Raw genomic sequence first — 52,751 nt, 5'->3', positions numbered from 1 at the left:
CGAGCGGGAGCGCAAGGAAGGCGCGGCGAGCCATCCGCTCGTTCAGGCGGTCCTCGCCAAATTTCCGGGAGCGAAGATCGTCAACGTGGTCGAGCGCTCCGACAAGGCGGACGAGGGCGGCGTGATCGACGCCGAAGCGGAGATCCTCGGCGAGGCCGATGCGATCGACGCGCACGAGACCGAAGCCGACGACGATCTGGATTAGAGGGAACGGACATGAAGGACATCATGGGACTCATGAAGCAGGCTCAGGCGATGCAGCAGAAGCTGCAGGATGCTCAGGCCGAGCTGGAGAACGTGGAGGTCGAGGGCACGGCCGGCGGCGGCGCCGTGACCGTGAAGGTGTCCGGCAAGGGCGAGATGCGGGGGATCAGCATCGATTCCTCGCTCATGAACCCGGACGAGAAGGAAATTCTCGAAGACCTCATCGTCGCCGCCATGAACGATGCCCGCGGCAAGGCCGACCGGGCCGCGCAGGAGCGGATGGCGGAGCTGACCAAGGGCCTGCCGCTGCCGCCCGGCATGAAGCTGTTCTGAGGACTGAATGGCCCAACACGTTGCCGGACCTGAAATCGAGCGCCTGATCCAGCTGCTGGCCCGCCTGCCGGGCCTCGGCCCCCGCTCGGCCCGACGCGCGGCGCTGCACCTCATCAAGAAGCGCGAGACCCTGCTCAATCCCCTGAGCGACGCCATGCGCGTCGCCAACGAGCGGATCGTGGTGTGCTCGTCCTGCGGCAACGTGGACACGTCCGACCCCTGCACCGTCTGCAAGGACCCGAGGCGCGACGCCTCGATCCTCGTGGTGGTGGAGGACGTGTCGGACCTCTGGGCCCTCGAGCGCTCCGGCGCCGTGAATGCGCTCTACCATGTGCTCGGCGGCGTTCTCTCGCCCCTCGACGGGGTCAGGCCCGAGCACCTCAACCTGGACCGCCTCGTCGCCCGCGCCTCGGAGCCCGGCGTCACGGAGGTCATTCTCGCCCTCAACGCCACCGTCGATGGGCAGACGACGGCCCATTACATCACCGAACTCCTCGGCCATCTGCCGGTGAAGGTGACGAAGCTCGCCCACGGCGTCCCCGTCGGCGGCGAGCTCGATTATCTCGACGAGGGCACCCTGTCGGCCGCGATCCGGCAGCGCACGAGCTTTTGAAGCCTCCGCCATCCTTCAAGGCCGAGGGACCCGTTCCCGCGCGTCCGGGCGCCGGCGCCCTGGCCTGCCTGCCGTTGAGGCAGAGTCTCAGGTGACAGGCTCGGCCGCCGTTGCTAATCACTCCCCATCTCAGCCCTTTCCCGAGTGATCCATGTCCAACACCGACCTCGCCCAAACCATCGACGCCGCCTGGGAAGACCGGGCCAACGTGAACCCCTCCACCAAGGGCGCGGTTCGCGAGGCCGTGGAGCAGGCGCTCCACCTTCTCGATTCCGGCAAGGCCCGCGTGGCGGAGAAAACCGGCGGCGACTGGCAGGTGCATCAGTGGCTGAAGAAGGCCGTGCTGCTCTCCTTCCGCCTCAACGACATGACCGTCATCAAGGGCGGTCCCGGCGATGCGGTCTGGTGGGACAAGGTGCCGTCGAAGTTCGACGGATGGACCGAGACCGAATTCAAGGCGGCGGGCTTTCGCGCCGTGCCGAACTGCACCGTTCGCCGCGGCGCCTATATCGCGCCGGGCGTCGTCCTGATGCCGTCCTTCGTCAATCTCGGCGCCTATGTGGACGAGGGCACCATGGTCGATACCTGGGCGACGGTCGGCTCCTGCGCCCAGATCGGCAGGAACGTGCATCTCTCCGGCGGCGTCGGCATCGGCGGCGTGCTGGAGCCGCTCCAGGCCAATCCCACCATCATCGAGGACAACTGCTTCATCGGCGCCCGCTCCGAGGTGGTCGAGGGCGTCGTGGTGGGCGAAGGCTCGGTGCTCTCCATGGGCGTCTTCATCTCGGCCTCGACCAAGATCATCGACCGCAGCACCGGCGAGGTCTTCGTCGGCCGGGTGCCTCCCTACTCGGTGGTCGTGCCCGGCTCCCTTCCCGGCAAGCCGCAGCCGGACGGCACGCCCACCCCATCGCTCTACTGCGCCGTCATCGTGAAGCGCGTCGATGCCCAGACCCGCGCCAAGACCGGCATCAACGAGCTGCTGCGGGACTGACCAGTCTGGTGCCATCACCTGATTTGATGATATATCATATCATCAAATCAGGTGGGCTATGAACTATCTCAGGCTTTTCTTCAGCTTCTTCGGGCGAATCCGACGCACGGTGTATTGGGGCGGATTGGTCTTCAACATCCTCGCCTTTCTGACTGTCTTCTTCATTGCGGATTCCATCGTCCTGAAATCGGGCGGGCATCTTTACGCTCAAGCCTTCAAGAAGTGTCTTCTCATCAGTGCTGTGATCGCATTGACCGTCTCGGCCCTGTCCCTGCATGTCCGGCGCGCGCGAGACAGGGGCCTGAACGGGTGGTGGGGTGCCTTGGGGTTTGGTGTCGTCGGGCTGAGCGGTTGGTGGATCGGACACATTTTGCCGATCATGCTCAAGGATCCGATGTACTTGCTGCCAGCCAGTCCAGCCTCAGCAGCACTGGCGTTTGTTCTCTTTCAGTTTGGCGTTATTCGGGGCCCAAATGGCTCCAACGAATCGGGCCCTGATCCACGCGTGGAGGACGCCATGGAGGAGATGCGCCTCATGTCGCGGAACTGACATGAGGTGGACCGGCTGGCATGCCGACCCTGTCTCCACCGCACGGTCATCTTGAGGCGAGCCGATGCGTGGACCTGCGCCGAGACCGGCGCCACGAACCGTGCGATAGGAGCACCGAGGGCGACTTGATCTCCCTAAGACACCGCATAGATATGATATAAGATATCACTAAGGCGGTGTCCGGTGAGTGCTTTCGCCCTTTTCTTCAGCTTCCGTGGACGCATCAACCGTGCACGGTACTGGTTCGCGATGCTCGTTCTCACGGGGATTGTTGCTGTCCTGGGCGTGAGCATCGGTTATCTGGACGATGGGCGGGGCTGGACTGATTACGCTGTCCTGGCTCTTGTCTTTCTCGTTGTCGTCTATTCGGGCTTCGCAGTCAGTGCGAAGAGGCTTCATGACCGGGACAAGAGCGGCTGGCTGCTGTTGTACCTGCTGGCTCCCGCGCTGATTTTAGCACCTGCCGAAGCGATGCAGAATCGCCTCATCGTTCTTGCCGGAACTCTTTTCTCGTGGGCTGTCAGCATCTGGTTCCTGATCGAGCTCGGCATCCTGCCGGGCAGCGCAGGGCCGAACAGGTTCGGGGAAGATCCTCTCGCGCGCGGTTTCGATTCGAGACTCCCTTCGAAGTGAATATTGGAATTGATTTCCAGCCCGATCGTGCTTCATGGAAGCATGACGCACAGCACCTCGCCCCTCTCCCTCGCCCAATCCCTCCTGCGCTGCCCTTCCGTGACGCCCGAGGAGGGCGGGGCGCTCGCTTTCATCGAGGGCGTGCTGAAGGAAGCGGGATTCGAGGTGCACCGGCCGGTCTTTTCGGCACCCGGCACGCCGGACGTGGAGAACCTCTATGCCCGCTACGGCTCGGGAGAGCCCTACCTGCTCTTCGCGGGCCATACGGACGTGGTGCCGCCCGGCGATGCGAGCCGGTGGCGGCACGATCCGTTCGGCGGCGAGATCGTCGGTGGTGAACTCTACGGGCGCGGCGCGGTCGACATGAAGGGCGGCATCGCCTGCATGATGGCGGCGGCGCTGGACTTCATCCGTGAGCGGCCCGATTTCTGCGGCTCCATCGGCTTCTTCATCACCGGCGACGAGGAAGGCCCTGCCGTCAACGGCACGGTGAAACTGCTCGAATGGGCGAAGGCGCGGGGCGAGCGCTTCAGCCATTGCATCCTCGGCGAGCCGACGAATCCCAACCGGCTCGGCGACATGATCAAGATCGGCCGCCGCGGCTCGCTCACCGGCCGGATCGTCGTCGAGGGCAAGCAGGGGCACGTGGCCTATCCGCATCTCGCCGACAACCCGATCCCCGGAATGATGCGCCTGCTGGACGGTCTGCTGCGCGAGCCGCTCGACAAGGGCACCGAGCATTTCGACGCCTCCAATCTCGAAGTCACGACGGTCGATGTGGGCAACCCGGCCACGAACGTCATCCCGGCCGAGGCGCGGGCGACGTTCAACATCCGCTTCAACGACCTCTGGACCCCGCAGAGCCTCGAGGACGAGATCGCGCGGCGCCTGCGCGAGGCGGCAGGAAATACGGTGCGCTACTCACTTGTTGTTGAACCCACCAACGCCGTGGCCTTCCTCACCGAACCAAACGCCTTCGTCGGATTTATCAGTGATGCCATCGAGGCAGAGACGGGACAGCGTCCCGCCCTCTCCACCACGGGCGGCACGTCGGATGCGCGTTTCATCGTGAAGGACTGTCCGGTCGTCGAGTTCGGCCTCGTCGGACAGACCATGCACCAGGTCGACGAGCGGGTCGCCGTCGCCGATCTCGACCGGCTTGCGGGAATCTACCGCAAGGTGCTGGACGCCTATTTCACCCGGTCTCCCTGAGCCTACCCAAGCGGGATGATATTCGACTAAAGTCGATATCGGGTCGGAACGATTTGCGGCCTTGGCCGGTTTTGCGTGAGAAAACCGCAATCCCGGGGGCTGTTCATGATCGTCACCGCCGATGAAGTAAACCGCTCGTTCAAGGGAACCATCGATCTGCTCAACAGCAGAGCGGAGGGGCTGAAATCCTTCGACATGAGCGAGCGCGGGTTCTGGCGCTCCTTCTCGGCGATCTGGCTGACGCTTCCCGCCTACATCGTCTCCCTGGCCTTCGAGCGGCTTCGCCTCGGCCTTGTGGACCCGGACCGGACCCTGCTCGACAGCGTCTGGATCGATGCGGTGGTGGCGCTCGGTCACGTGGCGGGCTTCATCGCCCTGCCGGTGGCCATGATCTGGGTGACCCGGGGCCTGCGGCTCACTCACCGCTACGTGCCCTTCGTCATCGTCACGAACTGGATCACGGTCGCCGGAATGCTGGTGCTCTCGGTTCCGGCCATGCTCCTGCTGCTGGGATGGGCGACGCCGGCTCTGGCCAGCCTGTTCGGCCTCGCGTTCTCCATCATCGTCCTGCGGCTGCAATGGTTCGCCACCAAGGCGACGCTGGGCGTGCACGGCCTCATCGCCTTCGGGATCGTTATCCTCGGGCTCGTGCTCAATTCCGTCGTGGGAAGCGCGATGCGGGGCCTGCTCGGCTGAAGCGCCGGACCCACTTTTTCGCACGATGCTCTAGTCGGGATAATCGACGCCGATCAGGTAGAGCCCCGTCGACGGGGCCATGGGACCGCAGCGCTTGCGGTCCCGCGCATCCAGCGCCGCCCGTACGTCCTCCACGGCCCAGCGGCCGGCCCCGACCCGCTCCAGCGTGCCGACCATCGAGCGGACCTGATGGTGGAGGAAGGAGCGGGCGGAGGCGTAGACACGGATTTCGTCGCCGATCCGCTCCACGTCGAGCCGGTCGAGGGTGCGGATCGGGCTGTTCGCCTGGCACTCGGCGGCGCGGAACGTGGTGAAGTCGTGCCGCCCGATGAGCGCCTGGGCCGCCTCGTGCATGGCGCCGGCATCGAGCTTCCATGCCACGTGCCAGACCCGGTTGACCTCGAGGGCAGCCGGCGCCCGACGGTTGAGGATCCGGTAGACGTAGTGGCGTTTGACGGCCGAGAGCCGGGCATTGAACGTGTCCGCCACCTGCTCCGCCGCCAGGATCGCCACGGGGGCGGGCTTCAGATGCGCGTTGGTCGCGTCGCGGACCGTGTCCGTGCGCCAATCCTTGCCGAGATCCACGTGGATGACCTGATGCGTCGCATGGACGCCCGAGTCGGTGCGCCCGGCGCAATGGACCCGCACCTTTTCCCCTGCGAATTTCTCGATCGCCTCCTCGACCGCCTGCTGCACCGAGAGACCGTTGGTCTGGTGCTGCCAGCCGGTGAACGGCGTGCCGTCATATTCCACGACGAGCTTGAAGCGGGGCATGTCAGGACAGCTCCGCGAAGGCGGGGGCGTAGGCGACCGGCCCGCGTGCCTCCTTGCCCCTGTCCGAGAGGGGAAGGGCCTGGAGATAGAGGCCGTCATAGGGCGTCTCGAATGCCCTTGCCGCCTCCGGCGCGAAACCGAAGCGGCCGTAATAGGCGGGGTCGCCGAGGACCAGGGCCAGGTCCCATCCGGATTGCGACAGCCGCCGCAGGCTGTCGGCGACCAGGGCGGCGCCGATGCCCTGCTTCTGCGCGTGGGGATCGACGGCCAGGGGCGCCAGGGCGCAGGCCCCGATGGACGGCATCTCGACAAGGCTCAGGCGTGAGAAGGCGATATGGCCGACGGGCCGGTCGGTGCAGGCGACGAGGGACAGGGTCAGGTCGCCGTCTCTCTCCAGCCGCTCCACCAGCTCGGCCTCCGCCTCCTGCCCGAAGGCGGCGACATGGATCGCGTGAATCGCAGACCGGTCGCCGGGCTCGGCGGGGCGGACCTGCACCGAGGACGTCATGCGAAACGGGCTCCGGGCTCGAGCCGCACGCCGCGGAAGAACTCCTCGGCGCTCATGGGAGCCTTGCCGGCGCGCTGGACCTGGATCAGCCGGACCGCCCCGTCGCCGCAGGCCACGACGCCCTTGGCATCGACGAGGCTTCCCGGTGCGCCCGCGCCCTCGCTTTTCGCCGCCCGCAGAACCTTCACCCGCTCGGTGCCCTTGCCGAAATCCGCGGTGAAGAAGGCGCCCGGAAAGGGGGAGAGGCCGCGGATATGGTCGTGCACCGCCTGGGCGGGCTTCGCCCAATCGATCCGTCCGTCCTCGTTGGCGAGCTTGTGGGCATAGGTCACGCCTTCCTCGGGCTGAGGCGTGAAGCTCAGGCCCCCGCGGGAGAGGGCGGCCAGCGCCCGCACCATGAGGTCGGCACCCAGAACCATCAGCCTGTCGTGCAGCTCGCCGGCATTCATGTCGGGGGCAATCGCCACGCGCTCGGCCATGGCGACGGGCCCGGTGTCGAGGCCTTCCTCCATCTTCATGACCGCGACGCCGGTCTCGGCATCTCCGGCCATGATCGCCCGCTGGATCGGGGCCGCGCCGCGCCAGCGCGGCAGGAGGGAGGCATGAAGGTTGAGGCAGCCGAGTTCCGGCGCTTCCAGGATCGGCTTCGGCAGGATCATGCCGTAGGCCACCACCACGGCCACATCGGCCCCATGGGCCCGGAAGGTCTCGGCGGCCTCGTCGCTGCGCAGGGTCTTCGGCGTCAGGACCGGGAGCCCGAACCGTTCCGCCATCCTGTGGACGGGGGAGGGCTTCAGCTCCATCCCGCGTCCTGCGGCGGCGGGCGGACGGGTATAGACCGCCACGACCTCGTGTCCCTGGCCGACGATCTCGGAGAGCGTCGGCACGGCGAAATCGGGCGTTCCCATGAAGACGACGCGAAGGCTCATGCGCCGCCTGCTCCGCGCTTGGCGGCCTTCTTGAACTTGGTCATGACCCGGTCGCGCTTGAGCTTGGAGAGGTGGTCGATGAAGAGCACCCCGTTGAGATGGTCGATCTCGTGCTGCACGCAGGTCGCCATCAGATCCTCGGCGTCCTGCTCGACGATCTCGCCCTTGAGGTTCATGTAGCGGAACCGCACCCGGTCCGGCCGCTCGACCTCCTCGTAATATTCGGGAATCGACAGGCAGCCTTCCTCGTAGACCCGCTTCTCCTCCGAGGCCCACAGGATCTCGGGGTTGATCAGAACCATCGGCTCGCGCTCGCCTTCGGTCTTGGACACGTCCATGGTGACCATGCGCAGGGGCACGCCGATCTGGATGGCGGCGAGGCCGACGCCGGGGGCGTCGTACATGGTCTCCAGCATGTCGTCGGCGAGCTGCCGGATTTCGTCCGTGATCTCTTTCACGGGCTCCGACATCACGCGGAGCTTGGGGTCGGGGAGGATGACGAGAGGTTTGATGGTCATGATCGCGGGAGATAAGGGCTCGGGTCGGGATGGTCAAATCGTTCGTCTTATGTTCGGATGCTCCCGTCAACCGGAAGTTCCACGTCCATGAACGATGTCGTCCTGAGTATCGGCTCCCATCCCCTGACGCTGGGTCAGATCGTGATCGGAGCAGCGGCGACGAGCATCTTTCTTCTCTTCGTCGTGACCCTGCTCCTCCTCAAGACGCGGCGGGAGCGGACCCTGGAGGCGGCCATCGCGGACGAGCGCGCCCGGGAGATGGACGACAAGGTCTCCGAACTGACCCGGATCCAGGCGGAGATGACCGGGCGGATGCAGACCATCGCGGAGGTGTTCGGCACCCGGCAGAGCGATTTCGTGCGGCTGATCTCCGAGCGGATCGACGGGCTGCAGCACCGGATGGGGCAGGGGCTCGAAGCCACCGCCCGGCACCAAACGGAAAACCTCTCCAGGCTCAACGAGCGGCTCGCCGTCATCGACGCGGCGCAGAAGAACCTGACGGACCTCACCGGCCAGATCGTCGGGCTGAAGGACATCCTCTCCAACAAGCAGAGCCGCGGCGCCTACGGCCAGGGCCGCATGGAGGCCATCATCCGGGACGGTCTGCCCCCGAGCGCCTTCCAATTCCAGCCGACGCTCTCCAACCGCACCCGTCCCGATTGCCTTGTCCGCCTGCCCGGAGACGACAGGGGCCTCGTGATCGACGCCAAGTTCCCTCTCGAAGGCTTCACCCAGTTTCGGGACGCGAAGGGGGAGGACACCCGCCTGCGGGCGGCCGCCAAGGTGCGCAGCGACATGCTCGTCCACGTGAAGGACATCGCCGAGAAATACCTCATCCCGGGCGAGACGCAGGACATCGCCATGCTGTTCGTGCCGGCCGAGTCGATCTATGCGGATCTGGCCGAGCATTTCGACGATGTGGTGCAGAAGGCGCACCGGGCCCGCATCGTCATCGTGTCGCCGTCGCTGCTCACCCTCGCCATCCAGGTCATGCAGGCCCTCGTGCGGGATGCCCGCATCCGCGAGGAGGCGCGGGTGATCCAGGTCGAGGTGCAGAAGCTTCTTGAGGATATCGAGCGGCTCGACGGGCGCGTGGCGAAGCTCGACGCCCATTTCCGGCAGGCGCAGGACGACGTGGCCCAGATCAGGGTTTCGACCGACAAGATCGTGAAGCGCGGCCAGAAGATCGAGATGCTCGAATTCGAGGACGGCGAAGCGGGAGCCCGGGCCGAGCTGCTTCGTCTTCAGGGGCGCAACCTGCGGGCCGTGGACTGAGCCCGCCCGCCTGCATTCTCCCGCCCGCTCCTTGGAGGGAACCCGGGCGAAGCGTGGAACTGCCTCGAACGCCGCGACGTTCTTCCAGCGTTATGCTAGGCGCAGCGTCACTGCGAGCGCTTTGTGCCGACTTGCCTCACATCAACGGAAGGATATGCGCCATGGGCCTTTTATCGAAGGACATCAAGACCTTGGATGACCTCTTCATCCATACTCTGCAGGACATCTATTACGCCGAGCAGCAGATCACGAAGGCTCTGCCCCAGATGATCGGCAAGGTGAGCGACCCGCAGCTGAAACAGGCCTTCCAGACCCACCTTGGCGAAACCGAGCAGCAGATTCAGATGGTGGAGCAGGTCTTCCGCATGCATGGCCACGACCCCAAGGGCGTGACCTGCCCGGCCATCGACGGCATCATCGACGAGGCTCAGGACATCGCCGGCGACATCGACGATCCGCAGGTTCTCGATGCGGCGCTGCTGGCGGCGGCCCAGGCCGTCGAGCACTACGAGATCACCCGCTACGGCACCCTCGTCGCCTGGGCGAAGCAGCTCGGGCGCGAAGACTGCGCCAGCGTGCTCCATCAGATCCTGGAGCAGGAAAAGGCGACCGATCAGAAGCTCAATCGCATCGCGGAGAGCAAGATCAACACCCAGGCCGCCTAAAGCTGAAGGCCTCGGACTGAACTGAGAGGACGGCGGCCTTCAGGCCGCCGTTCTTTTGTTCGGGAGCCGTCGCGTCGGCTGGAGATCAGCGCCGGGGCGCTTCCGACAGGCAGAGTTCGAGGAAATCGGCCAGGTCGTTGGTGATGTAGTCGATATGGGGCATCTTCACCGCCTCCTGCTCGAACTCCTCGCGGAAGGGGTCGATGGTCGGCGGCACGATGAGGGTGGTCGTCATGCCGAGTTCATGGGGGACGACCAGGTTCTTGGCGATGTCCTCGAACATGGCCGCGCGGGAGGGTTCGACCGCGTGCTTCTCGAGGAAGATCTCATAGGCGCGCCGGTCCGGCTTGGGCACGAAGTTCGAGGCCGCGATGTCGAAGACGTCCTCGAAATGGTCGAGAATGCCGATCTTCTTCGCCACGTTCTCGGCGTGCTTGCGCGACCCGTTGGTGAGGATGAGCTTCCGTCCGGGAAGCTTCTCGATGGCTTTCCCGAGGTTTTCGTTCAGCTCGATGTCGGTGTGGTCGATGTCGTGGGCGAAATCGAGGAAGTCGTACGGGTCGACGTCGTATTCGTCGATCAGGGCGCGCAGGGTGGTCCCGTATTTATGGTAGAAGAACTTCTGCAGGGACCGGGCCGACAGGCCGTCGATGCCGAAGAGCTCCGCGATATAGAGCGTGATCCGGTCGTCGATCTGGGGCCAGACCCGGGAGGTGTGCGGGTAAAGGGTGTTGTCGAGGTCGAAGATCCACGTTTCCACATGCGAGAAGGGCCGCGACTCGGCGGAGGATATGTGGGGCTCGACAGGTGGGATCGCGTTCATGACCATCAAGATAGCAATGGGGCCGATATGGCCCCACTGAATCTCATATAAGGACGGAACAGAGTTCCGGAAAGGGCTAGCTTCGCCGGATCAGGGTTCCCGCGCCGTGATCGGTGAACAGCTCCAGCAGGACCGAATGGGGCACCTTGCCGTCCAGGATGACCACCGCCTCGACGCCCTTTTCGAGGGCATAGATGCAGGTCTCGATCTTCGGGATCATGCCGTCGGTGATGGTGCCGTCGGCGATCAGGCGGCGGCAATCCTCGATCGTCATCTCGGGAATGAGGTTCTTGTTCTTGTCGAGGACGCCCGGAACGTCGGTCAGGAGCAGAAGGCGCTTGGCCATCATGGCGCCCGCGATGGCGCCCGCGAACGTGTCGGCGTTCACGTTGTAGGTCTGGCCGTCCTGCCCCACGGCGACCGGTGCGAGCACAGGGATCAGCTCGGCGCTCAGGACCTGGTCCAGAACCGCCCGGTTCACCTTCTCCGGCTCGCCGACGAAGCCGAGATCGACCACCTTCTCGATGTTGGAATCGGGATCGACGGTCGTGCGGGTGACCTTGCGGGCGGTGACCATGTTGCCGTCCTTGCCGCACAGGCCCACGGCCTTGCCGCCCTCGGCGCCGATCCAGCCGACGATCTGCTTGTTGATGGAGCCGGCCAGCACCATCTCGACGACCTCGACGGTCGCCTGGTCCGTCACGCGCAGGCCGGCCTTGAACTCGGACTTGATCCCGAGCTTGTCCAGCATCTTGCCGATCTGAGGCCCGCCGCCATGGACGACGATGGGCTTGATGCCCGACTGCTCCAGCAGGACCACGTCCTCGGCGAAATCTTCCGCGGCGGCGCGGTCTCCCATGGCGTGGCCGCCATACTTGATCACGACCACCTCCTGGTCGTAGCGCTGCATATGGGGCAGCGCTTGCACAAGCACTTCGGCCTGCACATGGACATCGGGGAGCTGATCGGGCGTAGGCGACGAGGACATGGGCGGCTCCAGCGCGTGGCAACGACAAACGGCCTGCCTTCTAGCCCAGCTCCGAGGCTCTGGAAACAGAGACTTCGGTTCAGCGGCGCAGAAGTGCGGAGGCGCCCACCAGAATCCAGCCGATCATCAGCAGGATGCCCCCGGTGGGGGCGGCCATGGGCGCCAGGGCGACTCCGGAGAACGCCCGCCGGGAGAGATCGCCGCAGAACAGCGCGAGCCCGAGGACGAGCACGAAGCCGGCGAGCCGCGCGAAGCCGGGGCTGACGGCGCCGATCTGGGACAGGGCCACGAGGGCCAGAAGGGCCGGAGCGTGGAACAGCAGGAACTGGGCCGCGGTGGTGAGATTGCCCCCGGTCACATGCGCCGCCGCGGCCGACAGGCCGACACCCAGGAGCCCCGACACGGCCGCCAGGACGATCAGGATGCGTTCGGGCAGGCTCATTCCACGCCCCGTTCGTTCAGGAGCTGGGCGATCCCGGCGCGCAGCTCGGGAATGCCGGCGCCCGAGCGGCTGGAAGTGGGCATGATCACGGGATAGGCCGCGGCCCGCTTGGCGATCTTGCCGGCCGTGTCGGCGATGCGCTTCTCCAGCTCGCCCGCCTTCAGTTCGTCCGCCTTGGTCAGGACGACCTGATAGGAGACCGCGGCCTTGTCGAGGGTTTCGAGAACCCCCTCGTCGACCGGCTTGATGCCGTGGCGGGCGTCGATCAGCACGAAGACGCGGGCGAGGCTGGCGCGGCCGCGCAGATAGTCGTGAATCAGCTGCGTCCAGGCCTGGACCTTCTCCTTCTCGACCGCGGCATAGCCGTAGCCCGGCATGTCCACGAGGTGGAAGCGCCCGCCGATGTCGAAGAAGTTGAGCTGCTGGGTCCGGCCCGGGGTGTGGGACGTGCGAGCGAGGGTGTTTCGCCCCGTCAAGGCATTGACCAGGCTCGATTTTCCCACATTCGAGCGGCCCGCGAAGGCGATCTCCACCTTCGTCATGGGCGGCAGGTTCTTCAGGGAGTTCGCAGCCCAGATGAAGTCCGCCTCGCCCGCGAAGAGTTTGCGGCCGGTTTCGAGAAAGGGGTCGGTTTCAGGTGCCATATCGCTCATGCGGATCCTTATCGACGCTCGAAGGCCGTTCATCAAGGCATTCGGTGCCGGTTCGCCGGCAGGCATCCTCTTTTGCGCGTCATTTCCAGAAAGGCTTCAGCGCCGGCAGGTCGCGGCCTGCGGCATCGGCCTTGGAGAGAAGCTTCTTCATCCGGCGCCTAGCATGATCCGGGTCCTGCTCCGCCAGGGAGGGGATCAGGGAGCTCCCGACCGCGATGTCGTTCATCGCGCCGAGGAGGTCCTGGAGTCTTTCGAGGGCCGAGAGCATGGCCTTCCGGCGCCGTTTGACCCCGCCTGACGTGAACAGCGGCGCGAAGAACTCGGAGCCGTAGCGCAGTTTCTTGATCCTGATGCGCAGCCTGTGTCTTCCCTCGTCGTCGAGATCCGCCAGATGTCCCGCCTGCCTGCGGATCTTCTTCCAGCGGCGCGAGAGCTCCTTCCGGGCGTGGTCCCGGGCCAGACGGGAGGTCGGGGAATCGTCGGACAGCCATTCGCCGGCCTCGATCCAGGCTGCGACCTTGAGGATCGCCTGCATGAAACGGGGGGATTCGAGCGCCTCCATGAGCGCCTCGTATGCGCGGGCACGATGGGCCTCGATCTCCTCCCGCTGGTCCTCCGGCAGGTCCGGACCGTCCGGATCGCTCAGCCTTTCGAGCAGGACGTCGAGGTCGCGGGCGGGGCCGAGGCACCTGCCCATCCACCGGAGATCCTGCGTGACCGCCTCGGTCTGCGGGCCGCCGAGCAGGTCCTTGAACAGCGACATCGCGGCCCGAAGCCGCCGAATGCCCACGCGCATCTGATGCACAGATTCCGGATCCCGCGTGCGGCGCAGGACGGCTTCGTTGAGCACCATCTGCGACAGGCACGACCGTGCGACGACCTGAAAGGCCTCGGCGCAGGAGGCATCCGGGTCCATCTCGATCTTGTCGGCGCGGGCGGGCTGCGGGGCGGCCCGGTCGAGAAGGCCGTAGCCCCGCTCGGACTTGGTGACGGGCGCAAGCCGCAGCGGCACCGCCTCCGAGAGATCCAGGGCCAGGGTGAAGAGGGAGGAGGGGTCGCCCTCCTTCAGCTCCAGCTCGAGCTCGGCAAAGCGCAGGGTTTGGCTGCCTGCCCGCGCCTTCGCGTCGTCGAGGGCGAGTTCCACCAGCGCAGCATCGTGGCGGACCATGAAGGCTCGCCGCTCCGTCTCGATGCTGAAGGCCGGCTTGATGCTCCCGCGAAGCGCCTCGTCCGCCGCGAAGGGGGCGAGGGGCGTGCCGGTCGCGGCATCGAAATCGATCGCACTGTCCTCCACGGGGCTTTCCCATTCGCTCCGGTCGAGGGCGAGACCTCGTGCCCCGTGCTCGGCCTTGATCGTCTGGACGTGGCGGCCGTTCCGGCGGCGGACCCGCAGGCTCAGCCCCGCATGGCGCAGGGCAAGGTCCGGCGTATCGAAGTAGACGGCATGAAGCTGGCCGCTCTGTTCCGGATCGGGTTGGGCCTGGGCCAGCAGGGGATGTTCGAGAAGGCGCGAGGTCTCGCCCGAGGCGACTTCCAGCTTGAGCTCGATCTCGCGCGGCGCTCCCCCGTCCTTGGGAGACCCGCCTGCCGCACCTTTGGACACGCTCATGAATCCAACCGCTCCGTCATTCCGACGATCCATATAGGACCGCGGCGACGGCATTGAAGGCGATGGCCTAAGCGGCGTTCCTGAGAGCCTCCAGATCCGCGCCGCGGATCGCATCGAGGTTGCGGGTGATCCGGTCGATCTCCCAATCCCACCAGCGGATGGAGAGAAGCTCCGCCACCACCTCGTCGGCGAACCGCTGCCGGACGACCTTGGCCGGATTGCCGCCGACGATGGCATAGGGCGGCACGTCGGCGGCGACCACCGATTTCGCCGCCACGACGGCGCCGTCGCCGACGGTCACGCCGGGCATGATCGTCGCCTCGTGCCCGATCCAGACGTCGTTGCCGATGACGGTGTCGCCCTTGAAGCCCGCCTGGATCGTCGCCCAGTCGAAGCCTTCCTCCCAGCCGTGTCCGAAGATGTTGAACGGGTAGGTCGAGAACCCGGTCATGGCGTGGTTCGCGCCGTTCATGATGAAGGTGACGCCGGTGGCGATGGCGCAGAACCTGCCGATGACGAGCCGGTCCCCCATGAAGTCGTAATGGTGGAGCACGCACCGTTCCACGAAGGCTTCCGGGCCCTCCGGGTCGTCGTAATAGCTGAAGTCGCCGACCTCGATATTCGCCTGCCTGACGAAGGCCTTGAGGAAGCCGACCCGGGGATGTCCGGGAACCGGATGGGGCGTGAGAGGATCGGGCCCGGCGGCCGGCATCGTGATCTCCATGGCACAAAGAAAAATCCCCGGGACAGGGCCCGGGGATGATGTTCGCGGTCGGTGATCAGCCCTTGGCGGGGCTCTTCCTGTTGAACGTGCTGCGCAGGTTGTCCCAGAGTTCGATCTTCACGCCGTTGCGCTTCATGATGAAGGCCTGCTGGGTGACCGAGAGCAGGTTGTTCCAGGCCCAGTAGATCACGAGGCCGGCGGGGAACGAGCCCAGCATGAAGGTGAAGATCACCGGCATCCAGGCGAAGACCTGCTTCTGGACCGGGTCCGGCGGCTCCGGGTTCATCTTCATCTGCAGCCACATGGTGATGCCCATGATGATCGGCCACACGCCGATCATGAGGAACGAGCCCAGCACCGGGACGGCGCCCGGGTTGTAGGGCAGCAGGCCGAACAGGTTGAAGATGGACGTCGGATCGGGAGCCGCGAGGTCGCGGATCCAGCCGAAGAACGGCGCATGGCGCATTTCGATGGTGACGAAGAGCACCTTGTAGAGCGCGAAGAAGACCGGGATCTGGATCAGGACCGGCCAGCAGCCGGCGACCGGATTGATCTTCTCCTTCTTGTAGAGCTCCATCAGCGCCTGCTGCTGCTTCATCTTGTCGTCGGCATAGCGCTCGCGGATCGAGGCCATCTCCGGCTGCACGGCCTTCATCTTCGCCATGGAGGCGTAGGACTTGTTCGCCAGCGGGAAGAAGATGAGCTTCAGGACCACCGTCACGAGCAGGATCGCGACGCCGAAATTGCCGAACAGGCGATAGAAGAAGTCGAGGACCTTAAAGAGCGGCTTGGTGATGAAGTAGAACCAGCCCCAGTCGATCAGGAGATCGAAGTTCTTGATGTTGAGGGCTTCGCCGTAATTGTCGACGACGGCGACTTCCTTCGCGCCGGCGAAGAGCCGCTGGGTCACCTCGGTCGTGGCGCCGGGCGCCAGGGTCTGCGCAGCACCCAGCATGTTGGCCTGGTAGGTCTGGCCATTGGGCGCCTGCCGCATGGTGAAGGAGCCCTGATAGACCTGGGTCTGATCCGGGATGACGGCCGCGGCCCAGTACTTGTCGGTGATGCCGACGAAGCCGCCGGTGACGCTGTCCCACACCTTGCCGACGGTGTTCTGGCCCGGAACGGCCTCCTCCTTGTCGAGATTCGCGTAGGTGTATTCCTGCAGGCCCTGGTCGCCCAGGACGCCGATCAAGCCCTCGTGCAGCACGTAATAGCCGAGCGTCGTCGGCTTGCCGTGGCGGGAAACGAGGCCGTAGGGATGCAGGGTCACGGCGGCGGAGCCGCGGTTCTCCACCTCGTTCTTCACGGTGAACATGGACTTTTCGTCCACGGAGACGATGCGGCGGAACACGAGGCCCTGGCCGTTGTCCCAGGTGAGGGTCACGGGCGAGGAGGGGGTCAGGGTCTGCTTGTCGGCGGTCCAGATCGTGTCCGGTCCCGGGAGCGGGCCCGCCTGCGTGCCGACCCAGCCGAAATCCGCATAATAGGGGTTCGGGCTGCCGGAGGGCGAGAACAGCACGATGTTCGGGCTGCGAGGATCGACCGTCTCGCGGTAGTGCTTGAGCGCCACGTCGTCGACGCGACCGCCGCGCAGGTTGATCGAGCCGGCGATGGACGGGGTGTCGATGGCGACGCGCGGCGAGCGGGCAAGCGCGGCCTCGCGGGACTCGACCACCGGCGCCACCGGAGCGCCGGGAACGGTTCCCGGAACGGGAGCGGAGGGCCCGCCGGCCTGGCTCGGGGTCGGGGCGGTCGGGTTGACCTGCGTGGATTGCTGCTGCTGGTTCGCGAGACGCTGTCTCTCAGCCTCGGGAGCGGCGAAAAAGTACTGCCAACCGATCAAAACCGCCACCGACAGCACGATGGCTACGATGAGGTTTCTGTTATCTTCACGCATGGGAATGTCCGCGACGCTCGCCGTTGGAGGGAGGTGAGGAGGAAACTGAACGATCCGGGGGCCGCGCACTCTTCGGCTTGGTTACAACCCGTAATGCACGCCGAAGGTCGTCGACGAGCACATCGTAATCAGCGGTCAGGATGTCGCGGCGTCCGATGATCACGACATCCATGTTGGTGCCGGCAAAGCCTTCGCCCGCTTCCTGGCAGACGCTGCGAAGCCGGCGCTTGATCCGGTTGCGTTCCGTGGCATGGCCGACCCGCTTCGTCACCGTGAGGCCGAAGCGCAGGCCAAGAGCCAGATCGTCGCGCGGACGGCCCTGGACCGTCATCCGTTCCGTATGAAAGCGGCGGCCAGAGGCCGCCGCGACGAAGTCAGGTCGTTTCGTCAGGCGCCCGATCAAGCCTGCGCGTGACCCGCGCACCGGGCAGTCCTTACCGCTGCTTACGCCGAAAGGCGCTTGCGGCCATGGGCGCGGCGAGCAGCAATGACCTTGCGGCCGCCCTTGGTCGCCATGCGCGCACGGAAGCCGTGGCGGCGCTTGCGAACCAGCTTGCTCGGTTGATACGTCCTCTTCACGGCACTTCTCCGATCGAATGGGGCTGCGCTGCCTCAAGGCTCGCGCCCGTCTGAAATCCTTGGGGTTTCCCCCGAAACTGTCTCGAAAAAACGATCAGCGCCCAAGAAGAGCGCTGTCAGCTTGCGGGCTTATGACGGAAGGATGGGCCAAAGTCAACGCCGGTCCCGTCTTTTCGGAAGCGAAACCCGGGACCCTCACGGCGGTTTGAGGGCGGTTTGGGCTTGGCCTTGTCGGGCGCTACATAGTAGGGCGGTCATTCAGGAGCAAGCGTGGCAGAAGACGGAAAAAATCGCGAGGATTCCGATCCGGGGCTCAGCCCCTGGCGTTTCCTGCCGCTGGCGCTGGTCGTGATCGCCGTCGCGGCCATTTTCGCCACGGGGCTTCACCGTTCCCTGACCTTCGAGGCCTTCATCGACTACCAGGGCCGTCTCGAGCAGATGGTCGCGGCTCACCGCCTGAAGATGCTCGGGCTTTACGTTCTCGTCTATGTGGGGGCGGTCACGCTCTCTCTGCCCGTATCCGCCTTCCTGACGGCGATCGGCGGCTATCTCTTCGGCTATGTCGTGGGGACCGGGGCCGCGGCGGTCTCGGCCACTCTTGGGGCCACGAGCATCTTCCTGATCGCCCGGACCTCCCTGGGGCAGCCGCTCCTCAACCGTGCAGGCCCGAGGATCCGGAGCCTTGCGGATGGCTTCCGGAAGCGGGCCTTCTCCTATCTGCTGTTCCTTCGCCTCATGCCGGTCGTGCCGTTCTGGCTGACCAACCTCGCGGCGGCGTTCTGCGGCATCGGCCTGAGGAAGTTCGTTCTCGCCACCCAGATCGGCATGCTCCCGGCATCCTTTGCCTTCGCCTTTGCCGGATCGGGCCTCGAAGAGGTGATCGAAGTGCAGGCGCGGGCCCGCGCGCAGTGCCTCGCGGGAGGCGGGGGCGCCTGCGCGGTGGACTTCGACGTCAAGAGCCTTCTGACGACCGAACTGATGATCGCGCTCGGGGTGCTGAGCGTGCTGGCGCTTGCGCCGATTCTCTACAAACGCCTGCAGGAGCGCCGGACCAGGGGGACGACGGGTGAAGAAAACGTACAAGCTTAGCCGTGAGCCCGAGGTGCTCAGGCCGGATCTCTGCATCATCGGCGCCGGGTCGGCGGGCCTGTCGGTCGCCGCCATCGCCGCCTCCTTCGGAGCGTCCGTCGTGCTCGTCGAGAAGAGCCGGATGGGCGGGGAATGCCTCAATGTCGGCTGCGTGCCCTCGAAGGCGCTGATCGCCGCCGCCCAGCAGGCTCATGCCTTTCGCCATGCCGAACGCTTCGGCATCGGCTCGGGAGACGATCCGGCCGTCGATTTCGCCAAGGTCCACCGGCACGTAAAGGGCGTGATCGCCGCCATCGCACCCATGGATTCCGTGGAGCGCTACACCGCCATGGGCGTGCAGGTGATCCAGGCGGAGGCGAGCTTCACGGACGGCCGCACGGTGACGGCCGGAGGCAAGACGATCCAGGCCCGGCGCTTCGTTATCGCCTCCGGCTCCCGGCCGGCCGTCCCGCCGATCCCGGGCTTCGACCAGGTTTCATATTTCACCAACGACACGATCTTCGATCTCGCCGAGAAGCCGGAGCACCTCGTCGTCATCGGCGGAGGCGCCATCGGGGTCGAACTCGCCCAGGCCTACCGGCGCCTGGGCGCAAGGGTCACGGTTCTCGAGGCGGGCGAGCGCATTCTGAGCCGGGAAGACCCGGAAATGGCCGCCGTCGTGGAGCGTGCCCTCAGACGGGAGGGTGTCGCTCTTCGGGTCGGCAGCGCCATTGCCCGGATCGAACCGCGCCCGGATTCCCGTTTCGCGGTCGTGCTCGAGGAAGGCGAGAGCGTCGAGGGCAGTCACCTGCTCGTGGCGACCGGCCGCCAAGCCGTCACCGAGGGGCTCGGCCTCGAGGCCGCCGGGGTCGAGTCGGATCCCACCGGGATCCTCGTGGGGCGGGACCTGAAGACCTCGAACGCCAGGATCTATGCCATCGGCGACTGCGTCGGCGGCGACGGCGCGATGGGGCGCTTCACCCATGCGGCGAATCACCAGGCCGGACTCGTGATCCGCAACGCCCTGTTCCGGCTGCCGATCCGCTGGAGCCGGGCTCCCATCCCCCGCGTGACCTATACCGACCCGGAGCTGGCCGCCGTGGGGCTGACGGAGGAGGAGGCGAAGGCCGCCCACAAGGCCATCCGAATCCTGCGCTGGAGCTTTGCCGACAACGACCGGGCACGGGCGGAGGGGGCCACGGAGGGGCACGTGAAGGCCGTCGTGACGCCGCGGGGCCGAATTCTGGGCTGCGCCATTGCAGGGCGCCATGCCGGCGAACTCATCATGCCGTGGGTCATGGCGCTGTCGAAGGGGTCCAAGGTTTCGGAATTGGCCGGTTTGGTCTATCCCTATCCCACTCTCTCCGAGGTGACGAAGGGTGCTGCAGTGGAGTTCTTGAAGCCTTCGACACAGAATCCGTGGTTGCGGCGGCTGATCGGCCTCGTCCGCCGCTTGGGGTGAGAGCTGAATGCGCATGGAGCAGCCGCATCCGGTGAGATGGCGCCTCTGGAGTCACTTCGGACTCTCGGCGCGCCTGCTCCTTTTGACCATTCTGTTCGTCATGATCGCGGAGGTGCTGATCTATGTGCCCTCCATCGCCAATTACCGCCTGACCTGGCTCAACGACCGGCTGGCCGCGGCGCAGATCGCGGCCCTCGTTCTCGATGCGGCGCCGGAGGAGGGGATTTCGGAGGAGCTGGAAATGCGGCTCCTCGACGGTGTCGGAGCAAGAGCCATCGCGCTCCGGGCCGGCGGGCGGAGAAGCCTGCTCGCCGCCGGCGACGTGCCCGCCGAGGTCGAGAAGAGCGTCGATCTGCGGACGGTGCGGTGGAGCGATCTCGTCCGGGACGCCTTTCACGACCTCTTCTTCGCCAGCGACCAGCCGATCCGGGTCATCGGGTCCGGAATGGGCGTGGATTTCGTGGAGCTCATTCTCGATCCGCGTCCCTTGCGCGCGGCCATGCTCGACGTGTCGCGCAACATCCTGCTCCTCTCGCTGCTGATCTCCGCCATCACGGCATCCTTCGTCTATCTCACGCTGCAATGGGTCATCGTGCGCCCCGTGCGGCGTCTCACCGGCAATATCGCCGAGTTCTCCGGCCATCCGGAGGATGCCTCGCGGGTGATCAAGCCGACGAATCGCGCGGACGAGATCGGGCTCGCGGAGCAGGCGCTTGCCCGCATGGAGACGACGCTCGCGGACGAGCTGCGCCAGAAGCGGCGCCTGGCCCAGCTCGGCCTCGCGGTCAGCAAGATCAATCACGAGCTGAGGAACATGCTCACGACGGCCCAGCTCCTGACGGACCGGCTCGACCGCGGGCGCGGCAACGACGAAGCGGTGCAGCGGATCGCGCCGCGCCTCGTGGCGACCCTCGACCGGGCCATCGCCTTCTGCGAATCGACCTTGGCCTATGGGCGGGCCACGGAGCATCTGCCGCAGCGACGTCTCATTCCGCTGGCTCCCGTGATCGACGACCTGGCGCACCTGACCGATCTGGCCCCGGAGGTCGGCATCGGCTTCGACGCCGAGGTGCCCGAGGATCTGATGGTGGATGCGGATCCCGACCAGCTGTCCCGCATCCTGGTGAACCTGATCCGCAATGCGGTGCAGGCCCTCAGCCAGACGGGCGCGGTGGAGGGACATCCGTGCGTCAAGGTGAAGGCCGCCCGCGAGGGCAGGAGCGTCACCATCCTGGTCGAGGACAACGGCCCCGGAATTCCGGAGCGCATCCGCGGGGATCTCTTCACGCCCTTCCAGGGCTCGGCCCGCAAGGGCGGAGCAGGGCTCGGCCTCTCCATCGCATCCGAACTCGTCGGCCTTCACGGCGGCGCGATCGCTCTCGACCCGGTCCGGATCGGCACCCGGTTCATGATCACGATCCCGGATCGAGACGCGCCGGAAGAGACAGTTTGAAGGAACGTGCAGATCTTTTCACAATCGGGCTTGCCAACAGCGTCAGAACCCTTTAAGTCAGCCGCCTCAGCCGATGTTGCTCCCCGCGAGCAACTGCTGAAAAAGCGCCCGTAGCTCAGCTGGATAGAGCACCAGACTACGAATCTGGGGGTCAGAGGTTCGAATCCTTTCGGGCGCGCCATTTCCTTACGAAGCCGGGCATTGTGAGCCTGGCTGACACGTCCTCCCAATCAGCAGCATCAACGACCGGTTCCTTGGGAGCGCGGATCGCGATTCGATCCGAACCGATTCACATCCATTCCTGAACGGACACCGCCGGAGCCGCAGGCACGCGCGACGCGAATCGCTTTCGGCCAAGCGCGCCGCGGTTCCGCTGACGCACGCCGAATGCAGCTAGTCCGCCTCGCGCCTGACTTGCCCCACCCGGTTCAACACCTCTCGGGGAATGCCGTAATCCTTCACGACAGCCTCCCAGTTCCGGAGCCCGCAGAGCTCCCGCTGGATCATGAAGGCCCAGACCCGGTCAGCGGCCTCGTCCAGCAATGCACGACGGCGATGGTTTCCGTCCGGTCCATGCTCCCCGGCATCGAAGGTCCTCAACGCCGCAAGAGCCCGCTCGACCTGGCCGCTCAAGCTCCCCAAAGCGTGTGCCTTCTGCTCGCGAAGCTCGTAATCGAGCACGTTCCAGCCGTTCTCCGGCTGGAGGCCGGTCGAGAGGCTCTGGGGAATGCGAACTGCCATTTCGTGTCTCCGCAAGGCGTGGCAACGCGAGGAAGATGGTGTCGCCGTCTTCACGGGTGAACGCGACACCCTGGCGCAACTCCCCGCAGAGGTCGAGCCTGTGCCGACGCGCCCGGCTGCGAGAAGACGCGACCTGCTCCGGCTCATCGGCCACGAGCAGATCGTGCATGGCCTGGCGGAGCTTTCGCCGGATCGATCGGTGCCTTGTCACATCCCTGTCAGCCACGGCCGCTAGAGCACCAAATCATCATGCAGCGCTACTTCTTCGACATCACCGACGGGAAACGCTCCTATCCGGATCCGCTGGGCATCGAGCTGCCGGGTCCAATCGCGGCCCGACAGCACGCGCTCGACGATGCGCGCGCCCTGTTGGAGAGCTGGATGGTTCGAAGCGCCTTGCCGTGGCGCATCGAGGTTCATGACGCCAGTGGCGCCGTCATCTGCGTCGTCAGGCTCGCAGAGGCTGCGGTCTCCGAGGCAAAGCCGCTCTTCTGCGACGACGAGGAACTGGCGGAGGTTGCGTTCATCGCCTCATCGGATCTGTCCCGGCCCTACGTCTAGACGGTGTCTGGAAATTCGGGTGGTTCCCATCTGAAGGGGCATGACAGCCCTTAGCTACGACACCGACCTGAGCGATGCGGAGTGGGCGATCCTGGCGCCCCTCCTGGCCCCTACGACCCGCCGCGGGCGGCCCCGCAAGCATGACCTGCGGCTGGTACTGAATGCCGTCCTCTATGTCCTGCGCGGTGGCGAGCCCTGGCGGCTGTTGCCACACGAGTATCCGCCTTGGCAGAGCGTGTATGATCACTTCCGGCGATGGCGCCAGCGCGACACGTGGCGGTCCATCAATGATGCCCTACGCACCCGGGCCCGGATGCTGGCCGGGCGCAGTCCAGAACCGCACGCTGCCATCATCGACAGCCAGACCGCCCGCACCAGTGAGGCCGGCGGCGAGCGCGGTTATGACGGTGGCAAGCGGATCTCCGGCCGTAAGCGCCATCTGGTGGTCGACACGCAGGGGCTGATCCTGCACGTGCTCATCCACCCAGCTGATGTGCATGACCGTCGTGCGGCCGAAGCTGTGTTGGCAGACCTGAGAGACCGCTATCCGGATGTGGAGTGTCTGTTTGCCGACATGGGCTATCAGGGGCTGGCCGCCTGGCTGGCGAAAGAGCTCGGATGGACGCTGCTGATCGTGAAGCGGCCGCGGCGTTGGGCATGGGTGCCGGCTGATCAACCCGCGCCGGAAATGCCAGCTAGGTTTGCGGTTCTGCCGCAGCGCTGGATTGTCGAGCGTACCTTTGCGTGGCTCGTGCGCAACCGCCGCTTGGCCAAGGACTGGGAGGGCCTGCCGTCGACCACCGAGACGTGGATTTATCTCGCCATGTGCCGCCTCATGACCAAAAGATTAGTCCATGCCGCAGCTTAATTTCCAGACACCCTCTAGATCCGTTTCCACTTGCGTGGAATCGGAGCCGAACGCTCCGCGAGCCGGCGCGTCATGGTTGCGTCATGCAAGCTTCAACGCATCGTCATTCGGCCTTCCTATCGATGCCCGGTCATTGCCGATTCTCACGGCGACGGATAGGCGCCGGCGGCATCGCGGACGGACCTGTGTCGATGCCTTGCGCCTCCGAAGACCCGGACGGCGCCGGCGGTCGCGGCCTGACATCGCCGTCGCCCTGGCCTAGCATGGGAGCGCCGCGGCCGACGGGTCGCGGCGCCCCGACGTTTCCTCAACAACCAGTCGGTCCCTCAGCATTCAATGTCCCCTCGCTACGCCCTCTATTTCACGCCGCCTCCCGGTTCGGAGCTCGCCGGGCTCGGCGCAGCCGTTCTCGGTTACGATTGCCATTCGGGTGAGTTCGTCGCCCAGCCGCCCCTGCGGGGCATCGACCCGGAGGAACTTCGCACGCATACGGCCGAACCGCGCCGCTATGGATTCCACGGCACGCTCAAGGCGCCGTTTTCCCTGAAAGAGGGGGCGAGTCTCGATGATCTCAAGAACGCGGTTCGCGACTTCGCGTCCGACCACCGGGCCTTTGCGGCAGGGACGCTCTCACCGCGCCCGCTCGGCCGCTTCATCGCCTTGACCCTCGACATGCCGTCCGTCGAACTGTCCCTGTTCGCGGCCGAGTGCGTCGCGGCGCTCGACGGGTTTCGCGCCCCGCTCAGCGAGAGGGATCTCCAGCGCCGCGAGGCCGCCAATCTTTCGGCCCGGCAGCGGAACCTGCTGATGCGGTGGGGATATCCTTACGTGTTCGACCAGTTCCGCTTCCACATGACGCTGACGGGTCCGCTGCCGCAGGAGCGCGTGGGAGCGTGGCTCGAGAGCCTCGAACACCGGATGGGTGAGGAAAGAACGCTTCTGATGGATTCGATCACTCTCCTGGAGCAGGCGGGCCCGGACGAGCCATTCCGCGTCGTGTCGCGCATCGGCCTCGGAGGACAGGAATGAGCGCCAAACAGCTTTCCGAGACTCCGACCGTCGATCCCACCGCCCGGCTGCGCGACTGCCGTCTCGGGCGCTATACGGAGGTGGGCGCCAGGACCACGATGGTCGAGACGACCCTCGGCGACTATTCCTACATCGTCCACGACGGCGAGACGGCGTACACGACCATCGGCAAGTTCTGCTCGATCGCCTCGCATGTGAGGATCAATCCCGGCAATCACCCGATGTGGCGGGCGAGCCAGGCGCATTTCTCCTATCGCTCGCGGCAATACTGGCCGGAGGAGGATGACGAGGAGACCTTCTTCGACTGGCGTCGATCCCATGCGGTCGCGATCGGCCACGACGTCTGGATCGGCCACGGCGTGGTGGTTCTTCCGGGCAAGACCATCGGGACCGGCGCGATCCTCGGGGCGGGAGCCATCGTGACCCGCGACGTCGCGCCCTACACCATCGTGGGCGGCAATCCGGCCAGGGTCATTCGGCGCCGGTTCGACGAGAGCGTCTCGGAGAGGCTGCAGGAACTGGCCTGGTGGGATTGGGACCACGAACGCCTGCGACGGGGTCTCCGCGATTTCCGCGAGCTGTCGGTCGAGGCGTTTCTCGACCGATACGAAGGAACGTAGCGAATGTCATTCGAGCGTCGTGTAACGGTCATTGGGCTTTCATTCGGGATGGCTACATCGGCCTCAACACACGAGGTGAAGCCATGCTCATCATTGACGGTCTGTCGCGGCGGTTCGGCCCCAAGATCGCGGTCGATCAGGTCAGCCTGACCATTCAGCCCGGCTCCTTCGTCGGCGTCATCGGACGCTCCGGCGCGGGAAAATCGACGCTCCTTCGGCTCGTCAACCGGCTGATCGACCCCTCGTCCGGACGGATCGTCTTCGACGGGGCGAACGTCTCGGATCTTCGTGGACAGGATCTCCGCGACTGGCGTGCGCGTTGCGCCATGATCTTCCAGCAGTTCAACCTCGTCGGCCGTCTCGACGTTCTCACCAACGTGATGATGGGCCGGCTCAACCGGATCCCGAGCCACCGCTCGCTGCTGAAGCTGTGGAGCGAAGAAGACAAGGCCATCGCCCTGTCGGCGCTGGAGCAGTTCGACATGGCGGGGCTCGCGGCACAGCGTGCCGAACAGCTTTCGGGCGGACAGCAGCAGCGCGTCGCGATTGCGCGCGCCCTGGTGCAGCAGCCCGACATCATCCTGGCCGACGAGCCGATCGCCTCGCTCGACCCCCGCAACACCCGCCTCGTGATGGATGCGCTCGCGCGCATCAATCGCGAGTACGGCATCACCGTTCTGTGCAACCTCCATTCCCTCGATCTGGCGCGCACCTATTGCGACCGACTCGTCGGCATGGCGGAAGGTCGGGTGGTCTTCGACGGCGGCCCGAGCGACCTCACCGACGACGTGAGCCGCCAGCTCTACGGCCTGGAATCGGGCGACGTGGTCGATGTGGAGCTGGACGTCGAGGTCGCGCCGCGTGGCCGAGTTCCCGCCTACGCGGCCTGAACCGTAACCCGGCGCGGCTGCCCGGGACCTTCCTTTCATTCTCTCGAACGTACACCAAGGAGACTGTCGTCATGATCACTCGTCGCCTCATGCTCGGCGCGGCCGCCGCGCTCGCCCTCTCGGGAGCGGCCCAGGCGCAGGACTGGAAGTCCCAATATCCGGAACTCGTCTACGCCATCATCCCGGCCGAGAACGCCTCCGGCGTGACGGACCGCTGGACGCCGTTCGTCAATTATCTCTCGAAGGAGCTCGGCACGAAGGTCACGCTGCGCATCGCCAACGACTACGCGGCCGTCATCGAAGGCCAGCGCTCGGGCAACATCCACATCGCCCAGTACGGCCCGGCCTCCTACGCCCGCGCCTATGTGACCGGCGCCAAGATCGAGCCCTTCGCCATCGAGACCAATCTGGACGGCACCAAGGGCTATCACTCGGTCCTGTGGGTGAAGGCCGGCTCCCCCTACAAGGAGATCGGAGACCTCAAGGGCAAGAACCTGTGCCTCGTCGATCCCAACTCCACTTCGGGCAACAACGTGCCGCGCTTCGCCATGAACAAGATGGGCATCAAGCCCGAGGAGTTCTTCAGCAAGGTCGTCTATGCCGGCAGCCACGAGAATGCGGTTATCGGGGTTCAGCAGGGCACCTGCGATGCGGCCTTCAACTGGTGGAACGACGAGAACGAGTCCAACCTCCAGCGCATGGCCCGCAAGGAGATGGTCAAGGCGGACGACTTCCGCATGATCTTCAAGTCCGACCAGATCGTGAACTCGCCCTTCGCGTACCTGACGGATCTCCCGGCCGACCTGAAGGCCAAGATCAAGCAGGCCGTGCTCGAGATGCCGAAGAGGGATCCCGAGGCCTTCAAGAAGATCTACGACGGCAAGCAGGGTCCCTGGGATTCGGTCGACCACAAGGCTTACGAGCCGATCGTCGAGCTCATCGGCTTCGTCGACTCGCTCCGCAAGCGCTCCTGACCTCTCGCGATGTTTCAAAGCGGCCCGCTCGTTCGAGCGGGCCGCCTTTTCTGAACGGATCCCATGGCCACATCATTCTCACGTCTGCCGGACGACAGGCTCGCGCCATACGCCCGGGCCTACGACGATGCGAACAGGAAGAAGCGTGTCCAGGCCATTCTCTTTTTGGGCATCGTCGCCGGCCTGACGCTCCTCTCGGGTGCGGTCGCCGAGGTCGACCTCTTCAAGCTGTTCGGGAATCTCGGCAATTTCTTCAGCTATTTCGACCGCATCCTCACCTTCGACAGCGGGCCGATGGTGGGCCGCCGGGTCTGGACGGATCCGTCCGAGTGGCTCTGGGGCCTCGGCAAGTGGCTGAGCCTTCTCGGCGACACGATCCTGATCGCCTATCTCGGGACGATGCTGGGAGCCATCGGGGCATTCCTGCTCTGCTTCTCCGCCTCGACCAACCTGATGCCGAACGCCTGGCTGCGGGGCCTTGTGAAGCGCGTCTTCGAGTTCTGCCGCACGGTCCCCGAGATCGTCTTCGCGCTCATCTTCATCATTGCTTTCGGGCTTGGCCCGGTGCCGGGCGTTCTCGCGATCGCCATTCACACGATGGGAGCGCTCGGCAAGCTCTTCGCCGAGGTCGTCGAGAACATCGACATGAAGCCGGTCGAGGGGTGCACGGCGACGGGCGCGGGCTTCAGCGACACGATCCGCTTCGCAGTCGTCCCGCAGGTTCTGTCGAACTTCGCGAGCTACACGCTCCTGCGGTTCGAGATCAATGTCCGCGGCGCATCGGTGATGGGCTTCGTCGGAGCGGGCGGAATCGGCCAGGACCTGATCGAGGCGATCCGGAAATTCTATTATGCCGACGTTTCCGCGCTCCTTCTCCTGATCATCCTGACCGTCGTGCTGATCGACCTGGGCACCGAGCGCCTGCGCCATGCCCTCATCAGCCGGGAGGAACGGCCATGAATCGATCCCCGAAGCTCGCGGTGCAGGACCTGCACGCCCTGAAGTCGCGGCACGCGGCCGTCTTCGCGCCCTCATGGGCGACACGGTCGGCGACGATCGCGACGGTTGCGGTTCTGGCCGGTCTCTTCGTCTTCGGCTTCTGGCGCCTGGACTTCTCGTTTACCAAGCTGGTGTCCGGCATCGGACAGCTGGGCGTCCTGATCTGGCTCATGATCCCGCCCGATCCGGGCAGCTGGGCGCGCTTCGTCACATTCCTGGGCGCTCTCGCGGAGACGGTCGCCATCGCCTTCCTCGGAACGCTGCTCGCGGCACTGATCGCCTTCCCGATCGGTTTCGTGGCGGCGCGGAACACCACGGTCAACCGCATCGTCCGCTTCGCGTCGCGTCGGGTTCTCGACGGCATCCGCGGCATCGACACGCTGATCTGGGCGCTGCTGTGGATCAACGTGGTCGGGCTCGGCCCCTTCGCCGGAGTGCTCGCCATCATGACGGCCGATATCGGCACCTTCGGCAAGCTCTTCTCGGAGGCGATCGAGGCGGCCGACAGGAAGCCGGTCGAGGGGATCGTCTCGACAGGCGGCGCGCGGCTGCACCAGATCCGGTTCGGAGTGCTGCCGCAGGTCCTGCCGGTGATTGCCGGGCAGGTTCTCTATTTCTTCGAGTCGAACACCCGGTCGAGCACGATCATCGGTATCGTCGGCGCCGGGGGCATCGGCCTCCACCTCGCGGAGCAGATCCGCACGCTCGAATGGCAGGCGGTGTCGTTCCTCGTGATCATGATCCTGATCACGGTCGCGGTGATCGACGCGGTTTCGGTGCGGCTGCGTTCGGCCATCATCGGCCGGCCGCAGCGCGCTGCCGCATGACGCAAGTCAGGGCTCTATGACGAGGTCGACCCTGTCGGCCGCGAAGAGGGAGCGGGTCGCCTGGATCCGCTGACCGCGCTGGTTCACGTTGACGCTGTCGATCACGAGCACCACGCGCCCGACGGCGAGATCGAGATGGGCCGCCTCGTCGGCGGTCGCGGTCCGGGCGGAAATGCGCGTCGAGAGCCGGGAGTAGTCGGACACCGCGTGCCGCGCATAGGCCCGGGTCAGCGAGCCCGTCCGTCGGTAGGTCTCGTCGAGACCGGCGAAGCGCGGAAGCGGCAGCCAGGTCCGCGCCACCGAGATCGGGACCTCGTCCGCCCGATGGAGGGTAACGAGTTGCAGAACCGGTGCGCCGATCTTCACGCCGAGAGCCTCGGCGACCTCCGGGTTCGCCTCGGCCTCGGCCGAGTGGATCAGTTCGCCCCGGGCCTCGCGCCCGACGCGGGCCATGGCCTCCGAGAACCGGGTCTTGGGGCCGATGGGATAATGGAGGGGCTTGGCTTCCACGAAGGTGCCGCCGCCCTGCGTCGCACGCACGAGACCACGCTCGGACAGGGCCGCCACGGCCCGACGCACCGTGTGGCGGTTGACGCCGAAGCGCTCCGCGAACTGCGTCTCGCTCGGCAGCTTTTCGCCCGGCCCGTAGCGGCCCTCCGCAATGGCTGCCTCGATGCTGTCGGCGATCTGCCGCCATGCCGTCAGACCGGCGCCGCGACGAAGCGGCTGAGGGTCCTGAAGGGGTCTGCCCGTCATAAAAGCTTCATGCCTCCATGTTGTATATACGTCTATACAACTAGACGAGATCTCTGCCAATGAGGATCGCACCCATGGCTCCTTCCCAATCCGCTTCTCCACCGCCCGAGCTCCCGCGCGACCCCATGGTCGCGCGCCGGCAGGCCGTCATGGCCCTCTGCGCCGACGGAACCCTAGACGATCTCGAGGCGGTGATGGACGCCCTCGCCTACGAAGGAGCCGTGGAGGATCTCCGCCGTCCGGAAACGGGACTCGTCATGGTCCGCGGCCGGATGGGCGGCGACGGCAATCCGTTCAATTTCGGCGAGGCGACCGTCACCCGCGCGGCCGTTCGGCTTCAGAGCGGAGAGACCGGCTTCGCCTACCAACTGGGGCGCGACGTGAAGAAAGCCCGGCTCGCCGCGATCCTCGACGCCCTGGTGCAGAACCCGCGATATGGCCGCGAGGTCGAGCGCGCCATGGACCCTCTTCGCACCCGCTTGGCCGGGGAACGCAGCACGCGCGAACGCCGGACCGCGGCCACGCGGGTCAACTTCTTCACGATGGTCCGGGGAGAAGACCAATGACAGCGCTCGCGCACGGTTTCGGCGATCCGGTGACCGATGCTCAGCAGGTGTTTCATGCGGCCATGAACGCCCTCGCGCGGCCAGGTCGTCCTCAGCCCCTGACGAGCGGCCTCGAGCCGCCCCGGCCGATGACGCCGGAACTGGCCGCCATCGCCCTTGCTCTTGCGGATCATGAAGCCCCGATCTGGCTCGACCCCGCGCTCGCGGCCGCTTCGGGTGCCGCCGATTTCCTACGCTTCCATACCGGTGCGGCCGTGGTGGCGGATCCCGGCCGAGCGGCCTTCGCGCTCATCGCCGATCCCGGAATGCCGCTGCCCGTCGAGCAGTTCGCGCTCGGCACGGCCGAGTTCCCGGACCGGTCCACGACCCTCGTCATCGCCGTGGAGGATCTCTCCGACACGAACGGCTGGGTCTTGCGCGGACCTGGAATCGCGGACCGCCAGAGCCTGCTGGCGGCGCCGTGGCCCCATGCCCTCGCCGACATCGTCCGGCTCAACAGCGCCGTCTTCCCCCGCGGGTTGGACGTGCTGCTCGCCGCGCCCGGGCGGATCGTCGGCCTGCCGCGCTCCACGCGCTTCGTCGAGGAGATCTGACCATGTATGTAGCCGTCAAAGGTGGCGAGGCCGCCATCGACAATGCGCACCGGCTCCTCGCCCATGAGCGGCGTGGCGATCCGTCGGTGCCCGAACTGTCCGTGACGCAGGTTTCCGAGCAGCTCGGCCTGCTCGTCGACCGCGTGATGACGGAAGGATCGCTCTACGACCGGGCTCTTGCGGCGCTCGCCCTCAAGCAGGCACGGGGCGATCTGATCGAGGCGGTGTTCCTCGTCCGCGCCTTCCGGACGACGCTCCCCCGCTTCGGTTACTCGCAGCCCGTCGACACGGCCCGCATGGAGATCCGCCGCCGGATCTCCGCCACCTACAAGGACCTGCCGGGCGGGCAGGTGCTGGGCCCGACTTTCGATTACACCCACCGCCTGCTCGATTTCATGCTGGAGGCGAACGGCGAGCCACCGCAGCCGCCGGCGGAAGCCGATGCCGGTGCGGCGGAAGGCGACATGCCGCGCGTGACGGACCTTCTCGATGCGGAGGGGCTGATCGAGCCTTCGAGCGCGTCGGATTGCGACACGGTCGGCGACCTCACGCGGGAACCCCTGACCTTCCCGGCGGATCGCGACCTGCGCCTGCAGGCGCTGGCGCGGGGCGACGAAGGCTTCATCCTGGCCCTCGGCTACTCGACCCAGCGCGGCTATGGCCGCACGCATCCGTTCGTCAGCGAGGTTCGGGTCGGCGAGGTGGCGGTCGAACTCGTGCCGGAGGAGATCGGTTTCGCGGTTCCGCTCGGTCGCCTGACCGTGACGGAGTGCCAGATGGTCAATCAGTTCAAGGGCAGCGCCGCCACGCCGCCGCAGTTCACACGCGGCTACGGCCTCGTCTTCGGCCAGAGCGAGCGCAAGGCCATGGCCATGTCCCTGGTCGACCGCAGCCTGCGGGCCCGCGAACTCGGGGAGGATGCGGTCGCTCCCGCGCAGGACGAGGAGTTCGTGCTCTCCCATGCCGACAACCTTCAGGCGACGGGCTTCGTCGAGCACCTGAAACTGCCCCATTACGTCGATTTCCAGGCGGAACTCGATCTCGTGCGCCGCATGCGCGCCGAGCATGAGGCCAATCATCCCTATCCTCTGTCGGAGGCCGCAGAATGACCGCGCAATCGGCAACGCATACCGCCCCGGAGACCGGCTACAACTTCGCCTATCTGGACGAACAGACCAAGCGCATGATCCGCCGGGCAATCCTGAAGGCCATTGCGGTTCCGGGATACCAGGTGCCCTTCGCGTCGCGCGAGATGCCCATGCCCTACGGCTGGGGAACGGGCGGCGTGCAGGTGACTGCGTCGATCCTCGGCCCGGACGACGTGCTCAAGGTGATCGACCAGGGTTCGGACGACACCACGAATGCGGTGTCGATCCGGAAGTTCTTCAAGCGCACCGCTGGCGTCAGAACCACAACCCGCACGGGGGAGGCGACCGTCATCCAGACCCGCCACCGCATCCCGGAGCAGCCGCTGGGCGAGGGGCAGGTGATCGTCTACCAGGTGCCGATCCCGGAGCCCCTGCGCTTCCTCGAGCCGCGCGAAACCGAAACGCGCAAGCTCCACGCGCTCGCGGAATACGGCCTCATGCACGTGAAGCTGTACGAGGACATCGCGCGGCATGGCCATATCGCCACGACCTACGCCTATCCGGTCGAGGTTGCCGGGCGCTACATCATGGACCCGTCGCCGACACCGAAATTCGACAATCCGAAGATGCACATGATGGCTGGGCTGCAGCTCTTCGGCGCCGGCCGGGAGAAGCGCATCTATGCCATCCCGCCTTATACGCAGGTGCGAAGTCTCGATTTCGAGGATCATCCGTTCCGCATCCAGACATTCAGCCACCCCTGCGCCCTCTGCGCGGCCGAAGGGGTCTATCTCGACGAGGTCGTCATGGACGATCGCGGCGGGCGGATGTTCGTCTGCTCCGATACCGATTCCTGCGAGGAGCGGCGCGAACAGGGCCACCGGGGGGCCATGCTGGCCGACACCCCCGCAGCCCTCAAGGGGGAGAGCTCCCATGTCTGATACACCGCTGCTTTCCGTCTCGGGGCTGACCAAGCACTTCGGCCACCGGATCGGCTGCGCCGACGTTTCCTTCGACCTGTACGAAGGCGAGGTGCTCGCCATCGTGGGCGAATCCGGCTCCGGCAAGTCCACGCTCCTCAACCTTCTCGCGACGGAGCTGTCGCCGACCCGAGGCGGCATTCGCTACCGCATGCGTGACGGTGCCATGAGAGACCTTCTCGCGATGAGCGAGGCCGAGCGGCGCTTTCTTCTCAGAACCGACTGGGGTTTCGTCCGGCAGGACGCGACGCACGGGTTGCGGATGAACGTCTCCGCAGGCGGCAACGTGGGCGAGCGTCTCATGGCGGTCGGCCAGCGTCACTACGGGCGGATCCGCGGCACCGCCTTCGACTGGCTCGAACGCGTCGAGATCGAGACGGACCGGATCGACGATACGCCGAAGGCATTCTCCGGCGGGATGCGCCAGCGCCTTCAGATCGCCCGCAACCTCGTCACCCATCCTCGGCTCGTGTTCATGGACGAGCCGACCTCCGGCCTCGACGCCTCCGTCCAGGCCCGCCTGCTCGACCTCATCCGCAACCTCGTCAGCGAACTGGGCCTGGCGGTGATCATCGTGACCCACGATCTCGCCGTGGCAAGGCTGCTGTCGCACCGGGTGATGGTGATGAAAAGCGGCCGCGTGATCGAGACGGGACTTACCGACCAGGTCCTCGACGATCCGCGCGAGCTCTACACCCAGCTCCTCGTTTCCTCCGTTCTGGTGGTCTGAACATGCCCCCGCACCTCACGCTCGAACGCGTCTCGAAATCCTTCACCCTGCACCTTCATGGCGGCGCCATGCTGGAGGTCGTGTCCGACGTCAGCCTCTCGGCCGGTCCCGGCGAGTGCGTCGTTCTCGGCGGGCCCTCAGGTGCAGGGAAATCGTCTCTCCTGAAGATCATCTACGGCAACTATCGCTGCGATTCCGGCCGCGTCCTGGTGCAGGACGGCAGCGAGACGGTGGACGTGGCGGCCGCCGAACCCCGCCGCATCCTCGCCCTTCGTCGGTCGGTCATGGGCTATGTCAGCCAGTTCCTGCGCGTCATTCCGCGCGTCGGCGCTCTCGACATCGTGGCCGGTGCCGGCCGGCAGGGCGGGCTCGATGCCGAAACAGCCGCGCAGCGGGCCAAGGAACTGCTCACGGTGCTGAACGTGCCGGAGCGGCTCTGGGGGCTTCCTCCGGCGACGTTCTCGGGCGGCGAGCAGCAGCGGATCAACATTGCGCGCGGGTTGATCGCGGATCGGTCGCTCCTTCTTCTCGACGAACCTACCGCATCGCTCGACGCCCGGAACCGGGCCGTGGTCATCGATCTGATCGAGAACAAGAAGCGCAGCGGCACCGCGATCGTCGGCATCTTTCACGACGACGAGGTTCGCGAGGCTCTCGCCACCACTGTCGTCGATGTGACGCAGTTTGCCGCTAAGGCTGCCTGAGTGAATTTGGGGGACAAGGACATGGATCCGGTCACGGTCATCGAAAACGCCGAGATCGTGCTGCCCGAGCGCATCATGCGGGGGTGGCTTGCGGTCGCCGATGGGCAGATTGAGGAGATCGGGGAGGGAAAGGCGCCGGAGCGCGGCATCGACCTCGACGGCGACTATCTCATTCCGGGCCTTATCGAGTTGCATACGGACCATCTGGAGAGCCACTACGCACCGCGTCCCAAGGTGCGCTGGCACCCGCTCGGAGCCGTGCTCGCCTACGACGCCCAGATCGCCTCGTCGGGAATCACGACGGTGTTCGACAGCCTGCGTGCCGGCGTCGACGTGGATGGCGGCGGGCTCGGTGCGGAACTCGTCGAGCTCGCGGAGGCCATCGACGAGGCACGGCGGCATCGCCTGTTCCGCTGCGACCACCTTACCCATCTGCGGTGCGAAATTCCGTCCCCCGACGTGGTCGAGACGGTCGAGAACTTCGTCGCGCGCTATCCCGTCGGTCTCATGTCGCTCATGGACCATACGCCGGGTCAGCGCCAGTTCCGGGATATCGGCAAGTACTTCAATTATTACGGCGGGAAGACCGGCAAGACCGCCGACGAGATCAATGTGGCGGTCGCGGAGAAGCAGCGCGTGAACGGCGAGCGCGCCGCGGTCAACCGCCCGGCGCTCGTGGGGCTGGCGCAGCAACGCGGCATCCCGCTGGCGAGCCACGACGACACGACTCTCGACGAGGTCGACCAGTCGATCAAGGAGGGCGTCGTCCTGGCCGAATTCCCGACGACCGTCGAGGCCGCCAAGGCGAGCCATCGCCAGGGCATCACCGTCATGATGGGAGCGCCGAACCTCATCAGAGGCGGCTCTCATTCCGGAAACGTCGCGGCCGAGACGCTCGCACAGGAGGGTGTCCTCGACATCCTGTCGTCCGACTATGTGCCGGCGAGCCTGCTGATGGCGGCATTCGAACTTCCACGGCGCATCCGGTCGATCTCCCTGCCGGAGGCTATCCGGACCGTGACCAGGAACCCGGCCCAGGCCACGGGCCTGAAGGATCGCGGCGAGATCGGCGCCGGAAAACGGGCCGACCTCGTCCGGGTGCGCGTGACCGGCGAAACGCCCGTCGTTCGCCAGGTCTGGCGCTCGGGAAACAGGATCGTCTGAAAATGACGGGCGGGTTCGTTTTCGTCGTCGGGCCGAGCGGAGCCGGGAAGGATACCCTGCTTGCGCTCGCCCAGGCCGAGCTGTCGGGCGACAACCGCTTCCTTTTCCCGCGCCGGCTGGTGACGCGCTCGTCATCGGCCTGGGAAGAGCATGACACGATCACCGAGGAGGAGTTCGAAGCCGGGCAGGCTGAGGGACGCTTCACCCTGTCGTGGAAGGCGCACGGACACGGCTACGCGCTTCCCGGATCCTGTCTTCAGGCGGTCCGGGTCGGCTGTCTCGTCGTATGCAACATCTCGCGGACGCTCGTGGACGATGCGCGTCGGCGCCTTCCGAACGTCGCCGTCGTGGAGGTCACCGCACCTCGCGCTGTTCTCGCGGAAAGGCTCGCGAAGCGGAACAGAACCGACGATGCCAACCTGGAGGCCCGATTGGCACGTTCGAGCGAGGTCGGACCTGTCCAAGCCGATCTGACCGTCGTCAACGACCGGAGCCCGGAAGTGGGAGCGGGCCAGTTGATCGCGTTCCTCCGCAGCCGGGCAATGTCCTCGAGCGCCCCGTACGAGGCCCGATCGGGCCTCGTGAGTTGAGGGACAGCGGCAGCGGAATGAGCGGCGCGGAACCACCGGTGCAGCCATCCGGACGGACCGCCTCCGCAATGTCGGGGCTGTCCGCTCCCGTCTTGGAGACACTGGCGCACGTCGCAAAGGAGCTGACCGTCGCCGACGGTCCATGGTGGCTGATCGGCGGTGCCGCCGCAGGGCTGCATGGGGCGGAGGACGGCGCGATTGCCGATATCGATATCATCATGAGCCCGCGCGACGCGCGAAAAGTCCTCGCGTGCCTGAAGGTCGTGCCGGAGCAGGATGGGGGGACCGATCTGTTCCGGTCGGAAATCTTTGGGCGCTGGAGCGATCCGCCGCTGACGGTCGATCTCATGGGCGGCATGGAGGTTCTCGCGGCCGGGGGCTGGCGGCGTGTAGAACCGGCGACCCGCGAGGCGAGCCGTGTAGGCGGACAACTCGTCTACACGCCCTCGCGCGCGGAACTGATCGACATTCTGCGATTGTTCGGACGTCCGAAGGATCTGGCCAGGGCAAGGAGACTCTCCGAGGCGGGCTGACCCTGTGTCGGCAAGGGCGGCGTGTCTGTCCCCTGCGACAATCGTGCACCGCACAATCCCGGCCCTGCAGCGTTGGGCTCTGGCACAACGGAGATGCAGGATGATGAGCCGTCCTTTGCCGCCCTCATGGAGCCGCAGGCGCACGCGATACGATCCGCCGGGCATAGAAGAAGCCGTTGCGGCAGCCCAAGGACTGACCGACGACATCGACAGTCAGGTCGAGATCGCCGCGCAGTTGATGGGCTTTTCGGAGGATGAGGTCAGGCCGTCCGTCATCGAAGCGTCTGCTCGATCCCGTATGCACCTCATGGCGCCAGCGCCAATCCCGGCCACGTCGAAAAGGACCGTTACGATCGTACGAAGAAGTCCTCGCCTGCCGTCCACGAGGGACGCGGAACGCCGCCGCTGACGATCCGGCCCGTCCCGCGGCAGGTGTGAAGACAATCATAAAAAGCACAACGGAAACACCAGGAAGGCTCTCACTCAGGAGCCGCAACATGATCCTCGTTCCCCTTCTCAATCTAGCCTTCCGCTCGCTCACGACCGCCTTCGGGCGCTTCCGTCCCGGACCGTCGTGGCGCGACCGGATACGGGGCCGCCTGAGGCAGCTCCGGCACGACCTCATGCCCACGGATGCGGAGCGCGACAGCCGGTACCTCGACGAGGCTTGTGACCTGTACGACCTGGAACATCGGATCCGGGAGCTGGACCGGCCCAGGCAGCCCGCGCCCCATCCCTTCCACCCGCTCGGGGACAGACGACGCGGCTGCCCGTGAAGGGCATGGGTGGCCTCGGTCACAGGTCCGTCGCTCTCCCGCAGGATACGGCTGACCATGTCTTGGGCAGGTGCGGGCGCTCCGGCCTGTTCCATGCCGGTGCTGCATTGCTGTATCGGCGGAGTCTCATGTTGCACCGCAGCAACCAAGGCCGCGTTGAAGCGTTCAGAAGTCTTCCAGCCGGGTCAGACGATCCGGCTGGCCCTGCCGCCCCAATGACCGACCCCCAACAAAGCACGCGGCAGCATGGAGGCAAAACATGACTGTTCTCGATCCCGCCGGTTTGTCCTGCGGCGCTCCTGCCGGCTATCCGCGGGCAATGCGTCATGATGCTGCCGTGAGGAACAAGGCTGCCCGCCCAAGACGGATTTCGCTGGCGCTGCAGGGCGGCGGCGCATTCGGTGCCTTCACCTGGGGCGTTCTCGACCGGCTTCTCGAAGCGAAGGTTCCGCTCGACAGCGTGAGCGGGGCCAGTGCCGGCGCGATGAACGCCGTGCTGCTTGCCTCGGGGCTGGCGCAGGGCGGCGAGGACGGAGCGCGGGCCGCTCTCGAGCGGTTCTGGCGACGGGTCAGCGAGGCAGGAGGGCGGAGCCGCCTGTTCTCGCCGCTTCTGTCGCAGGTCGCCTCGCAGCTCTCGCCCTATCAGTTCAATCCCTTCGACCTGAATCCCTTGCGCGACATTCTCACCAGCGAGGTCGACATCGAGGCCGTGCGCGCCGGGGCGCATGTGCGGCTGCTGCTTGGAGCGACACGGGTCCGTGACGGAGCGCTGCGCATCTTTCGCAACAAGGACCTCACCTACGACGTCGTGCTCGCCTCCGCGTGCCTGCCGCAGCTCCATCAAGCGGTGTCCATCGACGGCGAGCCGCACTGGGACGGCGGCTATGCGGCCAATCCCCCGTTGATGCCGGTCGTGACCGCCACACGGGCATCGGACCTGATGGTCGTGCAGATCATTCCGGCCCATCATGCGGAACTGCCGACCACCTCACCGGAAATTCAGAAGCGTCTGAGCCAGATCACCTTCAACAGCTCGCTGCAGCGGGACATGGATGCCCTGTCGCTGATGACCCAGCTCTGCCAGGAGGGGGACATGCAGAACTCGCGCCTCGGTCGCAAGCTCCGGCGCCTGACGCTGCATCGGCTTGTCGCGGAGGATCATGTGGGCGGGTTGAGCCAGTTCAGCTTTCTGAACACCGAATGGGCGCATCTTCAGCGGCTCCGGGATCACGGCCGGGCGGCCGTGGAGACCTGGCTTGCGGGCCGGTCGGTGCCGACCGGCCCGCAAGCGTGAGGCGGACCACGGCAGACATGCCGTGGCTAGTTCATGGCCCTGTTCGGGTCTCGCCCATTGCGCGACGAGGGTGCGCTTACCGCGCCTTCACGGCCGTATCCGGGAAGTCGCTGAACAGGCCGTCGACGCCGAGTGCATAGAACGCCTTGTACTCCGCCGCAGGGTCGCCCTCGAACGACGCGGCCAGGCGCTTCGGCTCGTTGCGGAATGTCCACGTGTAGACCATCAGGCCCGCCGCATGGGCGTCCTTGACGATGCTCGTCGGCGCGGCGACCACCCGATCCCGCTCGTCCATCGCGCCGTCGCCGTTGAGGTCGTCCGGCTTGCCGTCGTTGTTCTGATCGACCTGCTTGGTCGGGAGGATATACGGCTTCCAGGGGGCAAGGATGTCGGCGTAGGTCTTGACCTCGGCCAAGCCTTCCTTGGTGATCAGGTCCTTGTAGGTGCGCTTGTCGCCGACCACGACGAAGTCGTAGGGCTGCGCATAGGGCGCGCCGAGGACGATGTTGCCGTCCTTGTCCACGTCCTCCGCGTCGAGGAGCTGCGCCAGCTTCACGTTCGTCTTGGTGCGGAGATACTTGAGGTTCGCAACCTCGAAGCTCTGGATCACCACGGGGTGCGACTTCTCGGTCCAGCCGGCGGCCTTGAGGGTTTCCACGAGACGGTCTTCCAGGGGAAGGCCCAGCGCTGCATGGAATGTCGAGTGCTTCGTCTCCGGCGCGATTCCGACGGTGCGGCCACGGGCGCCGGATTCCGCCTTCACGAGATCGATCACCTCCTTGAGGGTCGGGATCTGGAACTGGCCGTTCTTGGACTGGTCGCGGTCGGACATGGCCTGTTTGGCGCGAAGCTGCTTAATTTCGGCCAGGGTGAAGTCGCCGGCAAACCAGTCGGTCGTGTCCACGCCGTCGACCTTGCGGGTCGTCTTGCGGGATGCGAATTCCGGCCGGCTGGCGACATCTGTGGTCCCGCTCAGCATCGGCTCGTGGCGAGCGATGAGAACGCCGTCCTTGGTGGAGACGAGATCGGGCTCAACGAAATCGGCTCCCATCTCGATCGCCATCTTGTAGGCTTCGAGCGTGTGCTCGGGGAGATAGCCGCTCGCGCCGCGATGCGCGACCACGAGCGTCGGCTCGCCCGTGAGCGTCCTCTCCTGGGCGATGGATGGCCCCGCCAGCGCCGACATGACGGCAGCAGCGGTCAGTATGGTTGTCTTTTTCATAACGTCCTCCTCCAACTGGAGATATTCGCACCCGATGCATTCCTCGGCAAAGCGAGATTGCAGCTTGTTCATGACAGGAGGATTGCGCCCTCCGACGGCCGCGCTGCGGTGCGGTGCACGTCCCGCTGACGATCCTAGGTACGGAGCGTCATTCGGAAACAAATCCACGCCATGGCGTTCTAGGACGAGCAAGCGGTGCGGAGAGCCTCATGGCGGTTGGAAGAGCTGAGCAGAAGCTGGACGGAAACATCGTGCAGGGTCTCGCGGCCGGAATTCTGGCAGGGCTTGCCGCATCGTATGCCATGAACGCATTCCAGTCGGCCATCAGTCGTCGGCAACGGTCCGAGCCTCAGCCGGAGCCGAGGAGGACACAGGGGTACAACGATGCCGACCCGGCTACGGCGAGGGCTGCGTCCATATTGTCCGAGAACGCCTTCCGCCACCGTCTCTCACCCCGTCAGAAGGACGTCGCCGGCCCGGTCGTGCATTATGCCGTCGGCGCAGCGCTCGGAGGCCTCTATGGCGTTGCGGCCGAGCTTGAGCCCCGGGTGACGACCGGTGCCGGTCTTCCTTTCGGAGCCGCTGTTGCAGCGGTGCTTGACGAGGGCATCGTCCCAGCCGCCGGCCTGTCGGGGCCGCCTTGGGAGTCCTCTGCCTCGACGCATCTCTACTCACTCGGATCGCACCTCGTCTTCGGTCTGACGGCGGAAGTCGTCCGACGCAGCGTGCGCAGTCTTTCGACCTGAGGCGGCTTCGGCTTCGGCGTCGGGCATCCGTGCCGGCTTCCCGATCCAACCCCCCAGAGGTTGTCACGATGCGCTGTGAGGCCTGCAGGAACCTTGGCGAGCATGGAATGTTGGTAAAGGTTTGTTGGTGATTGCCGCCGGGTTGACGGCCCATTGACGGGATTGTCGCGGCAGTCCTTATGCTTCGGCCTGATCGATCCTTGGCAGGACCATTGGGCTCACCGTGCCAAGGGAGGTCTGGATGGGTGCCGGCCAAAGTAGCGCAGCAACCCTGCCCGAGAGAGTTGCCATCACGCTCACCGTCAACGGCGAGACCCGGCGGCTGGAGGTTCTGCCCTGGACGGTCCTGCTGGATCTTCTGCGCGATCATCTCGGCCTGACGGGAACCAAGAAGGGCTGCGACCATGGGCAGTGCGGAGCCTGCACGGTTCTGATCGACGGCAAACGGATCAATTCCTGCATGGCGTTTGCCGTGATGAAGGACGGTTCGCACATCACGACCGTCGAGGGACTGGCCAGGAATGGGGCGCTGCACCCTCTGCAACAGGCTTTCATCGATCACGATGCCTTCCAGTGCGGCTACTGCACGCCCGGGCAGATCTGCTCCGGTGTTGCTCTCATCGAAGAGGGAAGGGCGCAGACGCGCGATGAAATCCGCGAGCTGATGAGCGGCAACATCTGCCGCTGCGGCGCCTACACGAACATCGTCGATGCCATCGAGCAGGTCATCGGATCCGATGCGGAGGCCGCGCGATGAATCGCTTCTCCTATGTGCGGGCGGGAAGCATCGAGGAGGCCGTGCGGGAAGCCGCGGCCGATCCTGCCGTCCGCTTCATTGCCGGCGGCACCAACCTCATCGACCTGATGAAGTACAATGTGGAGCGGCCTACCCGCCTCGTCGACATAACACGGCTGCCGCTGAACCGGATCGAAGAGACCGATGGCGGCGGCCTTCGTCTCGGCGCTCTCGTGACCAACGCCGAGGCCGCCTACGATCCCCGCATTCAGGATCGGTATCCGCTGCTCTCCAGTGCGCTCCTGGCCGGTGCCTCGCCCCAATTGCGCAACTCGGCCACAACCGGGGGCAATCTCCTGCAGCGCACCCGCTGCTATTATTTCTACGACCCCGGCACGCCCTGCAACAAACGGGAGCCCGGCACGGGCTGCCCGGCGGCCTTCGGGCGGAATCGAATTCACGCCATCCTGGGGACGAGCGAGCATTGCATCGCGACCCATCCGTCCGACATGGCCGTCGCCCTCGCCGCTCTGGAGGCTGTCGTTCACGTGGCAGGTCCCGAGGGCGAGCGGGAAATCCCTCTGTCCGAGTTTCACCGCCTGCCGGGCGACAGGCCTGAGATCGACACCACCCTCCGGCATGGGGAGATCATCACGGCCGTCGAGCTTCCGCCGGGAGGCTACGGACGCAACTACACCTATCTCAAGCTGAGAGACCGTCTCTCCTATGCCTTTGCGCTCGTTTCCGTTGCCGCCGCCCTCCGCATGGATGGCACAACTGTCGAGGAGGCGAGGCTCGCCCTCGGCGGCGTGGCCCACAAGCCGTGGCGCGATCCGGAAGCCGAGGCGATGCTGCGTGGGCATCCGGCCACCGCCGAGCGCTTTGCAGCCGTCGCGGATCACATCCTGAAGGATGCCAGAGGCTACGAGGACAATGCCTTCAAGATCGATCTCGCCAAGAGAGCGATCATCCGGGCGCTGACGCAAGCCGCCGCCGGAACACCTCAGTCTCAAGTCGACAAGCGGATCCAGTGAGGGCAAGCCCATGCAGCAGCCAACAGGTTACATCGGCACTCCTCAAAGCCGGGTCGACGGGCGCGCCAAGGTCACGGGCGAAGCGAAATACGCGGCGGAGTTCGATGCTCCGGATCTCGCATACGGCATCGTCGTCACAAGCGCGATCGCCAAGGGCCGCATCAAATCCGTCGACACGTCGGCGGCGCTCGCCGTGGCGGGTGTGCTCCAGGTCTTTACCCATGAGAACCGGGCCAAGACCGCATGGTTCGACCGCAACTTCCGCGACGAGACGGCTCCTCCCGGCTCGCCTTTCCGGCCGCTTTACGACGACCGGGTGATCTATAGCGCACAGCCCATCGCGCTCGTTGTCGCCGAGGAATTCGAGATTGCGGCCTATGCGGCCTCGCTCGTGCGGGTCGAGTATGAGACCGAGACCCATATGACGGATCTCGACGTCAAGCGCCACGAGGCCTATGTGCCGCCTCGCAAGCGTTCGAACGTGAAGCCGCCTCCGAGCCCGCGCGGCGATGCCGAGGGAGCTTTCGCGCAGGCGCCGCTCAAGGTCCACGCCGAGTACCGGGTCGCCATCGAGCACCACAATCCGATGGAGACCCATGCCTCGACGGTCGTTTACGAACAGGACGGGACGCTCACCATCCACGACAAGACCCAAGGAGCGCAGAACAGCCAGAGTTACGTGTCGAGCGTCTTCGGACTTTCCAGCAGCCAGGTGCGCGTCGTTACGCCTTTCGTCGGCGGCGCCTTCGGCTCCGGTCTGCGGCCGCAATACCAGCTTTTCCTCGCCGTCATGGCTGCGCTCGAACTCAAACGCTCGGTTCGTGTGGTTCTGACCCGCGACCAGATGTTCACCTTCGGCTACAGACCGCTGACGATCCAGACGATCTCGCTGGGAGCGAACCCGGACGGGAAGCTCGTATCCCTCATGCACGACGCCGTCCAGACGACCTCCACCTTCGAGGATTATCAGGAGGTTGTCGTGAACTGGTCGAACCTTCTCTACCACTGCGATAACGTCAAGCTGACCTACAAGCTGGCGCAGGTCGATACCTATACGCCCATCGACATGCGGGCGCCCGGAGCGGCTCTTGGAGTCACGGCCATCGAGACGGCGATGGACGAACTCGCCTACGCGACTGGGATCGATCCGATCGAGCTGCGCCTGCGGAACTATGCCGAGACGGACGAGGCCGACAACAAGAGCTTCACCAGCAAGGAGCTCAGAGCCTGTTATCAGCTGGGAGCGGAACGTTTCGGTTGGGCCAGGCGGAGCCCCGAGCCGCGCTCCATGCGCGACGGGCGCGAACTCGTTGGCTGGGGCATGGCCAGCGGGGTCTGGGAGGCCGTGATGCAGAAGACCGCTGCGCGTGCCGTTCTGACCCGGGACGGCAAGCTCGAGGTCGCCTCCGCCACCACCGACATCGGTACCGGCACCTACACGATCCTGACCCAGATCGCAGCCGAGACCCTCGGGCTTCGGATGGAGGACGTCACGACGAAGATCGGGGATTCCGACCTGCCGAAATCTCCCGTCGAGGGCGGATCCTGGACGGCCGCCTCCGCAGGCTCAGCCGTGCAGAAGGCCTGCCTCTCCGTGCGGGAGACGCTCTTCAAACATGCGCGGCAGATGGATGAGTCCCCGCTGGCAAACGCGAGCATCGAACAGGTGATGTTCGCCGATGGGCGCATTTGCCTGATGAACGATCCGAGTGCCGCCGTCACCTTCGCCGAGGCCATGCAGGCCAGCGGCGTCGACAAGGTCGAGGCGGAGGAGAACGCGAGCCCTGGCCTGCTGGCGAGCATGCGCTATTCCGGCTACTCGCATTCCGCGATCTTCGCCGAGGTCAAGGTGGACGAGGAACTCGGCATCATCCGGGTGACGCGGATCGTCAATGCGGTTGCGGCCGGGACCATCCTGAATCCCAAGACGGCGCGCAGTCAGATTCTGGGCGGCGTCGTGTTCGGGATCGGGATGGCGCTGGAGGAGGAATCCCTGCTCGACCACAATCTCGGCCGCTTCATGAACCACAATCTTGCCGAGTATCACGTGCCGGTGAACGCGGATGTATTCGACATCGACGTGATCTTCGTGCTGGAGCACGAGGACAAGCTCAATTCGCTGGGCGTCAAAGGCCTGGGCGAGATCGGCGTCGTCGGCACGGCCGCGGCCATCGGCAACGCCATCTATCACGCCACGGGCAAACGCATCCGCGAGTATCCCATCACCATCGACAAGCTGCTCGGGTAGCCTGAATCGCACGTACCGCGAAACCCACTCAGCTCTTTGGCGCGATGTTGATCTTGAACCACTTCTCGGACAGCTTCCTCACCGTGCCGTCCTTGATGGCGGCCTGGATCGCCTCGTCGAAGGACTTTTTCAGTTCGGTGTCCTCCTGGCGCAGGCCGACGCCGACGCCATCGCCCTGGACGCCGCCGCTGATGGCGGGGCCGACGAGCGCGTAGTCCTTGAACTCCGGCTTATCGAGCGTGCCGATGATCGCCGTGGCGTCGGCCAGAACCGCATCGATGCGGCCGGCAAGAAGGTCGAGGTCGTGCTGCTCGGTTGTCTTGTACTCACGGATCTCCGCCGTGCCCTTCAGGTACTTCTCGGCGAAATCCGGATGGGTCGTGGAGACCTGCACGCCGATGGTCTTGCCCTCCAGGAGCGGCTTGGTGGCCTCGATGGCCCTCTCGGCCTCGTCCTTCTGCTTGACGAGATCGTAAGCCTCGCCCGTGCCCGGCATCTGCGCCAGGGGCGAGCTCTTCGCCACGAGGTAGCCGTTGGGGGAGACGGCATAGGGACCGGCGAAGGCGATGACCTTCTTGCGTTCGTCGGTGATGCTCATGCCGGCCATGATGGCGTCGTACTTCTTGGCCTGCAGCGCCGGGATGATGCCGTCCCAGTCCTGGGCCACGATCTCGCACTTCACCTTCATGCGGCTGCAGAGCTCGTTGGCCAGATCGATGTCGAACCCTTCGAGCTTGCCGCCGGGGCCGGTGAAGTTCCACGGGGCATAGGCGCCCTCGGTGGCGATCCTGACGGTCTTTTCCTGGGCTGCGGCGGAGCCGGCTGCGAGGGCGGAGCCGACAAGGGCAAGGCTGACGATTCTGGCGAATTTCATGGCTGTTCCCCGGTTCGCGTGGGCCTCTGCAGCGAGGCAGCTCGTCATGCCGTTGCAGGAGGCAAGGCTCAGGGTGCGGCCAAAGCCGGATCGATGGCAAGATGCGGAAACGCTCTTTCTGCCGTAACGGCAGCCAGGCTCGGAGCAAGAAAAAAGGCTGCCGTTGCCAGCAGCCCGAAGTTTAGGGAGGAAACGCCCAAGAAGGGCAGCAGCACCACGACGCCAATCGTCATGCTGCACTGCAATAGATAGTTTATGCCTGAACCCTGTTCAAGGATAAAAGGGCAGCATCGCTGCCCAATTTTTCGGCGCCGTGCCGGCTCAGGCCTCAGCCGGCGGCGTGACGCCGAGGTCGCTCAGCTTGGCCCGCACATCCGTGACCGAGCGCTTGAGCTTGAGGCTGATGACCGAAACCGGAAACCCTTCCTTGGCGAGGGCAATGAGCGATTGGACGGCTTCGAAGGACCAGGTCGATGCGCTGGTGTCCATGATATTCTCCTCCGTTCGAACAACAGGCTGCAAAGGTTATCCGCAAGTGCGGCGAGATCATGGATGCGGCAAAAGCGATGCATCAATGCTTTGGGGAAGAAGCGGGGGAGACGTAAGTTCCTGTATCTCCTCGGTGTTGCCTGGCTAAATGAAAGGGTTTCTTTCTCTGTTTCTCCAACGGAGACGCGATTTCGGACATGCCCTTCCGACCTGCTGCTGTGTAGAAGTGCGGTGCGGCAACTTGCGCGGGCAAAACGTTAACCATTCATTACCACGGCGTTTCTACGTCAGCGCCAAGTAAATGTTGCCTCTTGCTACGTGCGAAACGGCACATTTCCGAGACTCCCCCTTTGTTCGGATAGTAGCGTTATTTCATGTCATGAGATTCATAGGTCCCCTGTTCACAAGGGGATTCGAACAATGACGTACAGGATCTGGGGAACTGAGAGTATCGCTCAGCTTGGGGGAGCTGACTTCGATAATGTCGTAGCGGCCTTGCCTAATGGTGGCTATGTTGCCGCCTTTTTTGCGAACACTTCAATATATTTTCAACGTTATGACGGCGCCGGCGCAAAGCTCGGCGCGCCAGTACATGTTGCGGCGGAGAACGGCGTTAATCTCGATGATATAGATGTTCATGCGATCGGTCCAAATGGCAATTTCGCTATCGCATGGGCAGAGAATGTTGGGACAACTTCCAGTGCCGTTAAGGTGATTGTCTTCAATGCCGACGGTTTGCGTTTTGCTGGACCCATTAATATAGCCAGCTTCGGGGGGAGTGGTGATCGCTCGGATGTCCCATCAATTGTTGGGGCAGATGATGGCGGCTTCGTCGCCGTTTACAACGATCCGACCAATGCAGCTGGAGTCAAGTTGAGTGTTTATGATGCGGACGGCACCTTTGTGAGGGCACTCGATCTTAGTACGCCGGACGGACATCTCGGTGATATTACCAAGATTGGTACTAACAAGTACGTCGTCAGCTACCAGACTAATAACGATGACAAAATCAAACACAAGATTGTTGATCTCGGTGTCGCGAACCCTATAGGTCCCGAAATCGAGGTTGGTGTTGGTACAATTTCCGATGTTGTTCAGTGGGTCAATGGCGGTTACGCAGTGATCTACAAAGTGGCTGGAGGTGATAACTCCGTTGCCGTTCAGGCTAAATTCTTCGAAGCGAATGGAGCGCCTGCCGGCAATATGGTTACCATCACGTCCAATGGTGAGCGTGCCCATGACAACTTTGAGGCAACAGCGCTCAGAGATGGCCGAATTGCCGTTGTCTATTCGGAGCGAGTTGGGAATCCTACCGGCACACCTTCCGACTTCGGCGACATCTTTCTCAAGATCATCAACACGGATGGCAGCACTACCGCGCCACTTCTGATCAACTCGGATGCCACGACCGATACCAATGATGCTCAGGTCGTACCTTCCGTCACTGAAATGGCCGATGGCCGCTTGGCTCTGAGTTGGCACGACAGGTACAACCAGGATCGAGTGCTGACGAATATCGTCGACGTGCGCGAAGCAGCCGTCACCGTGAACGGCACGTCCGGCAACGATGTCTATGCCGGCTCCGAATATCACGGCAACGTCCTGAACGGCCATGGCGGCAATGACAAGCTCATTGGCGGCAGCGGCAGCGATGCCCTGGATGGTGGTGAAGGCATCGACGTCGCATCCTACGAGCGTTCCGCGGCGGGTGTGATCGTCAGTCTCGCGGGCGGCCCCGGGATCGGTGGCGACGCTGCTGGCGACACCTATGCGAATATCGAGAACGTCATCGGTTCGCAGCACGGCGATACCATCACCGGCGACGATGCCGCGAACCATCTCTGGGGTCTCGGCGGCGACGACGTCATCAGCGGCAACGACGGCAACGACTCCCTCTACGGCGGAACGGGCGAGGATGTCCTTTCCGGCGGTTCGGGCTTCGACTACCTGCGCGGCGATGCCGGCAACGATACCCTCGATGGCGGGGCCGACAACGACTTCCTCGACGGCGGCGTCGGCTTCGACTTCCTGGTCGGCAATGTGGGCGACGACACGCTCAACGGCGGGGCCGACAATGACGTCCTCGATGGTGGCCTAGGTTCCGACAACCTGATCGGAGATCTCGGTGACGACGCTCTCTTTGGAGGAGACGGCAACGACATCCTGATCGGCGGCGTCGGCAACGACCGTCTCGACGGTGGGGCCGGCAACGACAAGCTCTACGGCAAGGAGGGCAAGGACTTCCTGGTGGGCGGCTCCGGCAGGGACATCTTCGTGTTCGACACCCGGCCGAACAAGAGGACGAACCTCGACACGGTCGACGACTTCAACGTCAGGGACGACAGCATCTATCTCGAGAACAAGTATTTCAAGAAGCTGGGCAAGAAGGGCAGCGAGAGCAAGCCAGCCAAACTGAAGAGGGACTTCTTCAAGGTCGGCACCAAGGCGTTGGATAAGAACGACCACCTCGTCTACAATAAGAAGAAGGGCATTCTGTACTACGATGCCGACGGGTCGGGCCGCTCCAAAGCCGTCGAGATCGCCAAGCTCGATAAGAACCTCAAGATGTCCTACAAGGATTTCTTCGTCATCTGACGTTTCTTGCCGGAAGCTTCCCGGTCGGCCGGGCAACCTTCCGGCCTTTCAGTTGAAAGCACCCGCCGGCGCGAGCTCCGGCGGGTGCTTTTTCGTTCCGGGTCGGGAGGGTTCGAGAGGCGGCCAAAGGGGCCGCTGCTCCTGCGGGCGCGGGATGCGGGGGCCGCCCCTCGGACGGACCGTCCGGCTGCCCCTCCTTCGAGGCGCAGGCGCGGCCGCTCCTCGCAGGGCCATGCGCCGGGCTTCTAGGAGAGAGATCACAAAATAAAAGGGGCCCGCGCAACCTTAGCCACGGGTCCGGCGTTCCCCGTCGAGCCATCCACCACAGGGGTTCCTCATGAGCATTATCTGGACGATCATCATCGGCTTTATCGCGGGCGTCATCGCCAAGTTCATCATGCCCGGTCGGAACGAGCCCTCCGGCTTCATCCTGACCACGATCCTGGGCATCGTGGGCGCGTTCGTCGCGACCTATCTCGGCCAGGCCATCGGCTGGTATCGCGCGGATGAGGGGGCGGGTCTCATCGGTGCCGTGGTCGGCGCGATCATCGTGCTGTTCATCTACGGCATGATCGCCGGCCGCAGCCGCTCCTCCAACACCTACTGATCACGGCCTCGTCCGATCATCCTGCGGGCCACTGCCTCTGCGCCGTGGCCCGCGAATTTTCGTCAGCTCCGGTGGGAGATGCGCCCAGAGGAGCCTTCCGGGCCCATGAGGGCAGCCTTGACCGGGCAGTTTCCGACATATCCGCTCCAAGCCAGGTAGGACCCGCCGAGGAGGGCGACCACGTTGAGGAGCGGGTTGGGGCGAGGCTTCACGCCGGCCGCCGCGAGGCCGAGGCCGACAGCGATATAGGCGCCGCGTTCCGCCATGGACAGGTTGTGTTCGCCATCGGAATGGCCGCTCATGTTTTTCAAGGGAATTCTCCTTCTTTCGCCTGACTTTCGCCTGACCCGAACGCCACGCGGGGCGCGACGGTTCCGCTCCGGGAAGGAGTCTCGTGAGGTCGCGGAACCACCAATCTTGGCTGTCGTTGAGTCCACTCTCAACCAAGGAGCTCTAGCGATGGCAGCGAAGGAAAAGACACTCGAAGACCTGTTCCTCCATACTTTGAAGGATGTCTATTACGCGGAGAAGCAGATCCTGAAAGCCTTGCCGAAGATGGCGAAGGCGGCCGAGTCCGATGAGCTGAGGCAGGCCTTCGAGACACACCGGGAAGAAACCGAAGGCCAGATCGAGCGGCTGGAAGAGGTCTTCAAGATGCTGGGCAAGGCGGCTCGCGGCGTACAGTGCGAGGCGATCAACGGCATCATCGAAGAAGGCAAGGAAGTCATGGAGGACTTCGCCGACAGCGTCGCCCTCGATGCGGGCATCCTGGCGGCCGCGCAGGCGGTCGAGCACTACGAGATCACCCGTTACGGCTCGCTCAGGACCTGGGCCGAGGAACTCGGCATGAAGGATGCGGTCCGCCTTATCGAACAGAACCTCGAGGAGGAGAAGAAGACCGACAAGCTGCTGACCCAGCTGGCCGAGGCGCGGGTCAACACCAAGGCCGCCTGATCCTTATCCCGGTTGCGGACGAGCGGACCCCGCGCCCGACAGGTGCGGGGTTTTTCGCGTCGGCGCTCCATTCCTCATGCGCATCCTGGCGGGCAGAACCGGATCCGCTTTTCTGCGGGCTGCCTACCGCGTGCCTGACGAAGCCTGCCCAAGGCGAGCTTCGGCCGCATCCGCGGTCAGCGTCAGGCACAAGCCGCCGCCCTGCCGCAGTTCGAGAGACGCTTTCATCCCCGCCGGATCCTTGATGAGATGGATGAAGGCCGAGAGCCTCAGCCGCGTCGCAGGCGAGAGCTGAGGAACGACGCCCTGAAGCGCCGAACAGGCCCCGCCTGCGAGTTCCTCGTAGGCGAAGGAGCCAAGAAAGCTGCCTTGACCGGGCGAGGTTCCGCTTTCCGTTCCAGACGGGCGTTCGGTCGAGGGCAGGCGGGAGGGCAGGGAGGCCGGCTCACAAGAGGCGGCGCTCGGCAGGTCCGAGGTTGACGGGGGCATGGCGTCTCTCAAAAGGCTTGCGGGTCCAGGGGCATTGAACGGCGTGACCGCATCCCGCCGGCGCCGCAGCAGCTCCCGCAGGATGTCGGGTGCTCCCCCGGGATCGGTCGTGTCCCGGCGAAGCTTGCAACTCATAAGATGAAATATGAACTAAATCAACCAGGAGTTATATCGGGACATGCGGGAATTCGATCCCGCCCTTCAGGCGGCGGAGCCGTGCAGCGCCGCCCATAATCGTTACCCCTTCCGGCTTATCGATTCACGCGCGAGTGAACACCGGGACACCCTCGAACGTTGCCGTCTGAGACGGGGCATGGGCAAATACTCCAACAGTCCTTGGAGTATGGGGAACCTGCCGCGCTTCTAGTGGTTACTTCCTCACGATTGAGAGAGGTTGACCATGGGCGTCGGACAGCAAAACAGTAATGGAAATGGCCAGAAAGATATCCGTGGCGATGATTGGGACGCGTTGAAGGAAGACGTCGGCGGTGTGGCAGGCGCTGCAGTCGAGCGGGGTCGTCACTTCATCGATGCGGCTCGCGATCAGGCCACCGATTATGCGGATCGCCGCAAGGACGACATTGCTCAGTCGGTTGCGGACTTCGCCAACTCGCTGCGGGATTCGACGGGATCCTTCGAGGAGCGGCCGAATATCCGCGCCGTCGTCGACAGCGCCGCCGAGGGTCTGGAGACCCTGGCCGACACGATCCGCGAGCGCAGCTTCGCCGATATCTTCAACGACTTCGAAGGCATGGTCCGCCGCCGTCCGGCAACTGTTGCGGCCGTGTCCGTCGCCGTCGGCTTCCTGACGGCCCGCTTCATCAAGAGCACGGCTGAAGAGCTCAGGCACGATCAGAACATCTCCGGTCCTGCGCGGGGCGGCGGCAGTCGCGGTCGCTCGAAGCAGGGTCAGGGCTCGCGGGCTCGGGCGAGCGTCTGACGGAGGGCAGCATGACAGCAAACGGCAATCAGACAATCCAGGGCCTCGTCGGTGAGGCTCTGCGCGAGTCGACCGATCTCGCGCAGAAGGAGTTCGCTCTCTTCCGCACGGAAATGACTCAAAACGTCCGGACGATCTTCGTCGGACTCGCCATGGTGGTCGTGGCGGCGATCTTTGCGATTGCCGCGATCATCCTGTTCACGGATGCGCTTGTCGATTGGCTGGCGACCGTCGTCAATTCGGAGGCGCTTGCCGCTCTGATCGTCGGCGGCGTCATGGCCGTCATCGCCATCGGGCTCGGCCTCTACGGGCGTCACGCCATGTCGTCGACCCCGTTGTCGCCTCAGAGGACCGTCCGCTCGCTCAAGCGCGATGCCGAAGTGCTGTCCGAAAGGGTCACGGGATGACACAAGACCTGCACGATCTGGAAAAAGACATCGAGCAAAGCCGCGCGAAGCTCGACCTGACCATCGACCGCCTCCAGGACCGGATGTCGGTTTCGGGTGTGGTCGACGACATGCTGGGCACGGCACGGGCAGGCCGCTATGCGCCGCTCTTCGACAATGTCCTCCTGACCATCAAGCGAAACCCCGTTCCGGTCATGTTGATCGCCGCGGGGATCGGCCTTCTCGTCCACCGCCTCGGGCGGCCGCAGCCGCTGCCGCGCCGGAGCACCCACGTGGTCGTCGACGAGGACCTGGTGGCGGAGCCCCTCGATACCCGTGTCTACAGTGCGGGTGCCACGACCCTGCAGTCGCCGGATGAGCCGTATGAGCCCCGGCGCACGATGAATTCCCGCATCTAACGAACGTATAGGAGCTTTCGATGGCTGATCCCAAGAATGAACCCGGCAAGACTTCCTCGACCGAAAAGCGGACGACGGGGAGCGATTCCGGAACGGGTTCGAAGATTTCGGCCGGCACCTCCGTCGG

At 65.1% G+C, this 52,751-nt stretch carries 64 protein-coding genes and 1 tRNA gene (2 of these 65 cut by a window edge); 44 read left to right on the top strand and 21 right to left on the bottom strand.

The window, feature by feature from the left end:
• The 8 genes from LGR44_RS02335 to LGR44_RS02300 form a co-directional block, all read left to right on the top strand.
• Nucleotides 1-205: the 3' end of a DNA polymerase III subunit gamma/tau gene (locus tag LGR44_RS02335; RefSeq protein ID WP_226736781.1), read on the top strand. It extends 1,625 nt beyond the left edge of the window; 205 of the gene's 1,830 nt are visible here — the last part of the coding sequence; the start codon falls outside the window, past its left edge; the stop codon is at nt 203-205.
• Between the two features lie 11 nt (nt 206-216).
• A complete protein-coding gene (locus LGR44_RS02330) occupies nt 217-537 on the top strand; it encodes a YbaB/EbfC family nucleoid-associated protein (protein WP_226736779.1) in 321 nt (106 codons plus the stop codon).
• Between the two features lie 7 nt (nt 538-544).
• A complete protein-coding gene (gene recR / locus LGR44_RS02325) occupies nt 545-1,150 on the top strand; it encodes a recombination mediator RecR (protein ID WP_226736777.1) in 606 nt (201 codons plus the stop codon).
• A gap of 151 nt (nt 1,151-1,301) precedes the next feature.
• The gene (gene dapD, locus LGR44_RS02320) at nt 1,302-2,144 is read left to right on the top strand and encodes a 2,3,4,5-tetrahydropyridine-2,6-dicarboxylate N-succinyltransferase (RefSeq protein WP_226736775.1); all 843 of its coding nucleotides are present in this window, start codon (nt 1,302-1,304) and stop codon (nt 2,142-2,144) included.
• Nucleotides 2,145-2,202: 58 nt separating this feature from the next.
• Nucleotides 2,203-2,694: a DUF805 domain-containing protein gene (locus LGR44_RS02315; protein ID WP_226736772.1), complete on the top strand. Its 492-nt coding sequence runs from the start codon at nt 2,203-2,205 to the stop codon at nt 2,692-2,694.
• Nucleotides 2,695-2,877: 183 nt separating this feature from the next.
• A complete protein-coding gene (locus LGR44_RS02310) occupies nt 2,878-3,327 on the top strand; it encodes a DUF805 domain-containing protein (protein ID WP_226736771.1) in 450 nt (149 codons plus the stop codon).
• 42 nt (nt 3,328-3,369) lie between these two features.
• On the top strand, nt 3,370-4,539 hold the full coding sequence (gene dapE, locus LGR44_RS02305; RefSeq protein WP_226736768.1) for a succinyl-diaminopimelate desuccinylase: 1,170 nt from the start codon (nt 3,370-3,372) through the stop codon (nt 4,537-4,539).
• Nucleotides 4,540-4,644: 105 nt separating this feature from the next.
• On the top strand, nt 4,645-5,235 hold the full coding sequence (locus LGR44_RS02300; protein WP_226736767.1) for a hypothetical protein: 591 nt from the start codon (nt 4,645-4,647) through the stop codon (nt 5,233-5,235).
• Nucleotides 5,236-5,265: 30 nt separating this feature from the next.
• On the opposite strand, the gene truA is transcribed toward LGR44_RS02300, so the two are convergent.
• From truA to def, 4 genes are read right to left on the bottom strand one after another with little or no spacing between them, the layout of a single operon-like run.
• A complete protein-coding gene (gene truA / locus LGR44_RS02295; RefSeq protein ID WP_226736765.1) occupies nt 5,266-6,009 on the bottom strand; it encodes a tRNA pseudouridine(38-40) synthase TruA in 744 nt (247 codons plus the stop codon).
• A gap of 1 nt (nt 6,010) precedes the next feature.
• Nucleotides 6,011-6,517: a GNAT family N-acetyltransferase gene (locus tag LGR44_RS02290; protein WP_226736763.1), complete on the bottom strand. Its 507-nt coding sequence runs from the start codon at nt 6,515-6,517 to the stop codon at nt 6,011-6,013.
• Entirely contained in the window at nt 6,514-7,446 is a 933-nt protein-coding gene (gene fmt / locus LGR44_RS02285; RefSeq protein WP_226736761.1) for a methionyl-tRNA formyltransferase, read from the bottom strand. Before fmt ends, LGR44_RS02290 begins: the two co-directional genes overlap by 4 nt.
• Nucleotides 7,443-7,964, bottom strand: coding sequence for a peptide deformylase (gene def, locus LGR44_RS02280; protein WP_226736759.1), 522 nt, complete (start codon nt 7,962-7,964; stop codon nt 7,443-7,445). Before def ends, fmt begins: the two co-directional genes overlap by 4 nt.
• Nucleotides 7,965-8,051: 87 nt before the next feature.
• On the opposite strand from def, the gene LGR44_RS02275 reads away from it, so the two are divergent.
• Entirely contained in the window at nt 8,052-9,239 is a 1,188-nt protein-coding gene (locus LGR44_RS02275) for a DNA recombination protein RmuC (RefSeq protein ID WP_226736757.1), read from the top strand.
• Nucleotides 9,240-9,400: 161 nt separating this feature from the next.
• Nucleotides 9,401-9,904 carry a YciE/YciF ferroxidase family protein gene (locus tag LGR44_RS02270; RefSeq protein ID WP_226736755.1) on the top strand — a complete coding sequence of 168 codons (504 nt, stop codon included), beginning with the start codon at nt 9,401-9,403 and terminating at the stop codon, nt 9,902-9,904.
• 85 nt (nt 9,905-9,989) lie between these two features.
• Here the strand turns inward: LGR44_RS02270 and LGR44_RS02265 are convergent, their stop codons facing one another.
• From LGR44_RS02265 to rpmH, 9 genes are all read right to left on the bottom strand, one after another.
• Complete coding sequence (locus LGR44_RS02265) at nt 9,990-10,727, bottom strand: pyrimidine 5'-nucleotidase (RefSeq protein WP_226736753.1); 738 nt, start codon at nt 10,725-10,727, stop codon at nt 9,990-9,992.
• A gap of 76 nt (nt 10,728-10,803) precedes the next feature.
• Complete coding sequence (gene argB, locus LGR44_RS02260) at nt 10,804-11,715, bottom strand: acetylglutamate kinase (RefSeq protein ID WP_226736751.1); 912 nt, start codon at nt 11,713-11,715, stop codon at nt 10,804-10,806.
• 79 nt (nt 11,716-11,794) lie between these two features.
• On the bottom strand, nt 11,795-12,157 hold the full coding sequence (locus tag LGR44_RS02255) for a DUF423 domain-containing protein (RefSeq protein WP_226736749.1): 363 nt from the start codon (nt 12,155-12,157) through the stop codon (nt 11,795-11,797).
• Nucleotides 12,154-12,810, bottom strand: a complete 657-nt coding sequence (gene yihA, locus LGR44_RS02250) for a ribosome biogenesis GTP-binding protein YihA/YsxC (RefSeq protein WP_226736747.1) — start codon at nt 12,808-12,810, stop codon at nt 12,154-12,156. Before yihA ends, LGR44_RS02255 begins: the two co-directional genes overlap by 4 nt.
• 79 nt (nt 12,811-12,889) lie before the next feature.
• Nucleotides 12,890-14,419, bottom strand: coding sequence for a CYTH and CHAD domain-containing protein (locus LGR44_RS02245; RefSeq protein ID WP_226736744.1), 1,530 nt, complete (start codon nt 14,417-14,419; stop codon nt 12,890-12,892).
• Between the two features lie 67 nt (nt 14,420-14,486).
• Nucleotides 14,487-15,131: a CatB-related O-acetyltransferase gene (locus LGR44_RS02240; RefSeq protein WP_226736742.1), complete on the bottom strand. Its 645-nt coding sequence runs from the start codon at nt 15,129-15,131 to the stop codon at nt 14,487-14,489.
• 67 nt (nt 15,132-15,198) lie between these two features.
• On the bottom strand, nt 15,199-17,040 hold the full coding sequence (yidC, locus tag LGR44_RS02235; protein ID WP_226736739.1) for a membrane protein insertase YidC: 1,842 nt from the start codon (nt 17,038-17,040) through the stop codon (nt 15,199-15,201).
• Nucleotides 17,033-17,464, bottom strand: a complete 432-nt coding sequence (rnpA, locus tag LGR44_RS02230) for a ribonuclease P protein component (protein WP_226736738.1) — start codon at nt 17,462-17,464, stop codon at nt 17,033-17,035. The genes yidC and rnpA overlap by 8 nt, the downstream gene beginning before the upstream one ends.
• A gap of 20 nt (nt 17,465-17,484) precedes the next feature.
• Nucleotides 17,485-17,619 carry a 50S ribosomal protein L34 gene (gene rpmH / locus LGR44_RS02225; RefSeq protein WP_027314822.1) on the bottom strand — a complete coding sequence of 45 codons (135 nt, stop codon included), beginning with the start codon at nt 17,617-17,619 and terminating at the stop codon, nt 17,485-17,487.
• 270 nt (nt 17,620-17,889) lie between these two features.
• On the opposite strand from rpmH, the gene LGR44_RS02220 reads away from it, so the two are divergent.
• The 4 genes from LGR44_RS02220 to LGR44_RS02205 all read left to right on the top strand — a co-directional run bounded on the left by LGR44_RS02220 (nt 17,890) and on the right by LGR44_RS02205 (nt 21,783).
• Nucleotides 17,890-18,708: a TVP38/TMEM64 family protein gene (locus tag LGR44_RS02220; protein WP_226736736.1), complete on the top strand. Its 819-nt coding sequence runs from the start codon at nt 17,890-17,892 to the stop codon at nt 18,706-18,708.
• A complete protein-coding gene (locus tag LGR44_RS02215) occupies nt 18,686-20,149 on the top strand; it encodes a dihydrolipoyl dehydrogenase family protein (protein ID WP_226736734.1) in 1,464 nt (487 codons plus the stop codon). The genes LGR44_RS02220 and LGR44_RS02215 overlap by 23 nt, the downstream gene beginning before the upstream one ends.
• A 7-nt stretch (nt 20,150-20,156) precedes the next feature.
• Nucleotides 20,157-21,602: a sensor histidine kinase gene (locus LGR44_RS02210; RefSeq protein ID WP_226736732.1), complete on the top strand. Its 1,446-nt coding sequence runs from the start codon at nt 20,157-20,159 to the stop codon at nt 21,600-21,602.
• A gap of 104 nt (nt 21,603-21,706) precedes the next feature.
• Nucleotides 21,707-21,783 (top strand) — tRNA-Arg (locus LGR44_RS02205).
• A gap of 212 nt (nt 21,784-21,995) precedes the next feature.
• Here the strand turns inward: LGR44_RS02205 and LGR44_RS02200 are convergent.
• Nucleotides 21,996-22,343 (bottom strand): DUF6665 family protein, encoded by a 348-nt coding sequence (locus LGR44_RS02200; protein WP_226736730.1) that lies wholly within the window; start codon nt 22,341-22,343, stop codon nt 21,996-21,998.
• 249 nt (nt 22,344-22,592) lie between these two features.
• Between LGR44_RS02200 and LGR44_RS02195 the strand changes: the two genes are divergently transcribed.
• The 8 genes from LGR44_RS02195 to phnE (LGR44_RS02160) all read left to right on the top strand — a co-directional run bounded on the left by LGR44_RS02195 (nt 22,593) and on the right by phnE (LGR44_RS02160) (nt 29,111).
• The gene (locus tag LGR44_RS02195) at nt 22,593-22,904 is read left to right on the top strand and encodes a DUF6894 family protein (RefSeq protein WP_226736727.1); all 312 of its coding nucleotides are present in this window, start codon (nt 22,593-22,595) and stop codon (nt 22,902-22,904) included.
• A 40-nt stretch (nt 22,905-22,944) separates the two neighbouring features.
• Entirely contained in the window at nt 22,945-23,772 is an 828-nt protein-coding gene (locus tag LGR44_RS02190; protein ID WP_226736725.1) for an IS5 family transposase, read from the top strand.
• 336 nt (nt 23,773-24,108) lie between these two features.
• Nucleotides 24,109-24,801 (top strand): DUF1045 domain-containing protein, encoded by a 693-nt coding sequence (locus LGR44_RS02185; protein ID WP_226736723.1) that lies wholly within the window; start codon nt 24,109-24,111, stop codon nt 24,799-24,801.
• Nucleotides 24,798-25,421: an LbetaH domain-containing protein gene (locus tag LGR44_RS02180; protein ID WP_226736720.1), complete on the top strand. Its 624-nt coding sequence runs from the start codon at nt 24,798-24,800 to the stop codon at nt 25,419-25,421. Before LGR44_RS02185 ends, LGR44_RS02180 begins: the two co-directional genes overlap by 4 nt.
• Before the next feature lie 83 nt (nt 25,422-25,504).
• The gene (gene phnC / locus LGR44_RS02175; protein ID WP_226736718.1) at nt 25,505-26,311 is read left to right on the top strand and encodes a phosphonate ABC transporter ATP-binding protein; all 807 of its coding nucleotides are present in this window, start codon (nt 25,505-25,507) and stop codon (nt 26,309-26,311) included.
• A 71-nt stretch (nt 26,312-26,382) separates the two neighbouring features.
• Nucleotides 26,383-27,285: a phosphonate ABC transporter substrate-binding protein gene (gene phnD, locus LGR44_RS02170; protein ID WP_226736716.1), complete on the top strand. Its 903-nt coding sequence runs from the start codon at nt 26,383-26,385 to the stop codon at nt 27,283-27,285.
• Between the two features lie 63 nt (nt 27,286-27,348).
• Complete coding sequence (gene phnE, locus LGR44_RS02165) at nt 27,349-28,245, top strand: phosphonate ABC transporter, permease protein PhnE (protein WP_226736714.1); 897 nt, start codon at nt 27,349-27,351, stop codon at nt 28,243-28,245.
• Complete coding sequence (gene phnE, locus LGR44_RS02160) at nt 28,242-29,111, top strand: phosphonate ABC transporter, permease protein PhnE (protein ID WP_226736712.1); 870 nt, start codon at nt 28,242-28,244, stop codon at nt 29,109-29,111. Before phnE (LGR44_RS02165) ends, phnE (LGR44_RS02160) begins: the two co-directional genes overlap by 4 nt.
• Before the next feature lie 6 nt (nt 29,112-29,117).
• Here phnE (LGR44_RS02160) and phnF read toward each other — a convergent pair whose 3' ends face one another.
• Entirely contained in the window at nt 29,118-29,867 is a 750-nt protein-coding gene (gene phnF / locus LGR44_RS02155) for a phosphonate metabolism transcriptional regulator PhnF (RefSeq protein WP_226736710.1), read from the bottom strand.
• A gap of 74 nt (nt 29,868-29,941) precedes the next feature.
• On the opposite strand from phnF, the gene phnG reads away from it, so the two are divergent.
• The 11 genes from phnG (at nt 29,942) to LGR44_RS02100 (ending at nt 38,885) form a co-directional block, all read left to right on the top strand.
• The gene (gene phnG / locus LGR44_RS02150) at nt 29,942-30,433 is read left to right on the top strand and encodes a phosphonate C-P lyase system protein PhnG (RefSeq protein WP_226736708.1); all 492 of its coding nucleotides are present in this window, start codon (nt 29,942-29,944) and stop codon (nt 30,431-30,433) included.
• Entirely contained in the window at nt 30,430-31,026 is a 597-nt protein-coding gene (gene phnH, locus LGR44_RS02145; protein ID WP_226736705.1) for a phosphonate C-P lyase system protein PhnH, read from the top strand. Before phnG ends, phnH begins: the two co-directional genes overlap by 4 nt.
• A gap of 2 nt (nt 31,027-31,028) precedes the next feature.
• A complete protein-coding gene (locus LGR44_RS02140) occupies nt 31,029-32,135 on the top strand; it encodes a carbon-phosphorus lyase complex subunit PhnI (RefSeq protein WP_226736703.1) in 1,107 nt (368 codons plus the stop codon).
• On the top strand, nt 32,132-33,055 hold the full coding sequence (locus LGR44_RS02135; RefSeq protein WP_226736701.1) for an alpha-D-ribose 1-methylphosphonate 5-phosphate C-P-lyase PhnJ: 924 nt from the start codon (nt 32,132-32,134) through the stop codon (nt 33,053-33,055). The genes LGR44_RS02140 and LGR44_RS02135 overlap by 4 nt, the downstream gene beginning before the upstream one ends.
• A complete protein-coding gene (gene phnK, locus LGR44_RS02130; protein WP_226736699.1) occupies nt 33,048-33,824 on the top strand; it encodes a phosphonate C-P lyase system protein PhnK in 777 nt (258 codons plus the stop codon). The genes LGR44_RS02135 and phnK overlap by 8 nt, the downstream gene beginning before the upstream one ends.
• A gap of 2 nt (nt 33,825-33,826) precedes the next feature.
• Nucleotides 33,827-34,528: a phosphonate C-P lyase system protein PhnL gene (gene phnL, locus LGR44_RS02125; protein ID WP_226736697.1), complete on the top strand. Its 702-nt coding sequence runs from the start codon at nt 33,827-33,829 to the stop codon at nt 34,526-34,528.
• Nucleotides 34,529-34,549: 21 nt separating this feature from the next.
• Nucleotides 34,550-35,692 (top strand): alpha-D-ribose 1-methylphosphonate 5-triphosphate diphosphatase, encoded by a 1,143-nt coding sequence (locus LGR44_RS02120; protein ID WP_226736695.1) that lies wholly within the window; start codon nt 34,550-34,552, stop codon nt 35,690-35,692.
• Nucleotides 35,693-35,694: 2 nt separating this feature from the next.
• Nucleotides 35,695-36,282 carry a phosphonate metabolism protein/1,5-bisphosphokinase (PRPP-forming) PhnN gene (gene phnN, locus LGR44_RS02115; RefSeq protein ID WP_226736693.1) on the top strand — a complete coding sequence of 196 codons (588 nt, stop codon included), beginning with the start codon at nt 35,695-35,697 and terminating at the stop codon, nt 36,280-36,282.
• Nucleotides 36,283-36,350: 68 nt separating this feature from the next.
• The gene (locus LGR44_RS02110) at nt 36,351-36,815 is read left to right on the top strand and encodes a hypothetical protein (protein ID WP_226736691.1); all 465 of its coding nucleotides are present in this window, start codon (nt 36,351-36,353) and stop codon (nt 36,813-36,815) included.
• A gap of 497 nt (nt 36,816-37,312) precedes the next feature.
• On the top strand, nt 37,313-37,591 hold the full coding sequence (locus LGR44_RS02105) for a DUF3563 family protein (protein ID WP_226736689.1): 279 nt from the start codon (nt 37,313-37,315) through the stop codon (nt 37,589-37,591).
• Between the two features lie 259 nt (nt 37,592-37,850).
• On the top strand, nt 37,851-38,885 hold the full coding sequence (locus LGR44_RS02100) for a patatin-like phospholipase family protein (RefSeq protein ID WP_226736686.1): 1,035 nt from the start codon (nt 37,851-37,853) through the stop codon (nt 38,883-38,885).
• Between the two features lie 76 nt (nt 38,886-38,961).
• Here LGR44_RS02100 and LGR44_RS02095 read toward each other — a convergent pair whose 3' ends face one another.
• Nucleotides 38,962-40,107 (bottom strand): glycerophosphodiester phosphodiesterase, encoded by a 1,146-nt coding sequence (locus LGR44_RS02095; RefSeq protein WP_226736684.1) that lies wholly within the window; start codon nt 40,105-40,107, stop codon nt 38,962-38,964.
• Between the two features lie 209 nt (nt 40,108-40,316).
• On the opposite strand from LGR44_RS02095, the gene LGR44_RS02090 reads away from it, so the two are divergent.
• The 4 genes from LGR44_RS02090 (at nt 40,317) to LGR44_RS02075 (ending at nt 44,871) form a co-directional block, all read left to right on the top strand.
• A complete protein-coding gene (locus LGR44_RS02090; protein WP_226736682.1) occupies nt 40,317-40,853 on the top strand; it encodes a DUF1440 domain-containing protein in 537 nt (178 codons plus the stop codon).
• Nucleotides 40,854-41,094: 241 nt separating this feature from the next.
• Nucleotides 41,095-41,610: a (2Fe-2S)-binding protein gene (locus tag LGR44_RS02085; protein WP_226736680.1), complete on the top strand. Its 516-nt coding sequence runs from the start codon at nt 41,095-41,097 to the stop codon at nt 41,608-41,610.
• Nucleotides 41,607-42,623 (top strand): FAD binding domain-containing protein, encoded by a 1,017-nt coding sequence (locus LGR44_RS02080; RefSeq protein WP_226736678.1) that lies wholly within the window; start codon nt 41,607-41,609, stop codon nt 42,621-42,623. Before LGR44_RS02085 ends, LGR44_RS02080 begins: the two co-directional genes overlap by 4 nt.
• Before the next feature lie 10 nt (nt 42,624-42,633).
• A complete protein-coding gene (locus tag LGR44_RS02075) occupies nt 42,634-44,871 on the top strand; it encodes a xanthine dehydrogenase family protein molybdopterin-binding subunit (RefSeq protein ID WP_226736676.1) in 2,238 nt (745 codons plus the stop codon).
• Nucleotides 44,872-44,899: 28 nt separating this feature from the next.
• On the opposite strand, the gene LGR44_RS02070 is transcribed toward LGR44_RS02075, so the two are convergent.
• The 3 genes from LGR44_RS02070 to LGR44_RS02060 all read right to left on the bottom strand — a co-directional run bounded on the left by LGR44_RS02070 (nt 44,900) and on the right by LGR44_RS02060 (nt 46,234).
• On the bottom strand, nt 44,900-45,745 hold the full coding sequence (locus LGR44_RS02070) for a lysine/arginine/ornithine ABC transporter substrate-binding protein (protein ID WP_226736674.1): 846 nt from the start codon (nt 45,743-45,745) through the stop codon (nt 44,900-44,902).
• Between the two features lie 68 nt (nt 45,746-45,813).
• Entirely contained in the window at nt 45,814-45,978 is a 165-nt protein-coding gene (locus tag LGR44_RS02065) for a hypothetical protein (RefSeq protein WP_226736672.1), read from the bottom strand.
• An 88-nt stretch (nt 45,979-46,066) separates the two neighbouring features.
• Nucleotides 46,067-46,234 (bottom strand): hypothetical protein, encoded by a 168-nt coding sequence (locus LGR44_RS02060; RefSeq protein WP_226736669.1) that lies wholly within the window; start codon nt 46,232-46,234, stop codon nt 46,067-46,069.
• Nucleotides 46,235-46,654: 420 nt separating this feature from the next.
• On the opposite strand from LGR44_RS02060, the gene LGR44_RS21900 reads away from it, so the two are divergent.
• Nucleotides 46,655-48,829, top strand: coding sequence for a calcium-binding protein (locus LGR44_RS21900; protein ID WP_319004800.1), 2,175 nt, complete (start codon nt 46,655-46,657; stop codon nt 48,827-48,829).
• A 337-nt stretch (nt 48,830-49,166) separates the two neighbouring features.
• The gene (locus LGR44_RS02045) at nt 49,167-49,436 is read left to right on the top strand and encodes a GlsB/YeaQ/YmgE family stress response membrane protein (RefSeq protein WP_226736667.1); all 270 of its coding nucleotides are present in this window, start codon (nt 49,167-49,169) and stop codon (nt 49,434-49,436) included.
• Between the two features lie 62 nt (nt 49,437-49,498).
• On the opposite strand, the gene LGR44_RS02040 is transcribed toward LGR44_RS02045, so the two are convergent.
• A complete protein-coding gene (locus LGR44_RS02040) occupies nt 49,499-49,738 on the bottom strand; it encodes a YgaP-like transmembrane domain (RefSeq protein WP_226737099.1) in 240 nt (79 codons plus the stop codon).
• 157 nt (nt 49,739-49,895) lie between these two features.
• On the opposite strand from LGR44_RS02040, the gene LGR44_RS02035 reads away from it, so the two are divergent.
• Nucleotides 49,896-50,390: a YciE/YciF ferroxidase family protein gene (locus LGR44_RS02035; RefSeq protein ID WP_226736665.1), complete on the top strand. Its 495-nt coding sequence runs from the start codon at nt 49,896-49,898 to the stop codon at nt 50,388-50,390.
• 123 nt (nt 50,391-50,513) lie between these two features.
• On the opposite strand, the gene LGR44_RS02030 is transcribed toward LGR44_RS02035, so the two are convergent.
• Entirely contained in the window at nt 50,514-50,879 is a 366-nt protein-coding gene (locus tag LGR44_RS02030; protein ID WP_226736663.1) for a hypothetical protein, read from the bottom strand.
• 400 nt (nt 50,880-51,279) lie between these two features.
• Between LGR44_RS02030 and LGR44_RS02025 the strand changes: the two genes are divergently transcribed.
• The 4 genes in view from LGR44_RS02025 to LGR44_RS02010 are tightly spaced (at most 20 nt apart) and all read left to right on the top strand, a layout consistent with a single transcriptional unit that may run on beyond the window.
• Nucleotides 51,280-51,819 carry an apolipoprotein A1/A4/E family protein gene (locus LGR44_RS02025; protein ID WP_226736661.1) on the top strand — a complete coding sequence of 180 codons (540 nt, stop codon included), beginning with the start codon at nt 51,280-51,282 and terminating at the stop codon, nt 51,817-51,819.
• Nucleotides 51,820-51,830: 11 nt separating this feature from the next.
• Nucleotides 51,831-52,226, top strand: coding sequence for a phage holin family protein (locus LGR44_RS02020; protein ID WP_226736658.1), 396 nt, complete (start codon nt 51,831-51,833; stop codon nt 52,224-52,226).
• Nucleotides 52,223-52,624, top strand: a complete 402-nt coding sequence (locus LGR44_RS02015; protein ID WP_226736656.1) for a DUF3618 domain-containing protein — start codon at nt 52,223-52,225, stop codon at nt 52,622-52,624. The genes LGR44_RS02020 and LGR44_RS02015 overlap by 4 nt, the downstream gene beginning before the upstream one ends.
• Nucleotides 52,625-52,644: 20 nt before the next feature.
• Nucleotides 52,645-52,751, top strand: the 5' end (the start) of a protein-coding gene (locus tag LGR44_RS02010; protein ID WP_226736654.1) for a hypothetical protein. Its footprint extends 679 nt past the window's final position; 107 of the gene's 786 nt are visible here — the first part of the coding sequence; the start codon lies at nt 52,645-52,647; its stop codon lies off the right edge, out of view.

This window comes from Microvirga lenta (assembly GCF_020532555.1).
GTDB classification, from domain to species: Bacteria; Pseudomonadota; Alphaproteobacteria; order Rhizobiales; family Beijerinckiaceae; genus Microvirga; species Microvirga lenta.
The sequence above is the reverse complement of the archived record's forward strand: the minus strand, read 5'-3'. Positions and strand labels throughout refer to the sequence as shown.

Bases quoted from the DNA above. Each gene is read 5' to 3' on its own strand.
- LGR44_RS02180 (WP_226736720.1), top strand. From the start codon at position 24,798: ATGAGCGCCAAACAGCTTTCCGAGACTCCGACCGTCGATCCCACCGCC.
- LGR44_RS02110 (WP_226736691.1), top strand. From the start codon at position 36,351: ATGTCGGGGCTGTCCGCTCCCGTCTTGGAGACACTGGCGCACGTCGCA.
- yidC (WP_226736739.1), bottom strand. From the start codon at position 17,040: ATGCGTGAAGATAACAGAAACCTCATCGTAGCCATCGTGCTGTCGGTG.
- phnF (WP_226736710.1), bottom strand. From the start codon at position 29,867: ATGACGGGCAGACCCCTTCAGGACCCTCAGCCGCTTCGTCGCGGCGCC.
- LGR44_RS21900 (WP_319004800.1), top strand. From the start codon at position 46,655: ATGACGTACAGGATCTGGGGAACTGAGAGTATCGCTCAGCTTGGGGGA.
- LGR44_RS02245 (WP_226736744.1), bottom strand. From the start codon at position 14,419: ATGAGCGTGTCCAAAGGTGCGGCAGGCGGGTCTCCCAAGGACGGGGGA.
- LGR44_RS02210 (WP_226736732.1), top strand. From the start codon at position 20,157: ATGCGCATGGAGCAGCCGCATCCGGTGAGATGGCGCCTCTGGAGTCAC.
- LGR44_RS02090 (WP_226736682.1), top strand. From the start codon at position 40,317: ATGGCGGTTGGAAGAGCTGAGCAGAAGCTGGACGGAAACATCGTGCAG.
- dapD (WP_226736775.1), top strand. From the start codon at position 1,302: ATGTCCAACACCGACCTCGCCCAAACCATCGACGCCGCCTGGGAAGAC.
- recR (WP_226736777.1), top strand. From the start codon at position 545: ATGGCCCAACACGTTGCCGGACCTGAAATCGAGCGCCTGATCCAGCTG.
- phnK (WP_226736699.1), top strand. From the start codon at position 33,048: ATGTCTGATACACCGCTGCTTTCCGTCTCGGGGCTGACCAAGCACTTC.
- LGR44_RS02290 (WP_226736763.1), bottom strand. From the start codon at position 6,517: ATGACGTCCTCGGTGCAGGTCCGCCCCGCCGAGCCCGGCGACCGGTCT.
- LGR44_RS02060 (WP_226736669.1), bottom strand. From the start codon at position 46,234: ATGGACACCAGCGCATCGACCTGGTCCTTCGAAGCCGTCCAATCGCTC.
- phnC (WP_226736718.1), top strand. From the start codon at position 25,505: ATGCTCATCATTGACGGTCTGTCGCGGCGGTTCGGCCCCAAGATCGCG.
- LGR44_RS02065 (WP_226736672.1), bottom strand. From the start codon at position 45,978: ATGACGATTGGCGTCGTGGTGCTGCTGCCCTTCTTGGGCGTTTCCTCC.
- LGR44_RS02275 (WP_226736757.1), top strand. From the start codon at position 8,052: ATGAACGATGTCGTCCTGAGTATCGGCTCCCATCCCCTGACGCTGGGT.
- phnG (WP_226736708.1), top strand. From the start codon at position 29,942: ATGGCTCCTTCCCAATCCGCTTCTCCACCGCCCGAGCTCCCGCGCGAC.
- LGR44_RS02315 (WP_226736772.1), top strand. From the start codon at position 2,203: ATGAACTATCTCAGGCTTTTCTTCAGCTTCTTCGGGCGAATCCGACGC.
- phnH (WP_226736705.1), top strand. From the start codon at position 30,430: ATGACAGCGCTCGCGCACGGTTTCGGCGATCCGGTGACCGATGCTCAG.
- phnN (WP_226736693.1), top strand. From the start codon at position 35,695: ATGACGGGCGGGTTCGTTTTCGTCGTCGGGCCGAGCGGAGCCGGGAAG.
- phnE (WP_226736714.1), top strand. From the start codon at position 27,349: ATGGCCACATCATTCTCACGTCTGCCGGACGACAGGCTCGCGCCATAC.
- phnL (WP_226736697.1), top strand. From the start codon at position 33,827: ATGCCCCCGCACCTCACGCTCGAACGCGTCTCGAAATCCTTCACCCTG.
- LGR44_RS02020 (WP_226736658.1), top strand. From the start codon at position 51,831: ATGACAGCAAACGGCAATCAGACAATCCAGGGCCTCGTCGGTGAGGCT.
- LGR44_RS02265 (WP_226736753.1), bottom strand. From the start codon at position 10,727: ATGAACGCGATCCCACCTGTCGAGCCCCACATATCCTCCGCCGAGTCG.
- yihA (WP_226736747.1), bottom strand. From the start codon at position 12,810: ATGAGCGATATGGCACCTGAAACCGACCCCTTTCTCGAAACCGGCCGC.
- LGR44_RS02105 (WP_226736689.1), top strand. From the start codon at position 37,313: ATGATCCTCGTTCCCCTTCTCAATCTAGCCTTCCGCTCGCTCACGACC.
- fmt (WP_226736761.1), bottom strand. From the start codon at position 7,446: ATGAGCCTTCGCGTCGTCTTCATGGGAACGCCCGATTTCGCCGTGCCG.
- phnE (WP_226736712.1), top strand. From the start codon at position 28,242: ATGAATCGATCCCCGAAGCTCGCGGTGCAGGACCTGCACGCCCTGAAG.
- LGR44_RS02035 (WP_226736665.1), top strand. From the start codon at position 49,896: ATGGCAGCGAAGGAAAAGACACTCGAAGACCTGTTCCTCCATACTTTG.
- LGR44_RS02255 (WP_226736749.1), bottom strand. From the start codon at position 12,157: ATGAGCCTGCCCGAACGCATCCTGATCGTCCTGGCGGCCGTGTCGGGG.
- LGR44_RS02190 (WP_226736725.1), top strand. From the start codon at position 22,945: ATGACAGCCCTTAGCTACGACACCGACCTGAGCGATGCGGAGTGGGCG.
- LGR44_RS02140 (WP_226736703.1), top strand. From the start codon at position 31,029: ATGTATGTAGCCGTCAAAGGTGGCGAGGCCGCCATCGACAATGCGCAC.
- LGR44_RS02270 (WP_226736755.1), top strand. From the start codon at position 9,401: ATGGGCCTTTTATCGAAGGACATCAAGACCTTGGATGACCTCTTCATC.
- def (WP_226736759.1), bottom strand. From the start codon at position 7,964: ATGACCATCAAACCTCTCGTCATCCTCCCCGACCCCAAGCTCCGCGTG.
- argB (WP_226736751.1), bottom strand. From the start codon at position 11,715: ATGTCCTCGTCGCCTACGCCCGATCAGCTCCCCGATGTCCATGTGCAG.
- LGR44_RS02015 (WP_226736656.1), top strand. From the start codon at position 52,223: ATGACACAAGACCTGCACGATCTGGAAAAAGACATCGAGCAAAGCCGC.
- LGR44_RS02075 (WP_226736676.1), top strand. From the start codon at position 42,634: ATGCAGCAGCCAACAGGTTACATCGGCACTCCTCAAAGCCGGGTCGAC.
- LGR44_RS02085 (WP_226736680.1), top strand. From the start codon at position 41,095: ATGGGTGCCGGCCAAAGTAGCGCAGCAACCCTGCCCGAGAGAGTTGCC.
- LGR44_RS02095 (WP_226736684.1), bottom strand. From the start codon at position 40,107: ATGAAAAAGACAACCATACTGACCGCTGCTGCCGTCATGTCGGCGCTG.
- LGR44_RS02080 (WP_226736678.1), top strand. From the start codon at position 41,607: ATGAATCGCTTCTCCTATGTGCGGGCGGGAAGCATCGAGGAGGCCGTG.
- LGR44_RS02030 (WP_226736663.1), bottom strand. From the start codon at position 50,879: ATGCCCCCGTCAACCTCGGACCTGCCGAGCGCCGCCTCTTGTGAGCCG.
- truA (WP_226736765.1), bottom strand. From the start codon at position 6,009: ATGCCCCGCTTCAAGCTCGTCGTGGAATATGACGGCACGCCGTTCACC.
- LGR44_RS02330 (WP_226736779.1), top strand. From the start codon at position 217: ATGAAGGACATCATGGGACTCATGAAGCAGGCTCAGGCGATGCAGCAG.
- LGR44_RS02025 (WP_226736661.1), top strand. From the start codon at position 51,280: ATGGGCGTCGGACAGCAAAACAGTAATGGAAATGGCCAGAAAGATATC.
- LGR44_RS02120 (WP_226736695.1), top strand. From the start codon at position 34,550: ATGGATCCGGTCACGGTCATCGAAAACGCCGAGATCGTGCTGCCCGAG.
- LGR44_RS02135 (WP_226736701.1), top strand. From the start codon at position 32,132: ATGACCGCGCAATCGGCAACGCATACCGCCCCGGAGACCGGCTACAAC.
- LGR44_RS02240 (WP_226736742.1), bottom strand. From the start codon at position 15,131: ATGCCGGCCGCCGGGCCCGATCCTCTCACGCCCCATCCGGTTCCCGGA.
- LGR44_RS02040 (WP_226737099.1), bottom strand. From the start codon at position 49,738: ATGAGCGGCCATTCCGATGGCGAACACAACCTGTCCATGGCGGAACGC.
- dapE (WP_226736768.1), top strand. From the start codon at position 3,370: ATGACGCACAGCACCTCGCCCCTCTCCCTCGCCCAATCCCTCCTGCGC.
- LGR44_RS02070 (WP_226736674.1), bottom strand. From the start codon at position 45,745: ATGAAATTCGCCAGAATCGTCAGCCTTGCCCTTGTCGGCTCCGCCCTC.
- LGR44_RS02200 (WP_226736730.1), bottom strand. From the start codon at position 22,343: ATGGCAGTTCGCATTCCCCAGAGCCTCTCGACCGGCCTCCAGCCGGAG.
- LGR44_RS02300 (WP_226736767.1), top strand. From the start codon at position 4,645: ATGATCGTCACCGCCGATGAAGTAAACCGCTCGTTCAAGGGAACCATC.
- phnD (WP_226736716.1), top strand. From the start codon at position 26,383: ATGATCACTCGTCGCCTCATGCTCGGCGCGGCCGCCGCGCTCGCCCTC.
- LGR44_RS02100 (WP_226736686.1), top strand. From the start codon at position 37,851: ATGACTGTTCTCGATCCCGCCGGTTTGTCCTGCGGCGCTCCTGCCGGC.
- LGR44_RS02185 (WP_226736723.1), top strand. From the start codon at position 24,109: ATGTCCCCTCGCTACGCCCTCTATTTCACGCCGCCTCCCGGTTCGGAG.
- LGR44_RS02195 (WP_226736727.1), top strand. From the start codon at position 22,593: ATGCAGCGCTACTTCTTCGACATCACCGACGGGAAACGCTCCTATCCG.
- LGR44_RS02045 (WP_226736667.1), top strand. From the start codon at position 49,167: ATGAGCATTATCTGGACGATCATCATCGGCTTTATCGCGGGCGTCATC.